The organism is Janthinobacterium sp. UMAB-60 (genome assembly GCF_900095235.1).
Taxonomy (GTDB): Bacteria; Pseudomonadota; Gammaproteobacteria; order Burkholderiales; family Burkholderiaceae_D; genus Janthinobacterium.
Genome location: NZ_LT607484.1, coordinates 1 through 53785, shown reverse-complemented (window position 1 = coordinate 53785; position 53785 = coordinate 1). Strand labels below are relative to the sequence as shown.

The window sequence follows — 53785 nt, the reverse complement described above, 5'->3', positions numbered from 1 at the left end:
GCGCGCAGGGTCTCACGCGCATCTTCACCGTCGACCCGGACAGCCCCGCCTATGTGTGGAAGCACATTCTCGCCGGCATGTTCATCACGATCGCCATGACGGGCATGGACCAGGAAATGATGCAAAAGAACATTTCCGTGCGCACCTTGCGCGACTCGCAAAAGAACATGCTCAGCCTGACCGTGGTACTGACGGGCGTGCTGCTGCTGTTCCTGTTTTTGGGCGGACTGCTGCACCTGTACGCGCCGCTGGCCGGCGTGACGGCGACGGGAGATAAACTGTTCCCCGCCGTCGTGCTCGGCCACTTCCCCGCCGTGGTGCAACTGATTTTCTTCATCGCCCTCATCTCCGCCCTGTTTCCCAGCGTGGATGGGGCGCTCACGGCCCTCACGTCCACCTTCTGCATCGACATTTTGGGCGTGCAGCGCAGGCCGGAGTTGAGCGCGGCGGCGCAGATGCGCTGGCGCCGCCGTGTGCACCTGGGTTTTGCCGCCCTGTTTTTGATCCTGATCATGGCCTTCAAGTGGCTGGACGACCCCAGCATGATCGGCGTGATCCTGAAGCTGGCCAGCTATACCTATGGTCCGCTGCTGGGCCTGTTCGCCTTCGGCCTGCTGAGCCGGCGCGGCGTACGCGACCGCTGGGTACCGCTGGTGGCTGTGGCGGGGCCGCTGCTGTGCGCGCTGATCGAAGGGGAGCAGGCGCGGCTGTTCGAACATTACCGCATCGGCCTGGAACTGCTGATCATCAATGGCGCCCTGGTGCTGGCGGGCCTGTTCCTCATTTCCACGCCTGTGCCAGTGCATGCCAAAGACGAGGTACAGTTGTCAAAATAAGACGATTCAAGCCGTTTTCAGTTATATTGGTTTCCTTTAGGTACATAACCCACGGAGCATCAATGTCACTCAACCCCTTCCCGCCGCTGCGTCGCGGCTTTGGCGCATTCTGGCGCGCGCTGGACGCCACCCGCCGCGCGGTCATCAACCTGATTTTCCTGCTGATCGTCATCGCCATCCTGATCGCCATCTTTGGCGGCGGCGCCAAGCCCCTGGCGGACAAGACCACCCTGGTGCTGGACTTGCAAGGCCCGCTGGTCGAGGAAGCCCCGGGCGGCGTGCGCGAGGCGGTGCTGGCCAATGTCAGCGGCGAAGCCAAGAAAAACGTGCAGCTGCGCGACGTGCTGGCGGTGCTCGACACGGCGGCCAAGGACAAGAACATCGGCTCCATGGTGATCCTGCTCGACGAGCTGCAGGGCGGCGGCCTCGCTTCGCTGCGCGAAGTGGCGGCCGGCGTGGAGCGTTTCCGCGCCACCGGCAAGAAAGTCACGGCCTGGGGTTCCAGCTACAACCAGCGCCAGTACCTGGTGGCGGCCAAGGCCGACGAGGTATTCCTGCACCCGATGGGTGGCGTCATGCTGGAAGGCTTTGGCCGCTACCGCAATTACTACCGCGACGCGCTCGACAAGGTGGGCGTGACGGTCAACCTGCTGAAAGTGGGCACGTATAAAAGCGCGGCCGAGCCTTTCATCGCCAACGGCCCGTCCGAAGCGGCGGCCGAAGCGGACCGCTACCTGAACAACGGCCTGTGGACCACCTACACGACGGACGTGGAAAAGGCGCGCAAGCTGCCGGCCGGCGCCATCATGCAAACGATCGACAACCTGCCCGCGCTGATGACGGCCGCTGGCGGCGACCTGGGCAAGCTGTCGCTCAATGGCAAGTTGGTCGACGGCCTGAAAACGCGCGATGAACTGCGCCAGTTCATGATGGCGCGCGGCGCCAAAAATACGGAAGGGACGAACTTCCGCCAGATCAATTACACGGACTACCTGGCGCGCCTGCGCCCCGTGCATATCGGCGACGCCGTCGGCGTGGTCATCGCCTCCGGTGAAATCGGCGACGGCATCGCGCCACCGGGTGCCATCGGCGGCCTGTCCACCTCGCGTCTGATCCGCCAGGCACGCGAAGACAAATCGATCAAGGCCATCGTGCTGCGCGTCGATTCGCCGGGCGGCAGCGCCTTCGGCTCGGAATTGATCCGCCGCGAACTGGAACTGACGCGCGCCGCCGGCAAACCGGTGGTCGTCTCGATGGGCAACGTGGCCGCTTCGGGCGGTTACTGGATCAGCACCTCGTCCGATGAAGTGATCGCCGACGCGGCCACCATCACCGGTTCCATCGGCGTGTTCGCGATTCTGCCGACGGCCGACAAGGTGGTGGAAAAGCTCGGCATCCACACGGCCGGTTCGCCGACCACCTGGCTGGCCGACGCGGGCAACCCCTTGCGTCCGCTCGATCCCCGCTTCGCGCAAGTGATCCAGGGTTCGATCAACCACGTGTATGGCGACTTCCTGAACCTCGCCGCCAGGGCGCGCAAGACGACGCCGGAAAAGATCAATGAAGTGGCGCAGGGCCGCGTCTGGACGGGCTTGCAGGCGAAAGAGCGCAACCTGGTCGACCGCATCGGCAGCTATGGCGATGCGCTGGCCTCGGCTGCCAAGCGCGCCAAGTTGGGCAGCGACTACCGCGTGACCTACCTGGAGCAGGAAACGTCGAACGTCGACCGTTTGATCGGCATGTTCGGTTCCAAGGCCATGGCCTCGCTGGGCCTGGGCGAGCACGTGAAACTGGGCCTGGCCACGACGGGCTTGCCGGCCGACGCGGCGCTGGGCATGGCGCAGGACCTCTCCTGGCTGTCGGGCATCACGCGCGAGCACAAGCCGTTCATGGCCCTCACGCACTGCCTGTGCGAGGTGCCTTTGGGCGGCAAGTAAGGTAAAAGGCCGGGGTCGGACCCGCCGGGTCCGACCCCATACAAAGGGGATAACGCATGGCAAGCGACATGAGCGGACCAACGGCGATCACCATCCGCCCCTGCGCCAGGGGCGATGAACAGGCGCTGGCGCTGGTGGGGCAATCGACTTTTCTTGAAGCGTTCGCCGGCATCCTCGATGGCGCCGACGTCATCGCCCATTGCCAGCGCCAGCACGACGTGCCGCTGTATCGCGACTGGCTGGCGCTGCCGGCCATGCGGCTGTGGCTGGCCGAAGCCACGCCCGGCGGCGCGCCCGTCGGCTACCTGGTGCTCAGTCCCGCCAGCCTGCCGGTGGCGGACCCGCATCCGCAAGACATGGAAATCAAGCGCATCTACCTGCTGCACCGCTTCCAGGGCCAGCGCGTGGGTCAGCGCCTGATGCAGGCGGCGCTGAGCCAGGCGCGCGCCAGCGGGGCGGGAAGGGTGCTGCTGGGCGTGTACGCGGAAAACCACGACGCGCTGGCGTTCTATGCGCGCTGCGGCTTTGCGCAGGTGGGACGGCGCACCTTCCGCGTGGGCCGCACCGACTATCAGGATGTCATCCTCGGCATGACCTTGTAGACCCAGATAAAGCATCGCCGCCTGAGCACCCGCGTGGCGCCAGGTCAAGGCCGATGGCGGGAGATTTGTAGCGAGTTTGTATCTGCTTGTGAGTCTCCCGCGTACCGCTGGCGCCAGGGCGCCAGGCCCCGCAAGCCTGATTTTTCCACCGTTCCCTCACAGCGCAGGCACGCCAGCCGCTCTTCCTGATCCTCCGATGCCAGTCTGGCTGTGTGTAATTGTTTCAAGTAGAAATGAAACAGATACATGACTATGCTAGAGTCGTTTCATGCTAGGGAGCGATGTTTTTTCAGCTGATTTTCAGCTCTTGTCTCCCCCGGCTGTGTACCGAAACAACCCCGAAAAACGGTCGTCCGGTCTGAGTGTGTTCCACCTCGGCCGGCGCCACAGACTCGCCGTGCCAGCGGCATATACAAGGATAAGCGATGGATTCGCAGACAACACCCAACACCCCGCGGCGCAGCCGCCGTTCGAAAATCGTCGGTACGGTCATCGCGCTGGCCGTGATGGCGGCGCTGGGGGGCGGTGCCTGGTACCTGACCCATTCCGGCGCCAGCGCCCCGGGCGGCCCCGGCATGGGCGCTCCTGGCGGTCCCGGTGGCCCCGGCGGACGGCGCGGCGGTCCTTCGACCACCGTGGGCGTGGCCACGGCCGTCAAATCCGACCTGCCCGTGGTGCTCGATGCGCTGGGCACGGTGACGGCCGCGTCCACCGTGACGGTGCGCCCGCAAGTGTCGGGTATTTTGAAGGAGCTGAAATTCAAGGAAGGCGGCATGGTCAAGGCGGGCCAGGTGGTGGCGCAGATCGACCCGGCGCAGTTCGAGATGGCGCTGATGCAGGCCACGGGTCAGCGCCAGCGCGATGAAGCGCAGCTGGAAAACGCGCGCCTGACGCTGAAGCGCTATCAAACCCTGCTGGGCCAGGATTCCATCGCGCGCCAGGACGTCGATACGCAGGCCGCCCTGGTGAAACAGCTGGAAGGCACCGTCATGACGGACCGCGCCGCCGAAGGCACGGCCAGGCTGAACCTGGGCTACACCAAGGTGGTGTCGCCGATCAGCGGCCGCGCAGGCTTGAAGGTGGTCGATATCGGCAACCTGGTCAGCACCAGCGACGCGGGCGGCGTGGTGGTGGTGACGCAGCTGTCGCCCATCGACGTGCAGTTTTCCGTGCCACAGGATAAAGTGCAGACCATCCAGGAGCGCCTGAATGCCGGCTCGGCCCTGCCGGCGCTGGCGCTGGACCGCACGCGCACGCACACGCTGGACAAGGGCGGCTTGAGCGCGCTGGACAACCAGGTCGACGTGCAGACGGGTACCGTGCGGGCCAAGGCCCGCTACGCCAACGACAAGATGGCCCTGTTTCCCAGCCAGTTCGTCAACGTACGGCTGGAACTGGGCAATATCACGGGCGCCGTGCTGGTACCCGTGACGGCCCTGCGCCACAGCAATAATGGCGACTTCGTGTATGTGCTGAAAGCGGATAAAACCGTCACCGTGCGCATGGTCACGCGCGGCCAGGCCACTACCGACATGGTGGAAATCCGCGCCGGCCTGGAAGCGGGAGAGCAAGTCATCACGGAAGGCGCCGACCGCCTGAAGGAAGGCGCGAAAGTCACGCTGGCGGGCGACAAGCCTGCAGGCGCGGGCGGCGCAACGGGCGCGAACGGCGAACGCCGCCACCGTCGCCAGCAGGCTGACGGCGCGGCCAGCGCATCGGCATCCGCATCCGCTTCCGCCTCCGCGCCGGCCACGGCGCCAGCGAAGGGCGCTGCGCAATGAGTCCATCGACGCCGTTCATCAAGCGCCCCGTCGCCACGGCGCTGCTGATGCTGGCCATTGTGCTGGCAGGGCTGGTCGGCTTCAAGTTCCTGCCGCTGGCCGCCTTGCCGCAGGTGGACTTCCCCACCATCCAGGTGCAGACCCTGTATCCGGGCGCCAGTCCCGAAGTCATGGGGCAGACCGTCACGGCGCCGCTGGAGCGCCAGTTCGGGCAGATGTCGGGCTTGCAGCGCATGAGTTCCACCAGCGCGGCCGGCGTCTCCCTCATCACCCTGCAATTCACCCTGGGCCAGACCCTGGACGTGGCCGAGCAGGAAGTGCAGGCCGCCATCAACGCGGGCGGTTCGCTGCTGCCGACCGACTTGCCGGCGCCGCCCGTGTACGCGAAGATCAACCCGGCCGACGCGCCCGTGCTGACCCTGGCCATCACGTCGGACACGATGCCGCTGACGCAGGTGCAAAACATCGTCAATACGCGTCTGGCGCTGAAGATCAGCCAGGTCAACGGCGTGGGCCTGGTCTCGCTGTCGGGCGGCCAGCGGCCCGCCGTGCGCATCCAGGGCGACACCAAATTGCTGGCCTCGTACGGCCTGGGCCTCGACAGCCTGCGCACCGCCATCGCGGCGGCCAACGTCAACAGCGCGAAGGGCAGTTTCGACGGTCCCACGCGCTCGTTTACCATCAACGCCAACGACCAACTGGTGACGGCGGACGACTACAAGCGCCTGATCATCACCTATAAAAACGGCGCGCCCGTGCGCCTGTCCGATGTAGCCAATGTCGTCGACAGCGCGGAAAACACGCGCCTGGGCGCGTGGTCGGGCAAGCGGCCGGCCATCATTTTGAACGTGCAGCGCCAGCCCGGCGCCAACGTCATCAAGACGGTCGACGCCATCAAGGCCCTGCTGCCGGACTTGCAGGCCAGTCTGCCGGCGGCCATGAAGCTCGATGTGCTGAGCGACCGCACCACGGGCATCCGCGCCTCCGTCGAACACGTGGAAATGGAACTGCTGTTGTCCGTGCTGCTGGTGGTGCTGGTGATCTTCGCCTTCCTGCACAGCATGCGCGCCACCGTGATCGCCAGCCTGTCCGTGCCGATTTCGCTGATCGGCGCCTGCGGCGTCATGTATTTGCTCGGCTACAGCCTGAACAACCTCTCCTTGATGGCCTTGACCATCGCCACTGGTTTTGTCGTCGATGACGCCATCGTCATGATCGAAAACATCGCCCGCTACATCGAAGAGGGCGAGACGCCGATGGCCGCGGCCCTGAAAGGCGCGTCGCAGATCGGCTTTACCATCATCTCGCTGACGGTCTCGCTGATCGCCGTGCTGATTCCCTTGCTGTTCATGGGCGACGTGGTGGGCCGCTTGTTCCGCGAATTTGCCATGACCCTGGCCATCACGATCCTGATTTCCGCCGTGGTCTCGCTGACCCTGGTGCCGATGATGTCGGCGCGCTGGCTGAAAAGCCGTGCCGATGAAAAAGTCAGCGCCACGGGCCAGCGCATCCAGGCTTTCCTCGACAAGGTCATCCATCAGTACGACCATGCGCTGGTGTGGGTGCTGAAACGCCAGGGACTGACCTTGCTGGTGGCCTTGGCCACCTTGCTGCTGACGGTGATTTTGTACATCACCATTCCGAAGGGCCTGTTCCCCACGCAGGACACGGGCCAGCTGCAGGCGCGCATCGAAACCTCGCAAGCCGTCTCGTACGAGCGCATGGCCACCTTGCAGCAGGCGGCCGCCAGCGCGTTGCTGGAAGATCCCGCTGTCGATACCTTGAGTTCCCTGGTGGGCGTCGATGCGGCCAACAATACCATGCTGCACACGGGCAGCATGCTGATCAACCTGAAACGCCCGCGCAGCGGCAATCAGGACGAGATCATGGAGCGCCTGCGCAACCGCGTGGCCAAGGTGGCCGGCGTGACCCTGTATCTGCAGCCGACGCAGGATCTGACCATCGATGCGGAATCGGGCCCGACGCAGTACCGCGTCTCGCTGGAAGGGGCCGACACGGCCACCGTCACCGAGTGGGCCGGCAAGCTGGCGGCGCGCATGCGCGAGCAATCGCAGTTGCGCAATGTCGTCACGGACGCGGGCGCCACGGGCGCCGCTGTCACCGTGGCGATTGACCGCGACAGCGCCGCGCGCATGTCGGTGACCACGGCCACCGTCGACGACGCGCTGTACAACGCCTTCGGCCAGCGCATTATCTCGACCATTTTCACGGAAACCAACCAGTACCGCGTGATTCTCGAAGCGCAGCCCGGCATCGTCACCACGCCGGCCGACCTGTCGGAACTGCAGGTGCGCACGGGTTCCGGCAAGTCGACGCCGTTGTCCGCGTTTGCCAGCGTCAGCGAAAAACAGGCGCCGCTGCAGATCACGCACGTGGCGCAGTACCCGGCCACGACGCTTGGCTTCGACACGACGCAAGGCGTGGCGCTGGGCAGCGCCGTCGACGCCATCCGCCAGGCGGCGAAGGACATCGCCTTGCCGCCATCGGTGACACTGACCTTCCTCGGCGCGGCCGGCGCGTATGAAAATTCGCTGTCGAACCAGCTGTGGCTCATTTTGGCCGCCGTCGTTTGCGTCTACATCGTGCTGGGCGTGCTGTATGAAAGCTACATCCACCCGCTGACGATTTTGTCGACCCTGCCGTCGGCCGGCGTGGGCGCCTTGCTGGCGCTGATGATTTCCGGGCAGGACCTGGGCGTGATCGGCATCATCGGCATCATCCTCTTGATCGGCATCGTCAAGAAGAACGCCATCATGATGATCGACTTCGCCATCGAGGCCGAACGCGACGAAGGGAAAAGCCCGCAGGAAGCCATCCACCAGGCCGCGCTGCTGCGTTTCCGCCCGATCCTGATGACGACCCTGGCGGCCCTGTTCGCGGCCGTGCCGCTGATGCTGGGCTGGGGCGAGGGCGCCGAGTTGCGCCGTCCGCTGGGCCTGGCCATCTTCGGCGGCCTGATCGTCAGCCAGGTGCTGACGCTGTTTACCACGCCCGTCATCTACCTGGGCTTCGACCGCCTGGGCCGCCGTTTCGGCAGCAAGACGGGCGGCGCGGTGAACCTGGATAAACCCGGGGACCATCCTCAGCCGGGGAGCGCCGCGTGAACCTGTCCGAACCGTTCGTCAAGCGCCCCATCGCCACCGTGCTGCTGACCATCGGCATCGCGCTGGCGGGCATCGGCGCCTTCTTCGTGCTGCCCGTCTCGCCGCTGCCGCAGGTCGACTATCCGACCATTTCCGTCAGCGCCAGCCTGCCCGGCGCCAGTCCTGAGACCATGGCCACCTCGGTGGCCACGCCGCTGGAGCGGCGCCTGGGCGTGATCTCGGGCGTCAACGAGATGACGTCGTCGTCGGGCACGGGTTCGGCGCGCATCAACCTGCAGTTTGACCTGAACCGCAAGATCGATTCGGCCGCGCGCGAAGTGCAGGCGGCCATTGCCGCCGCGCGCGTGGACTTGCCTGCCACCCTGCGCAGCAATCCGACGTATCGCAAGGCCAATCCATCCGACGCGCCCGTGATCATCCTGGCGCTGACGTCAAAGACGCGCACGCCGGGCCAGATCTACGACGCCGTGTCGAACCTGGTGCAGCAGAAAGTGGCGCAAGTCAAAGGCGTGGGCGACGTGGAACTGGGCGGCGGCTCGCTGCCTGCCGTGCGCGTGGAACTGCTGCCGTACCAGCTCAATCACTATGCCGTGTCGATGGAAGACGTGCGCGCGGCCATCCAGGCCACCAACGCCAACCGGCCCAAGGGGGCGATTTCCGGCGACGCGCGCAGCCTGCAGATCTATTCGGGCGCCAGCACGGCCTCGGGCGGGCGCAGCGCGGCCGACTACCGCAGCCTGGTGGTGGCCTGGCGCGACGGCGCCGCCATCCGTCTCGACGACGTGGCCGAGGTGGTCGACGGCGTGGAAAATACGAATACCCTGGGCCTGTTCAACGGCGACCCGGCCGTCATCGTGCTGATCACGCGCCAGCCTGGCGCCAACGTCATCGCCACGGTCGACGGCGTGCGCGCGCTGCTGCCGCAACTGCAGGCGCAGCTGCCCGGCGACATCAAGCTGCAGGTGGCATCCGACAGCACCAATTCCATCCGCTCGTCCCTGCACGAGATCGAGTTCACCTTGATTCTGTCCATCGTGCTCGTCGTGCTGGTGGTCAGCGCCTTTTTGCGCAGTGTGCGCGCCACCATCATCCCCGCCGTGGCCACCATCGTTTCTTTGCTGGGCACTTTCGGCGTGATGTACATGCTGGGTTTCAGCCTGAACAACCTGTCGCTGATGGCGCTGACGGTGGCCACCGGCTTTGTCGTCGACGACGCCATCGTGGTGCTGGAAAACACGCAGCGCCACATCGAGGCCGGCATGGACCGTTTCAAGGCGGCCCTGCTGGGCGCGCGCGAAGTGGGTTTTACGGTGCTGTCGATCAGCCTGTCGCTGGTGGCCGTCTTCATCCCGCTGCTGTTCATGGGCGGGCAGGTGGGGCGCTTGTTCCGCGAATTTGCCGTCACCCTGTCGGCCGCCGTGATGATTTCGCTGGTCATTTCATTGACCACCACGCCGATGATGTGCGCCTGGCTGCTGAAGAGCGGCCAGCAGCACAAGCCGCCCGGCCTGGTCGCGCGCTGGTTCGAACGCGGTTTCGAGCGCATGCTGAAAGTGTATGAACACTGCCTGGACTGGGCGCTGTCCAGCGCCGCGCTGGTGATGACCATCCTGGTGTTCGTCGTCGGCCTGAACGTGTATCTGTTCGCGGCCGCGCCCAAGGGCTTTTTCCCGCAGCAGGATACGGGCCAGATCAATGGCGGCATGCGCGCCGACCAGAGCATCTCGTTCCAGGCCATGCAGAGTAAATTGCGCCAGCTGGTCGACATCATCAAGGACGATCCGGCCGTCGCCACCGTCGTGGGCTTCACGGGCGGCGGACGGGCAGGGGGCGGCTTCATGTTCATCGACCTGAAACCCGCGTCGCAGCGCACCGACAAGGGCCAGGCCGTGATTGCCCGTCTGCGTCCGCAGCTGGCCAAGGTGACGGGCATCTCGCTGTTCCTCAACCCCGTGCAGGATTTGCGCATGGGCGGGCGCTCCAGCAACTCGACCTACCAGTACACCCTGATCAGCGACAACCAGGCCGACCTGAAGAAATGGGCGGCGAAGCTGGCCGACCAGATGAAGCTGCAGCCGGCCCTGATCGACGTCGATACGGACCAGGCGGAAAACGGCGTGGAAACCTTTGTCTCCATCGACAAGGACCGCGCCACGCAGCTGGGCGTGCAGGTGCGCGACATCGACAACGCGCTGTACAACAGCTTCGGCCAGCGCCAGGTGGCGACCATCTACGATGAGCTGAACCAGTACCACGTGATCATGGAAGTGGCGCCGCGCTATGCGCAAAGCCCGGAAGCGCTGCGCTCCGTGTACGTGCCGGCGTCGATTGCCGCCAGCACTGCCACGACCACCAGCGCAGCCGTGGCCACCAGCGCATCGGCGGTCACCGCGACGACGTCGAACACGACGGCCGCGCGCGATCCGTCCAGCGGCTCGGCCCTGTCCACCACCCTGGCGCACATGGTGCCGCTGTCCTCGTTCAGCAGCTTTGCCGAAAGCTCGACGGCGACCTCCATCAACCACCAGGGCGGCGAACTGGCGACCACCGTGTCGTTCAACCTGGCCGACGGTTATCCGCTCAGCGACGGGCAGGCGGCCGTGGCCCAGGCGGAGTCGGAAATCGGCATGCCGGTGAATGTGCGCGGCAGCTTCCAGGGTTCGGCGAAGAGCGCGCAGGACAGCAACAAGGAGCAGCCGCTGTTGATCCTGGCGGCCATCGTGGTGATCTACATCGTGCTGGGCATCCTGTACGAAAGCCTGATCCACCCGATCACCGTGCTGTCGACCCTGCCCTCGGCGGGGGTGGGCGCCGTGCTGGCGCTGCTGCTGTTCCGCATGGAGTTTTCCATCATCGCCCTGATCGGCGTGTTCCTGTTGATCGGCATCGTCAAGAAAAATGCTATATTGATCATCGACTTCGCGCTGGAGGCCGAGCGTTCGCGCGGCTTGACAGCGGTGGAAGCGGTGCGCGAGGCATGTTTGCTGCGTTTCCGCCCCATTCTGATGACCACCCTGGCGGCGGCGCTTGGCGCCTTGCCGCTGGCGATCGGTTTCGGCGAGGGGTCCGAGCTACGCCAGCCCTTGGGGGTCGCCATCATCGGCGGCCTGATTGCCAGCCAGTTACTCACATTGCTGACCACCCCGGTGGTCTACATCCTGCTCGACAAGCTGCGCACGCGCAGCGCCGACGAGCAGCAATTGAGCCGCATTCCTGGGCCAGATAACCCGAGCACACAATCATGAAGCAAGTAAAACCTATCGTATCGACCGTCCCCGCACGCCACCTGCTGGCACTGGCGGCGGCCGCAGTTCTCCTGGCCGGCTGCGCCGTCAGTCCCGCGTATGAAACGCCGACGGCCGCCGCGCCGCAAACGTTCAAGGAGGCGGCCGGCTGGCAGCCAGCCGTGCCGGCCGACACGCTGGAGCGGGGCCCGTGGTGGACCCTGTTCGGCGACGCGCAGCTGAACCAGCTGGCCGAAGGCATCGACATCTCGAACCAGAACGTGGCGGCCGCCATCGCCGCGTACGAGCAGGCGCGCGCGCTGGTGCGCGAACAGCGCGCCTCGCTGTTCCCGACGGTGAACCTGACGGGCAGCGGCGCGCGCTCCGGTGGTGGCGGCGAGCAGCAGACGAACAACAACTTCAAGGCCGCCATCGGCGCCTCGTGGGAGCCGGACATCTGGGGCCGCTTGCGCGCCGGCGTGACGGGCGCCGATGCCAGCGCCAGCGCCAGCGCGGCGGACCTGGCAGCGGCGCGCCTGTCGGCACAGGGCGAGCTGGCCACCAATTACTTTTCGCTGCGCCAGAGCGATGCGCAGATCGCGCTGCTCAATTCAACGATAACCGGCTACAAGCGGGTGCTCGACATCACCGGCAACCGTTTCAACTCGGGCATCGCCGCCAGGTCCGACCTGCTGCAGGCGCAGACGCAGCTGGCCAATGCGCAGATCGACCTGTCGAGCCAGACGCGCGCGCGGGCGCAGCTGGAACACGCGATCGCGATTTTGCTGGGCAAAGCACCGTCCGACTTCAGCCTGGCCGTGGCGCCGTGGACCCTGACCGTGCCCGAGGTGCCGCTGGGCGTGCCCTCGACCCTGCTGCAGCGCCGGCCCGACATCGCGGCCGCCGAGCGCAGGGTGGCCGTGGCCAACGAGCAGATCGGCATCGCCCGCTCCGCCTACTATCCGAGCCTGAATTTGACGGGATCGTATGGTTCCGGTGCCAGCCGTGTGGGCGACTTGTTCAATGCATCGTCGAGCCTGTGGTCGCTGGGCGTGTCGGCCGCGCAAACGCTGTTCAACGCGGGCGCCACCACGGCCAGCGTGGACGCGGCCAAGGCGGGCCATGAGGCGGCCGTGGCGCGCTACCGCCAGACGGTATTGAGTGCCTTTGGCGCCGTGGAAGACCAGTTGTCGGCCACGCGCGCGCTGGCCGAGCAGCTGGCCTTGCGCCAGCAGGCGTCGTCCGCCGCCGACCAGGTGGAGCAGCAGATGCTGAACCGCTACAACGCGGGCCAGGTCGGCTACACGGATGTGGTGACGGCGCAAGTGACGGCCCTGTCGGCGCGCCGTTCGCTGGTGCAGGCGCAGGCGGACCGCCAGACGACGGCCGTGGCCCTGATCCAGTCGCTGGGCGGCGGCTGGCATGTGCCGCAGGCGCAATAGGCGGCAGGCTGGCGCAGGCTGAAAAACCTGCGCCAAATTCGTGTTTTGCCGTGCGTCTTGGGTGCTAAAATGCAAGATTATCCATCCGCCAGCCTGGCGCACGTGCCGTGGCTGCATTCTTGCCGACGATGACACGCAGCAAACACAGCAAAGCTCCAGCGCATGAGGTGGCCACCATCGATTTTCCCGTGGTGGCCATCGGCGCTTCCGCCGGCGGTCTCGACCCGATTGTCGCTTTCCTGACCCATGTGCCGCCGGATAGCGGCATTGCCTATGTGGTGATCCAGCACCTGGATCCCACACAAAAAGCCATGTTGCCGGAACTGCTGCAGCGCGCCACCAGCATTCCCGTCACGGAAATCACGCAGCGCGCCGCACTGCAGCCGAACCATATCTATGTGATCCCGTCCAATGCGGACCTGGGCCTGTCCAAGGGACACTTTGTGCTCAGCGAGCCGCTGCAGCTGCGCGGACACCGCCTGCCCATCAATGCCTTTTTCGAAAGCCTGGCGGCCGAGCTGGGCGAACTGGCCGTGGGCGTGATTCTGTCCGGCATGGGCAGCGACGGCACGCGCGGCTTGCAGGCCATCAAGCAGGCCGGTGGCCTGACCCTGGCCCAGCATCCCGATACGGCCAAGTTCGACATGATGCCGCAAAGCGCGATTTCCGCCGACGCGGTGGACCTCGTCGATTTTCCCGACAAGATGCCGGAAAAGATCGTCAGTTACCTGTTTCGCAGCAGCTTCCTGGCGGTGCCGGGCAAGGAGCCGAGCGGACGCAATGCATTGCAGGAAATTATCGCCTTGCTGTCCGAACATACGGGCAACAGTTTTTCAGACTACAAGATCAATACGGTGCTGCGCCGCATCGAGCGCCGCATGAGCTTGTACCAGATGACGTCGATGGAAGAGTACATTCCCTATCTGCGTAACAATCCCGTCGAAATCGATTTATTGTTCAAGGAATTGCTGATCGGCGTGACGAATTTTTTCCGCGACCCGAAAGTGTGGGAGTACCTGAAGATGGTGGTGGTGCCGCAAATGCTGGCGGCCCACCCGGACGGGCGCGCCTTCAAGGCCTGGATACCGGCCTGTTCCACGGGCGAGGAAGCGTATTCGCTCGCCATGGTGTTCCATGAAGTGGTGGCCAGCAGCAACCCGCCGTCGAAATACAGCCTGCAGATCTTTGCCACCGACCTGTCGGCCGACGCCATCGACCGCGCGCGCCAGGGTCGTTTTCCGCCAACGATCAGCAGCGAAGTGTCGACCGAGCGCCTGGAACGGTTTTTCTTGCAGGACAAGAACGACTACCTGGTCAGGAAAGAGATCCGCAACATGATCATCTTTGCCCAGCAAAACATCATTTCGGACCCGCCTTTCACCAAGCTCGATATCCTGTGCTGCCGCAACCTGTTGATTTACCTCAATGCCAAGCTGCAACAGCGTTTGATTCCCCTGTTTCATTACGCCTTGAACCGCGATGGCGTTTTGCTGTTGGGCAGCGCCGACACGCCCGGACATTTTTCCGAGCTGTTTTCACCGCTGACCACATCGACCCGGCTGTACCGTCGCCTCGACAACCTGGCGCGCCAGCGTTTGCTGACATACTTTCCCACGAAGGTATCGTCGGCCACTCCTCCTCCCCCCAGCGACACGAGAGACGTCAGCATGCCCGGAAAAATCCAATCCCATGTCGAGCAATTATTGCTCCAGAAATATTCGCCTGCGGCCGTGCTGCTGAACCAGGATGGGGATATCCTGTACATCAACGGCCGCACGGGCGCCTTCCTGGAACCGGCGGCTGGCAAGGCCAACTGGAATATCCACGCGATGGCGCGCGAGGGCTTGCGCTACGAGCTGGCGGGCCTGATCACGCAGGCGCTGCAGAGCGACAGCCTGGTACGCCTGACGGGCCTGGTGTTCAAGGATTACGCAGGACTGGCGCAGGGCGTGGACTTGACGGCGGAAGCCTTGCGCCAGCCCGAAGCGCTCTGCGGCATGGTCTTCGTCACGTTTGCCAGCGTGCCGCTGGCAGCGACGCCGCGCCGGGGCCGCTCGTCGAGCCCCAAGATGCTGGAGCTGGAGCAGCAGCTGATCCAGGCGCGCAATGAAATCCAGGCCGTGCGCGACGAAATGCAGACCTCGCGCGAAGAGCTCAAATCGGCCAACGAGGAATTGCAGTCGACCAATGAAGAACTGCAATCGGCGAACGAAGAGCTGACGACGTCGAAGGAAGAGATGCAGTCGCTCAATGAGGAGTTGTACACCGTCAATGCCGAGCTGCAATCGAAGGTCGATGATTTGTCGCTCGTCAACAGCGACATGAAAAACCTGCTCAATAGTACCGATATCGCCACCATTTTCCTCGACAGCGAGCTGCGCATCCGCCGTTTCACTGCGCCGGCCACGCAAATCTACAAGCTGATCCAGACGGACTTGCGCCGCCCGCTCAGCGACATCGTCAACGACCTGGCCTACCCGAACCTGGAAGCGGACGCACTGGAAGTGATCCGCAGCCTCGTGTTTTGCGAACGGCAAGTGGAAACCAAGACGGGACGCTGGTACAACGTGCGCATCATGCCGTACCGCACGATCGAGAATGTGATCGATGGCGTGGTGGTGACCTTCATCAACATTACTGAATCGAAACTGCTGGAAGCCCAGTTGCGCCAGATCCAGTCCGGCGCCGCGGCAGACGGGAAAGCGGGAGAGAGCGCGTCATGAGCGAACCATTCGACGACGGGGGCGGGCCGGCCAGGTTGCGAGAGCAAGCCGAGCAATTGGCGGCGCAGCAGCGCCAGTCCGTAGCGCCGCCGCAGTCGAATGAAGAGGTGATGCGCCAGCTGCATGAATTGCAGGTCAGCCAGATCGAGCTGGAAATGCAGAGTGCGGCCCTGGCCGAGCTGGAACAGCTGAAGAATGAGTTTGAAAGCAGCCGCGACCGTTATGCGCAGCTGTATGAACAGGCGCCCGTCAGCTATTTTTCGCTGGCGCGCGAGGGCGTCATCACGCGTGTCAACGTGGCGGCCTGCGGCTTGTTGCAGCGGGACAAGAACCAGCTGCTGGGACGGCACTTCGAGCAATTCGTCGCGCCGCAGGCGCAAGGTAGCTTCCGCCGCTTCCTCGATGCCGTCTTTACCAGCGGCGCGCGCCAGGTGCTCGAGGCGCAATTGTTCCAAGGCGAAGCGGACGGCATGGGTGGCATGGTGCGCATCGAAGCCAACGTCGACGCGGCCAGCGCCACGGCGCGCATGCTGGTGACGGACCTGGGCGACGAGCATGCGCGCGAATCGGCCTTGCGGCGCGCCTTCGTCATCCTCGACAGCATACGCGAAGGCGTGCTGGTGACGGACAGCGCCAACCGCATCATTTCCGTCAACCCCGCCTTCACCACCATCACCGGTTACCAGGCGGAGGAAGCCATCGGGCGCGATCCGTCCTTCCTCGGCGGTGGCACGCATTTGCCGCATTTTTATGAAGCCATGTGGCGCAGCCTGCACCAGGATGGCAGCTGGTATGGCGAACTGGTGAACCGGCGCAAGAATGGTGAGCGCTTCGTCGAATCGCTGTCGATCACGCCCATGCGCAGCCCGGACGGCAGCATCAGCCACTTTGTCGGCGTGTTTTCCGATATCACGGAACGCAAGCTGGCCGAAGCGGACTTGCGCGAACTGCACCGCGAACTGGACCAGCGCGTCATCGACCGCACGGCCGAATTGCTGCGCGCCAATCAGCATCTGCAGCTGGAAGTGCAGCAGCGCGAGCGGGCACAGGAAGCCTTGCGCGATGCCGAGCGCTTCTTTCACGCCACCATCGATTCGCTGACGGACCGGGTGCTGGTGCTGGACCAGGCGGGCAGCCTCGTGCATGCCAACCAGGCGTGCCTGGCCTTCGTCGGGCACACGCCACGGCCGCTGCAGTACCTGGAATTCTGCGAGACGGACCCGCGCTGGCAGCGCAGCGCCGGACGCGAGCTGTCCGCCGGCATCCGCGCCGTCATTGCCGGCACGGCCGACACGTTTGCGCTCGAGTATGAATTTACCACGCGCACAGGCCCCCGCTGGTCGCAGGCCAGGATCAGCCGTTTCCTCGGTGAAGGGCCGCTGCGCGTGGTGGTGGCGCACACGGACATTACCGAGCGCAAGCTGATGGATGGCGCGTTGCGCCAGTCGCATGCGCAGCTGCGCCAGCTGGCGCTGCACCTGGAAACGGCCAAGGAAGACGAGCGCAAGCGCATTTCGCGCGATATCCACGATGAACTGGGGCAAAACCTGCTGGCGCTGCGCATCGATATTTCCATGCTCAGCGCGCGCACGGAAGGTTCCCATCCGCGCCTGCACCGGCGCGTTGGCGCCGTGCTCAGCAATGTCGACACCACCATCAAGAGCGTGCGCGGCATCATGAACGAGCTGCGCCCGATGGCGCTGGACCTGGGCTTGCAGGCCGCCATCGAATGGCAGGTGGGTGACTTCCGCAAGCGCAGCGGCGTCGTTTGTCGCCTGCTGATACGCGACGAGGCCCTGTTTGCCGCCATCGGCAGCCAGGTCGAGATCGTGCTGTTCCGCATCGTGCAGGAAGCGCTCAGCAACGTCATGCGCCATGCGCAGGCCAGCCAGGTCGAGATCGAACTCAGTTCGGATGCCTGCGCCGTGTATGTGGTCATCAGCGACAACGGCATCGGCATCACGCCGCAGCAGCAGCGCAAGAAGCAGTGCTTTGGCCTGATCGGCATTGCCGAACGCGTGACGGCGCTGGGCGGCCACTTCGAGGTGGGCATGCCGGCCTCGGGCGCCGGTTGCCGTTTGTCCCTGCAGATTCCCTTGCCGGGAGCGGGGCGGCCGGCCGCCTGATACGGAAATTGCAATGGGTTAATTTTTTGCCGACCCGGCCCCCTTGGACAGGCTATACTTTCGCCTGCTTTTTATGGAGGAGCATATCTTGTTCAAGACAATCGTTTTACCAGTCGCCTTGTTGGGCGCGTTCGCCGGCGCACACGCCGACGAAGGGCAGTGGCAACCACACCAGCTGCCACAGCTGAAAGCCGAACTGAAACGGGTCGGCATCGAAATTCCTGCGGAAAAACTGGCCGACCTGAGCAAGCACCCGATGAGCGCCATCGTCTCGCTGGGCGGTTGCTCGGCCGCTTTCGTCTCCGACGCGGGCCTGGTGGTGACGAACCACCATTGCGCGTATGGCGCCGTGCAGCGCAATTCCACGCCGGAACACAATTACATCACCAACGGCTTTCTGGCCAAGACGCGCGCCGCAGAGCTTCCGGGCGGTCCGAACAGCCTCGTGTATGTGACCGACAAGGTGGAGAACGTCAGCGAGCGCGTACTGAAAGGCTTGACGGCCGACATGAGCGGCCGCGCGCGCCACGAAGCGGTGGAAAAGCGCGTCAAGGACTTGATCGCCGAATGCGAAACGGACAAGATGTACCGCTGCTCCGTGCCCGCCTTCCACCGCGGCCTCGAGTACTACCGCATCCGCCAGATGATGATACGCGACGTGCGCCTGGTGTACGCGCCATCGGACAAGATCGGCAACTTCGGCGGCGACATCGACAACTACGAATGGCCGCGCCACACGGGCGATTATTCGTTCCTGCGCGCCTACGTGGGCAAGGACGGCCGTCCGGCCGACCCGTCGCCCGACAACGTGCCGTATAAATCGAAGGACTTCCTGGTGGTCTCGGCCGAAGGCTTGAAGGCCGGCGACGGCATCTTGCTGGCGGGCTACCCCGGCCGCACCAGCCGCTACAAGCTGCCGGCGGAAATCCGCTTCGCGCGCGATACGGCCTTCCCCCTGAAAGTGTCCGAACTGCAAGCCGATCTGGCCGTGATGGCCGATGCGACGCAGGGCGACGCCGCCTCCGCGGTGCGCTATGCGAGCGTGGTGAAAAGCATCAACAACGTGCTGAAGAAAACCCAGGGCTTGCTCGACGGTTTCGCGCGCAAGGACATTGCCGCCATCAAGGACGTGCAGGATGCCGAATTCCGCGCCTGGTACGCCAAGCAGCCGAACGTGTCGGCTACCCTGCTGGCCGAACTGGACGCGGCGATCGCCAGCGACATGGCCCTCAGCGAAGAAGAGTTCGCCTGGTCCGTGGCCACCAACAGCGATCTGCTGAAAAGCGCGCGCACCGTCTACCGTTTGTCGCTGGAGCGCCAGAAAGCGGACGCCGAGCGCGAATCGGGCTTCCAGCAGCGCGACCTGGCCTTCATCAAGGCCCGTCTGGCCCGCCTGGAACAGTCGTATGTCAACAAGGTCGACCAGGCGCGGTTTGAGGCGGGTCTGAAGCGTTACGCGCAACTGGCGGCGAAGAGCCATCCGCAAGGCCTGGACGCGCTGCTGCCGGCGCCAGCGGCCGTGGCGGCCCTGTACCAGCAGACGCAACTGGCTGACACGGCCAAGCGCCTGGCCTGGCTGGAAAAGGACCAGGCTGCCGTGGACCGGTCCGACGACGCCTTCATGCAGCTGGCCGTCAAGTTGCAGCCGGTGGAAGCGGCGCTGGAAGAGCGCCGCAAGGAAATCGACGGCAACCTGGAACGCGTGATTCCGCAATACATGCAGGCTGTGATTGCGTGGAAAAAGTCGCAAGGCAAGCCGGTGTATCCTGACGCCAACTCGACCCTGCGCGTCACCTACGGCACGGTCTCGCCATACTCGCCGCGCGATGGCATCACCAAGGGACCGTTCACGACCGTGGAAGGGATCGTCGAGAAAGTTACGGGCAAGGCCCCGTTCGAAGCGCCGCAAGCGCTGCTCGACGCCGTCAAGGAAAAACGCTACGGCCAGTTCCGCGATCCGGTGCTGGGCACGGTACCCGTCAACTTTTTGACCAGCGCGGACACCACGGGCGGCAATTCCGGCTCGGCCGTGATGAACAAGCGCGGCGAGCTGATCGGCCTGAACTTCGATTCCACGTATGAATCGATCACCAAGGACTGGTACTTCGACACGGCCATCACGCGCGCCATCCACCTCGACATCCGCTACATGCTGTGGGTGATGCAGGAAGTGGACCATGCGGATAACTTGCTCAAGGAAATGACGATCAAGTATCCGAAAGCTGCCAAGAAGTAAGCTTCAACTTCAGCTTGCCCCAGCGCAAAGCCGCATCCGCCCCAGGGCCGATGCGGCTTTTTACGTATGGGCAACTGGTTTGCGTTCCATCAATATGCCAGCGTCCGCCATGGTTAGCATGGACCAGGGAAACTATCCGAAGGAGGCAATATGGATGATGGCGAGCTGGCAGCTGATCTGGCGCGTCTTTTCGGAGCGGGCTGGCGAACCCAGGACAGCCGTTTGCTGCGCATGGATTTTCCGCGCGAGGACGGTCCGCCCGATACCGTGCTGCTGGTCAACAGCTTGCGGGCACACGAGGAAATGTCACGCGACTTCCGCTTCGACGTCGAACTGCTGTCCGACAATCTCCACGTTCCCCTGACAGCGATGATGGGACGCATGGTCACGATTTCGATGGTGCGCGATGACGGCGGCTTGCGCCATTTTAATGGTTATGTCGGCGAATTTCGCCTGTTGCGCAGCGATGGCGGTTTCGCGTTCTACCAGATGGTGCTGCAACCCTGGCTGGCGTTTTCCAGGCTGCGCATGGACAACGTCTCGTTCCACGAACGCACGGTCATCGACATCAGCGAAACGACCTTCGATCATTATTTGCAGCGCGACTGGCAAAACCGGCTGCATGAGGAAAAAGCGATATTAAGCTGCGCCAACCAGCATAATGAAACTGATTACAACCATCTGCACCGGCGCTGGGAAGACCAGGGTATCCATTACTGGTATGAACATCGCGCCGATGGCCATACGCTCTGTTTGGGCGACAATACCTGGCTGAGCGAAAGCATCGATCCAGGCGACGGCGATGCCAGCGAAGCCGACGAGATGGTGTTTCGCAGCGACGCGGGCTCGCTGGAGCACGACGGCATACGCGATTGGCAGCCAATACGGAAGATCGCGTCAGGCTCGCTCACGCTGGCCAGCTTCAACTACAAGCATCCGTATGCCAGCCGCGCCAGCGGCTATGCGCTGCACCAGCAGGGCGACGTGTTTGCCCATGAACTGTATCAAAACACCGGCTATGGCTATGCCGACATGGGCGACGGCGAAGCGCTGGCGCAACGCCGCCTGGAGGCGCAGAACTGCCAGGCGCAATACTTCGAAGCTGGCGGCAATCACCGCTGCGCTCAGGCCGGGCGCAGTTTCACGCTGGGCGGACACTTCAGCGGCAAGCAAGCCATGCCGGCCAGAGGTGAAGCGGCGCGCCCGGACATCGGCTCGCGCGAATACCTGATCCTGTCGGTCGATCATATCGCCAGCAATAATTACCAGGCAGGCACGGGCGCGAAGTCGCAGTATGAAAACCGTTTTAGCTGCATCCGCAAGAGCATCCGCTGGTATCCGGGGCGGCAGTTCAACAGCATGCCTTGTACCTTGCCCGGCGTGCAGACGGCGATCGTCACCGGGCCGGCAGGCGAAACCATCCATACCGACGCACTGGGCCGGGTGAAGGTGCAATTCCACTGGGACCGGCTGGGCAAGTTCGACGCGGGCAGTTCGCCATGGATCCGGGTCATGACGCCATGGGCGGGCCAGGCCTTCGGCCAGATCGCGTTGCCGCGCATCGGCCAGGAAGTGCTGATCCAGTTTCTCGACGGCAATATCGACCGTCCCGTCATCGTCGGCGCGGTGTACAACGGCAACCATGCGCCGCCGTGGAATTTGCCGGGGCAACGCGTACTGGGCGGCTGGCGCAGCGCCGAGCTGATGCCTGGCGGCGGCTACGGCGTGCGCGGCAACCAGTTGGTGCTCGACGATACGCACCAGCGCATCCAGGCGCAACTGAAAAGCGATCATCAGCACAGCCAATTGTCGCTCGGCTGCATCAGCCGCATCGAAGACGCCAGCGGGCGCAAGGATGCGCGTGGCGAGGGCTGGGAACTGGCGTCAGACGCCTGGGGCGTGGCGCGCGCCGGCCGTGGCATGTTGCTGACCACCGAGGCGCGCCCTGGCGCCGCCTCGCATATCAAGAGCATGGATGAAACCTTGCGCCGGTTGGCCGAGGCTGCTGAGCGGCACAAGGCGCTTGCCGCCCTGGCGCAGCATTATGGCGCGCAAGAAAGCACCGACCAGCAGGGTGCCGCCGCCGATGTGCTCAATGCCCAGCATGCCGCGATCAAGGGCGGTGCCGGCAGTGGCGAAAACGCATTTTCCGAATTGTCGAAGCCGCATCTGGTGCTGGCCAGTCCGGCCGGTATCGAAACAACGACCGCGCAATCGACGCACATCGCCAGCGCCGAGCACACGGCGCTGACGACCGGGCGCGACCTGTCGCTGGCGGCCGGCGGTGGCCTGTTCGCCAGCATCGGCGCGGCGCTGCGCCTGTTCGTCCACAAGGCCGGCATGAAACTGATCGCCGCAGCTGGCCCGGTGCAGATCGCGGCGCAAACCGATGCGGTCGATATCGTCGCCAACAAGGTTCTGGAATTGATCAGCCAGGCCGACTGGGTGAATATTCGCGGCCGCAAAGGCGTGCGCCTGCATGGCGCCAATTGCATGCTTGAAATTAGCGACAAGGTCCAGTTTTTTACCGCGTCGCCGACGCTGTTCCATGGAAACCTGGAAACGCTGGCGCCCAAGAACCGGCCGCAACCGGAGCTGGAGCCGCCCATCGCGCCGGTAGCGGGGCAATTGCAGCATACGATACAGGCCCATGCGGATGGCGGCCAGTACGCCAATGTGCCGTACACGCTGTACAACGGGGAAGCCGAAGTCGAGCAAGGCCTGACCGACGAATTCGGCCGCATCCTGATCGCGCATCAGGACGGCACGCCGCGCTACCGTGTCGTCCTTGGCAATGGCGAAGAGTTTTCATTGCAGGCGAGCGCACGCTTCGACCCGAACGCGGCGCCGGACGGCGAACACAAGCTGTCGAACCGCGGTTTGCGCGCATTCGACGATACCGCCGATGGCCGCGGGGTTCAATGATTCACCACACTGACAGGAGAGCGCCATGCCTGAATCGAGCGGCCGCATCGAAACCACCCACATCGACGAAGTCGGACGGACTGCGACCAGTTCGCTCCAGTGGCTGCTGGAAAACCGCAATCTGAAGGGCAAGGCCAGCCACCCGATCACGCACAACAACAAGCTGACACTGTTCATTTGCGGACAGGAAGGGTTCGCCGACATCGCCGGCGAGATCGCCAAGGCTAAACATTCGATCGACCTGTGCTGCTGGGGTTTCGACCCGGGCATGGAACTGGTGCGCGGCAACAGCGCCACCTGGCCGCGTGGCGACACGTTTGGCGACTTGCTGATCGCCGCCGCACGGCGTCACGTCAGGGTGCGCCTGCTGATCTGGTATGACCGGCTCGGTTCGCCGATAGCGCGCACTATGCCGGGGTATTCGCATGACGCCTCATCATGGAAAGCCGATGGACAGCGCTTTGATGACATCAGCGCAAAAGCCAGCCTGGCGATGTTGCACGATGCGGTCCAAAACAAGAAACATGTTTTAGGCAACGGTTATTGGGGCGAGTACGTCCGGCCCGAGTATATTCCGATGATGGCGCGTCAAGAATATTGTTACAGCTGGTATGCTGCCGCTTTCAAGGGCCTGTTCGGGGGGCTGGAAATTCGTTTGCGGCACGGCGACAGCGCCGCGATCAGCAAGAGTATCGCGACCGAAATAAACCAGCCGCACGGCTTGACGATGGGGGAAATTGAAAAGCCCGGCATGCAATACCTGGGCACGCATCATCAGAAGCCGGTCCTGATCGATTTCGCCCACGAAGAGGGAGCCAAGGCCGTCGGTTACGTGATGGGACTGAACTCGGTGACCGATTATTGGGATACGACGGCCCATCTGCTCGACGATACGCGCCGCGAACAGGGCGGTGTCAACGAGCGGCGCGAGTGTTTGCAGGGAATGGCCGCGGACGGCGGCTTCGCCACCTTGAAGCCCTATCAGGATTACGCCTGCCGCATCGACGGCGGCCGTGCGCTCATCGCGCTCTACAACAATTTTGTGAAGGCATGGGACCGCGCTATCGACGACCGCACGCGTTCGGCTTCCACCGACTGTGTTAGCCGGGAGTTGCCATGTGGCAGCCCACCGGCGCGGTTGTTGCGCAATGCCGGGCCGGACGACTCCACCGTGCAGATCGTCCTGACGCAGCCCGAGGAGCAAGACAAGACGATCAAGGAAACCTACTTTCGCGCCGTGAGCCAGGCCAGCCTGGCGGCCGGCTACCTGTATGTGGAAAACCAGTATTTCCAGTATGAAGATTGGGCGCGGCATTTGCTGGCCGAGCGCAAGAAGGTGGTCGCCGCCTGGAAGGCCGGCAGTGTCAAGGCGGGCAAGAGTCTTGAAGATATGCCGGTCATGCACGTGTTCATCGTCATCCCGGTACCCGAACGGGCGCAGATGGTGCCGCGCACCCACGACACGCTGGCGGCGCTGGGGCAGCACGCTGGCATGACGGGGCAAAACACCATGATCGACGACTATAACAAGCAGCCGAAAACCCGGCGTGTCAGGGCAGGATTCGGCATTTCCACCGAGGCGGAAGTCCAGTTGCCCGACGTGGTGCAGCATTCCAACGGCATCAAAAAACCCGGCGCGATGACGCTCGAAAGCGAATTCGGGCTGAAGGTATCGGTGGCCATGCTCAATGTCAGCGCGTTTGACAAGGACCGCTGGCGTTACCGTGAAATCTACATCCATTCCAAATTGATGCTGGTCGACGACGTGTTCATGACCTTGGGCAGCGCCAACCTGAACCAGCGCAGCATGGCCGTCGACAGCGAAATCAATATCGCCACCATCGACCACCGCGTGGCCCGCGATTTGCGCAAGCGGGTGTGGCGCATGCATAGCGGCGGATTGGTCGATGGCGGGGGAGGGACGAAGGCGGAGATTGTGGATGCTTTTGAAAATTGGGTGGAGCTGATGGGAGAAAACCGCGGCAGGAAAAAATCTGATTCTGCAAGTGCGGACGACAAGAAAATGACCGGTTTTTTGCTTCCCTTGGAAGATAGACGCAGTTCCACGATACGTTTGGGGTGAGCATGAAAAAGTATAAAAATTTACCCCTTCCCCTGCCTTTTTTTATCTTGGCAGTTTTCCTGATTTTCACTTTAGGCGCCTGCAAAATGTCAAACGACACGAAAGAAGTCCTGCCGCGCAACCAAAGCCTGCCACTTTTCAATCCGCATGTCGCGGATTTTATCTGTGAAACCGAGGCGAGCAAGGTGCCGCCCATCGATGCGCAAGCTGAGGACTGGTTTCTCGAAGCGCGCGCCATGGAAGACCCTGAAATTTTCGTGGAAGACCGCGATTACAAAAAAATTGTCGATCTGACGCGTCAAGCGGCAGAGCGATTGCACTGGAAGGCGATGCTCAATCTGGCCAGCCTGTATGTGGAAGGGCGCGATCCCTTGCATGGAGAGGAAGAAGCGGTGCAACTGGTTGAAAAGGCGATGCGGCTCGGGATATCGGCGGCATATGACCGGATGGGGACGTATTACGCGAATGGCACGGGTGTCAACGGCGACATCACGCGTGCCTATGCCTTCTGGCAAAAGGCAGCACAGATGGGTAATCCTCAAGCGATGGATTTTTTGTCAGATAAACTAAATGTGGGTCCTGCAAATGAGGGCGCAGGGTATTGGGCTAATATTCCTGTTGCAATAAAAATGATGGAATGTGCATTTTCCCAAGGGTACGGACCAGTTGCATATAATTTGTCTTACATGTATGCCTCCCCGAGAATGGCCTCAGGGAGAGTTAGCGGGCCGCGTACGCCAGAAACTAAAGCACTTGCTCTTAAAGTTCTACATGAGGGAGTAGCATTCGGCTGCGAAAAGTGCGCAAACAAACTCAAGATTGAATTCGGAGATCCGTTTGATCTTGCAAATATGCTGGTTCCGTATATTGATAAGGCGCGAGCGGAACGTTACGGCGTACTTAGTCGTGCCCTCGGCTTCAACCCCAATCGCCGCTTCCCCAACCTCGATAAAATCTTGCCATTGCCACCGGCTGATCTGCCGCCTTGGGATGGTCAACGAAAAAGCCTGCTTGACGCGGCAATGGGCGTCCGTCCGCCGCCAGCCATCCCGCAGGCTAGCGCCGCCTCGCTGTTACAAAAACCGTATTTCCTGGCCGCCGACTATGCGCTGCACCCTGCCGGCTTGCACAGCGATGCGCCGACTGCGCCATTTTCCGCATACTGGCAACCGGCCGCTGGGCAGGGTTTGACGGAGCCGGCCCGGCTGTTCCGTAAAGACGAAGAGTTCCGCCATTTCAGCGTGCTTGATGCCGCTGGCAAGATCCGTTATGGCCCCGTGACATGGGAGCAGTGCCTGACGATACGGCACAACCATGGGGCAGTGGAACCGCGCGCGGCGCGCGGCTTGCTGCGCGAGGTGGCGCGGCCCGAGCCTTTGTTGAGCTGTGCTTGCGGGCAAGCCTGTCCCGTCAGCGGCGTCTGGCAACCCTGGGTAGCGGTCGACCATCCGCTGCAGGCCATCGTCAACCAGTACTGGCGCCAGGCGTGGCTGACCCAGGGCGCGTCGTTCCCGCGACCGCGCCGCGACTGGCTGCTGGACTTGCCAGACGACGACGTGACGTGGCATTTGATGGATGTGTCCATTGCAGGCCCCGGCTAACGCTTAACGCTCACGATATCTCGCATAACGAATATGTACAGGACGGCGACAAATCATCGCCGCCGTCCGCCATGGCCGGGCGGCCACTGATCAGCAGCATCACGTAAGAAATAGTTTCTATCTGCATATCCGACCTGGCCTCGGCTCCCTAGGCAGGTGCGGTTTTTTTCGCGGCGTTCGCGACGAAGGGTTGTATTGACTCGCCGGTTTGTGGTCTCCGCATCACCCGCACCGTACACGGGGCCGCCGCCTGCTGTTTCAGAAGCGCCACGTATAATTCCTCGCACTATCCACCGCTATTTTTTCGACAGGCCCCCCATGCCCCAGACTCCCGATTTGCCGCCGGATTGGCACGCGTTTGAAACGGCCTACGACGTCGAGGCAACCTGGTTCAGGCTGGCCAACGCCTCGCTGGCGCTGCTGGGCGCGTCCGCTTTCAAGGATCAGGCATTTTCAGCCTTTGCCTTCAATGCCGTATCGTTTCCATCCATTTCGCTGAGCTTTGACACCGATCCCGATAACCGGCAGCGCGATGACTATCCTTCGGACTGGTCGAACGAGTGCATGGAAGCCGATGTGCCGGAAATCGGGCAATTATGGGAGGAAGGCCACGCAAGGATCGAAGGCGCGCTGAGCGAGCTGATCGACGCGGCCGATGACGAGTTGCTCTGCGCCATCGAGGAAGGCTATCTGCACAGTCTGAGGAAAACCATGGTGCGGCTGGAAACGCGCCATGCTTTCGAGCAGATCAAGACATGCGCGCCGTTCTGGACCGTGGTCACGCAAGTCGATGCCGATACGGATGAAGAGGAGCGCCTGCTCGAGCAGGTGCGCCAAGGCTTTCTGGCGTGAGCGCCATATCAGGGCTTGCCAGGCCCTGACTTCTGCCTGCCCATAACTGAGTCAATTCGACTGTATTGCGGTTGTCCCGCCTGGCAAGGCCGCCTGCCGCAGCGCCTCCACCGGCAACTGAAAAAAGCGCGGCACCATGGCCGGCGACAGCGCGTCGCCGCCGTCCGCCATGGCCAGGCGACCGCTCAGCAGCAGCATCACGTAGCCGTGGCCCAGCGACCAGCCGGCGCTGGCGGCGGCCTTGTCCCAGCGCGCATCGAGACCCGCTTCGCGCACGGCCGCGCCGGCCGTCTGCAATACGTACTGAAAGCACGCTTGCGCCGCTTCCTGCAGGGCGGGGAACTGGCGCACGTCCTGGTGCTCGAACATCAGCCGGTAGTGGGCGGGCGCGGCCAGGGCGAATTCGATGTATTGCTGGCCCAGCAGCTGAAAACGCTGCTCGGCGGGCAGGCTGCCCGGCGGCGGCAGTTCTGCCTCCCATTTGGCGATCAGGCTGGCGAAGCCGGCCGCCGCCACGTCGGCCAGCAAGGCTTCCTTGCTGGGGAAGTGGCGGTACACGGCGGCGATCGATACGCCCACCGTGCGCGCCAGTTCGCGCAGCGACAGGGCGGCGTCGTGCTGCTGCGCCAGTTGCGCGATGGCGGTGGCGACCAGGGTGTCGCGCAAGTTGCCGTGATGATAGGTGCTCGTTGTTGTCATTCTATGTTATCGCTGTTCACATTGTCGTGTATGATGGCCATGTTATCACTGAATACATGGAGAGCACATGCAAGAGATGAACATCGCCGTCCGCGCCGTGGCCTTGCCGCCCGGCGCCAGCATCGCCCCGTTGTACCCGGGCAGCAACCTGGCCGATGCGTATGCCGTCGACCTGCCGACTGCGCGCGCCCGCGAGCTGGACATGGAAAGCCTGGCGCGCCAGCTGCTGGGCAGCCAGCCGGGCTGGGCGCGCAAGCTGATGGTGCTGCGCGACGCCATCGTGGCGCGCTTCGGCATCAAGACGGCCAGGCAGATGGAAGCGCGGCCCGGCAAGCGCATCGGCATCTTTCGCATCTTTGCCGTCAGTGACGACGAAATCATCGTGGGCGAGGATGACAGCCACCTTGATTTCCGCATCTCGGTGCTGCGCAACCGGGGCACGGGGCGGCATGGCAGCGTCACCGTGGCCAGTGTCGTGCATTGCCACAACTGGGTGGGGCGCGCCTACATCCTGCTGATCCGGCCTTTCCACAAGCTGATCGTGCGGCGTTCGCTGGCGCGCGCCGTCAAGGGGGGCTTTGCCTGAGGGGAAAGGGGCGTGACGGCGCGGGCAATCTTGCTTATTCATGGCCGGTATTGCATACTGCGCCACCAGCCTCATCACGATTCCCATGAACGATACGCTTCTCCTGCTGGGTTTTGCCACCACGCCGCTTGAACTGATTTCCTTTGTCCTGGCACTGACAACCGTTGCGCTGAATATCCGCCAGAACCACTGGGCGTGGCTGTTCGCCATCATTTCCTCGGCCGCCTACGGTTTCGTCTTTTTCGAGTCGCGCCTGTATGGCGACATGGCCTTGCAACTGCTGTTCATCAGCGTCTCGTTCTGGGGCTGGTACCAGTGGCTGCATCCGGCCAGCGGCGGCAAGACGCTGCCCGTCACGCGTCTGAATGGACGCGGCTGGCTGGCCTGCGCCGCGGGCTGGCTGATCGGCTTCCTGCTGATTGCCTGGCTGCTGACGACGACGGATACGGACGTGCCGCATGCGGATGGTTTCCTCACGGCAGGCAGTCTGGTCGGGCAATTCCTGTTGTCGCGCAAGAAACTGGAAAACTGGATCGCCTGGATCGTCGTCGATGTGCTGTATGTCTGGCTGTACCTGCACAAGGGCCTGACCCTGACGGCCGTGCTGTATGGCTTCTTCGTCGTGATGGCCATCATCGGCTTGCTGGCGTGGAAAAAGTCGGCGCCGGCCGCGCCCGACGCGATGGTCCTCAAGTGATGGCGCCTTGCGTGCGCGTGGCGATCCTGGGCGCGGAATCGTCGGGCAAGTCGACCCTGGCGGCCGCCCTGGCCGAGTGCTACGGCACCGTCTGGGTGCCTGAGTATTTACGTGAATTCGTAGCAACGCAGGGCAGGGTGCCTGTGGCGGAAGACCAGTATGGGATTGCGCGTACGCAAGTCGAACGCGAAGCGGCAGCCGCCGCGCAAGCCCGGAACTATCTGTTTTGCGATACGACACCGTTGATGACGGTGGTCTACAGCCGCCATTATTTTGATGGCGCCGACGCGCAGCTGGCGGCGCTGGCCGATGCCACGCAGTACGACGTGACGTTGGTGACGGCGCCCGACAGCCCGTGGGTGGCCGACGGCTTGCAGCGCGAGTCGGAAGCCGTGCGCCAGTTGATCTACCGCTACCTGCTCGACGAGCTGGACGCGCGCGGCATCGCCTACCACGTGCTGCGCGACAGCCTGGAGGCGCGCCTGGAACAGGCGGCGCCTTTGCTGCGGCAGGCGCTTGCCGCGGCGCCTGCCATTTCCCTCAATTAAAAGTCGAACTGCGCCGATACCTTGAACGTGCGGCTGGCGCCCGGGAACAGGTAGCCGCCCGCTTCCGGCGTCACGTCGCGCCAGTAGAACTTGTCTGCCACGTTGTTGACGGTGGCGCGCAGCACGGCTGTCTTGCCGGCAATGCGCGTGGCGTAGGCGGCACCCAGGTTGAACACGTTGTACGACGGCACGAAAGTCGTGTTGTTGTACTCAAACGCTTTCTTGCCCGCATATTCCCAGCTGCCATTCACGCTCAAGCCCGCCACCTGTTGCACGGCGTAGTCCGCATGCACGGCCGCCTTGAACGCGGGCACGTTCGGTACGCGCTTGCCATCGTAATTCGCATCGCCCGTGCCCGACTGCTGGCTGTTCAGGGCCGTCACGGATGCGCCCAGGCTCAGGTTGGTTGTTGCCTTGCCCTGGGCCGACAATTCCAGGCCACGGTGCTGGGCCTGGCCATTGCGGACGAAATAATTCTCGGCATTGACATATTCGAGACCTTTGCGTATCTGGAACAGGCTGGCCGCCAGCATGAAGTCCGGCGTCACATCCATTTTCACGCCCAGTTCGATCTGCTTCGAGCGGCTCGGCGTCAGCTCCACGTTGGCGTTTTCCTCATAGATGCTGGCCGTGCCGCCATGTTCCATACCTTGCGAGTAGGCCGCATACACGGACACATTGTCGAGCGGGGTGTAGACGAGCGACACGTTGGGCAGCAGGAAGTCGTGCTTGGCGCGGATTTCCGTGTCGGCCTTGAGCACATACTGGTAGCCGTCGACATTGATATGGCGCAAGCCGCCATGCAGCTTCCAGTTCGGCGCCAGGCTGACGATGTCCTGCACGAACACGGATTTTTCCTTGTCGTCGCGCACCAGACGCACGGGGCCAGTCGAAGCCGGCGATGGTGCAACGATGACAGGGCGGTAGATATTGCTGATGCCCACTTCCTTATACACGTACTTGCCGGCGCGGTCCTTGCGGTTGAAATACGACACGCCCACCGTGACTTCATGGCGCAGGCTGCCCGTGGCGAACTTGCCCTGGATCATGGCTTGCGCGCTCAGCGGTTTTTTCGTCTCGCCCAGGCTGCGGAAGTCCCACACGGAGAAATCGCCATTGCTGCAGAACACCGGGGACTCGCCTTCCGGGCTGCAACCATACGGGTAGGCCGTGTAGTCGTCGCGCTTGAACGAGTGCTGGTTGGCGGACAGGGTGGCGTGCCAGTCCTCATTGAAGGCGTACTGGAAGCGCAGGCCCAGGTTGCTGGTGACCGTTTCCACCGGGTGCGTCCACGGTTGCTTGTTGAGCATGGCGTCGGCGCTGACGTTGGCCGGCAGGTTGCCGTTGCTCAGCAGCTGGAAGCCGGGCGCCGTCACTTGCGCCTTGTCCTGGTAGTCGGCATCGAGCTGCAGCAGCGCCTGCGGCGAAATCTGCCAGTCGAAGGCGCCGGAAATGAACTTGCGGTTGCCATCGGCGCCCTGGATGTAGGAGCGCAGGCGTTCGGCCGCCACGTTGACGCGGTAGCCGAATCGCGTGTCTTCCAGGCGGCCGCCCAGGTCGACGGCGCCGTACAGGGTGCCCCGTTCGCGCGCTTCCACGGTGACGGTGCGCAATGGCGTGTTCGTCGGGCGCTTGACGATGAAGTCGATCACGCCACCGGGCGCGGCCACGCCCGCCTGCAAGCCGGCCAGACCCTTCAGCACTTCGATGCGTTCCTTGTTTTCCAGCGGAATTTGTGTGTCGCCAGGAATGGCCACGCCATCCTTGCGGTAGCTGGAGTTCGTATCGAGCTTGAAGCCGCGGATGGTGAACTGTTCTGCATAGCCGACGGCGTTGTAGGAATCGTTGATGCTGGCGTCGAGCTTGACGGCGTCGCTGAGATTGCGGATCTGCAAGTCCTGCATGTCTTTCTGCGAAATGACGGTGACGGACGCGGGTGTTTGCAGCAGCGGCGCGTCGCTAAAGCCGCCCACGGAGGCGCGCTTGGCGGCCGGCGCCTTGCTGGCCGTGACGACGACTTCGGCCATGCTTGGCGTGTCGGCCTGCGCTTCGGCGCCGTCATGCGCGGCCAGGGCGGGCGCGGCAAACGCGTGCAGGATGGCCAGGGTCAAAACGGAAACAGATAAATTCGGTGTGGACATAGAATGCTCGTGGTTCAAGCCGCCTCTTGGGAAAGAGCACGGCAGGCTGCTTGTTCGGCTGGCGCCAACGCAGGAGCTATCAAAGGAGGGAGGTACTTTGCGCTTTCCTTCGCTGGCATTATCCAGATCAGGTACGAAGGGTATCTCTCACCCGGATGACTGCTCCAGGACCCCTAGCGAAATGACAGCTTAGCATGAAGCACGGCCAGCTGTCCCGCTGGCCGACCGTTTTACAACAGTGTGGTGCGAATCTACAAACTGAGTTCCAGCACCTTGCGGCTGACGGCGGGCGTCACCTCGCGCTGTTCGCCCAGCGCCGTCATGCCGTGCGCTTCCAGGGCGGCGACGACGGCGTCCACGCTGGCATGGTTCAGGCCGTAGTCGGCCAGGCGCGTCTTGACGCCCATGTGGCGGAAGAAAAATTCCGTGCGCGCGATGGCCGCCTCGATGCGGCCATCCTCGTCGCCGCCATCGAGGCCCCAGACGCGGGCCGCGTATTGCAGCAGCTTGGCGCGCTTGGCCTGCTTGCGCACGCGCAACATGCTGGGCAGGATAATGGCCAGGGTTTGCGCATGGTCTAGCTCGTACAGGGCCGTCAATTCGTGGCCGATGGCGTGCGTGGACCAGTCTTGCGGCACGCCCACGCCAATCAGGCCGTTCAAGGCCAGGGTGGCGCTCCACATCACGTTGGCGCGCACGTCGTAGTCGTCCGGGTGCGACAGGGCTTTCGGGCCTTCCTCGATCAGGGTCAATAAAATGCCTTCGGCGAAGCGGTCCTGCACGGACGCGTTCACAGGGTAGGTCAGGTACTGTTCCATCACATGCGCGAACGCATCGACGACGCCATTGCCCACCTGGCGCAGCGGCAAGGTGAACGTTTTCGACGGATCCAGCACGGAAAATTTCGGGTATACCTTGCGGCTCATGAACGAGCGCTTTTCCTGCGTGGCCTTGCGTGTGATCACGGCCGAGCCATTCATTTCGGAACCCGTGGCCGGCAAAGTGAGCACCGTGCCGAAGGGCAGGGCGGCCTCGACGATCTTGCCGCCTTTCGCCAGGATGTCCCACGCCTCGCCCTCATGCAGGGCGGCGGCGGCGATGAACTTGGTGCCATCGACCACGGAACCGCCGCCGACGGCCAGCAGGAAATCGATGCGCTCGCTTTTCACGAGGGCCACGGCCTGCATCAGGGTTTCATAGCTGGGATTGGGTTCGATGCCGGCAAATTCGAGCACCGTGTGGCCGGCCAGCGCCGCCCTGACTTCATCGTAGACGCCGTTGCGCTTGATGCTGCCGCCGCCGTAGGTCATCAGGACCCGCGCCTGCGGCGGGATCAGGCCGGCGATGGCGGCGATCTGGCCCTGGCCGAAGAGGATTTGCGTCGGATTGTAAAAGTCGAAATTGAACATGGGGCTCCCGCTGCCGAGGTTTAGGCTGTTGCTGAGCCATGATTATGGCCGAACGGGTGAAATCGTGTCGTGGACGCTTGAGCTTTTCGCCCGCGCGGTGGAGAATGCAGCCGATGTCACCACCACGCGAAAAGGAATGCGCATGACCACCGTCCCACTGGAAGAATCGGGCTTGCCGGCCACGGCACTCGACATGCACCGCGCCATCGGCGCCACCATCGCCGCGCTGCACGCGCTGGACTTGAACAGCCAGCGTTTCGAGGCGTGCACGGACCCGGAACTGCGCCGCGTGCTCGCGCATGCGGGCGACACCAGCCGCAAGGAAGCGGCCATGCTGCTCGAATGGATGCGCCGCCGCGACGCGCGCCTGGACACGGCCATGAAGGAAGCGTTGTTCAAGGCGGGGCCGATTGTTGCCCAGTATCACTATGACGAGAAAATAGTGTAACTATTGGTTTGTTGCTGTGGCGTACCATGCGCCACATTCGTATCGTTTCGCGTAGACTGTGCCCCGAACACGATTTTGGGGGAGTTTGCAACGATGAGATCATTACCATACCGAGAAGGCAGCTGGTTTGCCGTGCCCCTGCCGGGCGGCGGCTATGCCGTCGGCGTGGTGGCGCGCCGGGCCCCTGCCGGGCGCATCATGCTGGCGTATATGTTCGGGCCGAAGCGCGACAGCCTGCCTGCGCTGGAAGACCTGGAAGGCTTGCGGCCGGAACAGGCCGTGCGCCGCCTGCGCACGGGCGACATGGCCCTGCTCAACGAGCGCTGGCCCCTGCTGGGCGACAGCCCCCACTGGGAGCGCGATGCCTGGCCCATGCCGGCCTTTATCCGCCGCAATGAATCCTTGCAACGCGCCTGGCGCGCCAGCTATGCGGATGCCGATCCTGCCAAGCTGAACCGTGAGGAATCGATCCCCTTCGATACGCCGGGCATGGAAAGCGATTCCCTGTATGGCTACGGGGCGACGGAATTGTTGATGAATAAATTGCTGGCGCAGGAAGCGGCGTCGGTTTGACGTCATTGAACGGCACGCCTGTGCCGTTCGTTTACGCCGCTGGCAAGCTGATCTGAAACGCCAGGCCGCCGCCTTCGCGGTTGCGCACCTGCAATTCGGCGCCGTGGCGCAGCAGCACGCGGTCGACGATGGCCAGGCCCAGACCGGCACCGTTGGCTTGCCCGCGCGCCGTGTCGAGGCGGGTGAACGGTTTCATCAGTTGCTCGATCTTTTCCGTCGGCACGCCTGTGCCGTGGTCTTGCACCTCGATAATCACCTTTTTCGCGCCGTGACTGGTGCGCAGATGGCAGGCGATATCGATTTCCGTCACGTCGCTGCCCGGCGTCTTGCCATAGCGGCGCGCATTCTCGATCAGGTTGTTCAGCACGCGGCGCAAGTCGGTGGGGTTGCCCATCGCATGCGCGCCTTCGGCGATGCTGGCGTTGATCTTCACGTCCGGCAAGCGCATCGCTTCGCGCGTCATGTCGAGCAGCAAACCGCTCAAGTCCACGTCCGTAAAGCTCGACGTTTCCGTCGGCTTGGCGTAGTCGAGGAACTGGCCGATGATGGCGTCCATCTGCCCGATATCGGACTGGATGCCTTCGCGTGCCTCGTCCGACAGGTTGGCCATTTCCACTTCCAACTGCATGCGCGCCAGCGGCGTGCGCAAGTCGTGCGAAATGCCGGCCAAAATCACGGCGCGGTCCGATTCCACCTGTTTCAAATCGTCGACCATCTGGTTGAAGCTGCGGTTCGCCTCGATGATTTCGATCGGACCTTTTTCCGGCAGCGGCGCCGGCTGCTTGCCCTTGGCGATGTCGCGCGCGGCCGCCGTCAAACGCGACAGCGGTAAATTGATCAGGCTGGAAATGATGGCCGCGCCCAGCAGCGACAGCAGAGACACCAGGCTGGCCCAGCCCAGCCACTGGAAGCCCGTCAGGCCGCGCAGGCGCTCGCGGTCCAGCATCAGCCAGTACTCGTCGTCATCGATCTTGAAGCTGACCCAGAAACCGGCCACGCCGTTGACGCGCGCGGAAAAGCGCGTGTCCTTGCCCAGCTTGGCTTTCACCTGCGCCTCGATCTCGGGCATCAGGTAATTGTCGGGCGGCGGCTCGATGCGGTCGTCCTCTTCCAGCGAGAAGATGCGGATGCCTTCATTGCTGACGAGGTCGAACAGCAACTCGCGCCGCAGCTCGGGCGCCGAGTGCGTGAGGGCCGCATGCGTGATGGTAACGACGGAAATGATCTGGGCGGAAATCTGCTGCGCCTGCGGCTCGCGCTGGATGACGGAAATCATCCCGATCCAGGTGATCATGCTGACCGTGGTCAAGGTGCCGAGCAGCAAAAAGGTGCGCCAGAACAGGCCGCTTTTCAGCCGCGCCAGGCTGATATCGGGAACAAGCTTCATCATGCCTCGCCTGCGATCAGCGCGGCTGTCCGTCCGGGATGAAGACGTAACCGAGGCCCCACACGGTCTGGATGAACAGCGGGCTCGACGGGTCTGGTTCGATCAGTTTGCGCAGGCGCGAGATTTGCACGTCCAGGCTGCGGTCGAACACTTCGTATTCGCGGCCGCGCGCCAGTTCCATCAGTTTTTCGCGCGACAGCGGCTGGCGCGCATGGCGGGCAAACACTTTGAGTACGGAAAACTCGCCCGTGGTCAGCGGCACCGTTTCGCCATTCTTTTTCAAGGTGCGCGTGCCCAGGTCCAGCACGAAGTCGCCGAATTCGAAGGTTTGCGGTGTTTCCGACGGTGCGCCCGGGATTTCATCGGGACCCTTGCGGCGCAGCACGGCGCCGATGCGGGCCACCAGTTCGCGCGGGTTGAACGGTTTTGGCAGGTAGTCGTCGGCACCCATTTCCAGGCCCACGATGCGGTCCACGTCCTCGCCCTTGGCCGTCAGCATGATGATCGGCGTCTGGTCGCCCGCGCCGCGCAGGCGGCGGCAGATCGACAGGCCGTCTTCGCCGGGCAGCATCAAATCGAGCACCAGCAAGTCGTAGCGTTCGCGCAGCCACAGCTTGTTCATGGCCGTCGCGCTCTCTGCCGTGAAGACATTGAAACCCTGTTCGGTCAGGTAGCGGCGCAGCAGGTCCCGCAGGCGCACATCGTCATCAACCACCATGATTTTTGCCTGGTGGCCGTGGATCGATTGCGTAGTCGTGTTGCTGCCGGAAGTGGAGGTTGTGGTCATTTAAGGTGTCGTGTTATCTTATATTAGTTGCTATAGTAACGCCTCGCGCGGCGTCGGCAAGGGGGTATGGCGACCCATTACAAAGTGTTACAAACTTTACCCAATTACTCTTACTGCACCGTGTAAAGCATCATACACTGGGGCCACAGTGGAAATCAGCTTTAAGTTTATACGGCATCGCGGAAGAGGAACTCAATGAATATCTTTACTAAAAAAATTCACACCGCTCCCAGCGCAGCTATTGCCGCACGTACGACTGTGCTGTCCGCATTCGCCGTTTGCTCCGTGTTTGCCGCCAGCCTGGCGCTGGCACAAAACCAGCCGCCGCCACGCCGTGACGACCAGCCGCAAGTGCAGGCCCAGCGTTATGAGCAGGTACAGCGCAGCAATAGCAATAGCAATAGCAATGATACGCGACTGCGCGAACAGCGTGACGCACGCAGCTTCGACACGCGTGCCGAAGAGCAGCGTCGCGCCAGCGAAGGCGCCGACGCCTCGCGCCGCACGGGCCGCATGACGCCCGACGAGCGGCGCGACCTGCGCCGCCAGATCAATGAAGTGGGGCAGGATATTTACTCGAATCCGCCGCGCCGCTAGTTACTTGGGCATCGCGCACCCCATCCGACAGGGCCATCTCGCAAGACATGGCCCTGTTGGCATCTGGCAAGCACATTTTTGCCGAGTCGGGCACATCGCCACGCCCCGTGATATTGTTCTAGTGCACTGAAACAATTCTCTGAATGTGTTGCCGGGGGAGGCAAGGCGTGAGCGACGACGACACACCCGTTCCTGAGGCGGCCCCCGCAGGCTGCCTGCCGCACGGCATCGTCCAGCGCGACGAGGGCGTGTTTTTGGACCTGTCGCTGGCGCCCACGCAGTTGCGCGCCGCCGTCGACCAGTTGTTCCAGTCGGGGCAGCTGCTGGCCGGTCTCGACTACGCTTTGTTCCTGCTGACCCTGTTCCATGCTCCCGCGCCCCGCGCCGCGCCCAAGAGCGACGCCTTGCTGCGCATTGCCGCCCGTGTGGCGCCATTCCCGCCCCAGCGCCGCGCGCTGTATAAACAGGTCAAGATCCGCGACGACAGCGCCGAATTTTACTTTGAAGCGCTCTCTGCCGACTCGGATGGCCAGGTGCCGGCACGCCGCGAGTTTGACGAGCTGGTAGCCGACCTGTGGTGCAAGGGCGTGCGCTATGGCATCGATGGCGCGGCCGTGCGCGCCATTCTCGGCAGCGGCAAGGCCGAGCGCATCACGGTGGCGCGGGCGCTGCCGCCGCAGCCGGGGCGCGACGCCCGGCTGATGGAAGTGTCGCAAGGCATCCACCGCGACGATGCGCCGCGCGAACGCTCCGATGGCCGCCTGGATTTGCTCAGTTTCAAGAACCGTTTTCCGCAAGTGAAAAAACACGCGCGCCTGTTGCGGCTGCTGCCCGGTGCACCCGGCTTGCCCGGCTACGACCTGGACGGCACGCTGCTGCCGCCGCCCGCGCCGCTGGAGCTGGACCCGGCGGCGGTGGCAGGGGTGGGCATGGCCGTCGAACGCTTCAGCGATGGCGATTACGTGGTCGCCACCCAGAATGGCTATGTGAATGTCGATGCGCACGGCAAGCTCTCCATCGAAAACAAGATCGTCAGCCGCGAAGGCGTCAGCAGCCGTACCACGGGCAATTTGAAGTTGCGCGCCGCGTACGAGGAATATGGCGATGTGCAGGAGCAGCGTCAGCTCGACGGCAGCGACATCACCATCCATGGCGACGTGTACGGCCATCTGCACTCGCATGGCGGGCTGATATGGCTGCAGCGCAATCTGGTGGGCGGCACGGCCTTCAACGAGCACGGCGACGTGCGCGTCGAGGGCGTCGCTTCCGGTTCCGTGTTGCAGGCGCTGAGCGGCGAAGTCCGCGTGAAGCGCGCGGAAAGCTGCGTCATCGCCGGCACGCGCGTGGTGATCGACAGCGCCAGCAATTGCGAGATCATCGCCGACGAGGTCGTCATCGAGCTGGCCGAAGGCTGCGCCGTGGCGGCACGCACCATCCGCGTCGGCAGCGCCGGTCCCCGCAAGCAGGTGGAGATGCTGCTGTTCCCGCTGGTGCCCGATTTGAGCGCGCTGGAGCAACAGATCGCGGAAAGCCTGGCGAAGGCCGCGCACTACCAGCAGCTGCAGCACAAGCGCCAGCAGGAAATCGATGCCATCGCGCAATTGCCGGAAGTGCGCAACTACCTGGCCCTGGCGGGCCAGCTGCGGCGCGGCGAGCTGCAGCTGCAGCCGGCGCAGCAGCTGCAGTACGACAAGCTGGCGGCGCGCATCGCCCCCGTATTGAAGGAAGTGGCGCGCCTGCGCGTGGAAGTGAAACAGTCGGAAATCCTGCACGCGCAGATGCTGGCCCTGGTGGCGCAAGTGCGCCAGCAGCGGCAAGCGACGGCCGGCCAGTCGCGCTGCAGCCTGGGGCTGGTCGACGGTGAAACGGCCGTGCGCGCCATGGTCGTGCCGCCCGGCCCGGCCAAGGTCTACGACCGGCCGCCGAAGGAGATCAAGGCGCTGTTGCGCAGCGCCACGCCGGCCACGCAGAGCGTGTTTGCGGACAGCACAGGCAGCCTGGAGTGGACCTACCAGCCGCCACCCTGATCAGTCGATCACCTTGCCACGTGATTGCTTGAGCACGCTGTGCGTGCTCTTGCTGTCGAGGCGGCGCCGCTGCGAGCTGCGCGTGGGTTTGGTGGCGCGGCGCACGGCGGGCAAAAAGGTGACGCTGTCGATGATTTCCTGCAAGCGCCGCAAGGCTTCTTCCTTGTTCTGCTCCTGGCTGCGCGACTGCTGCGCCTTGAGCACCAGCACGCCATCCTTGCTGATGCGGCTGTCGCGCAGGGCCAGCAGGCGCTCCTTGTACGCTTCCGGCAGCGACGAGGCGGCGATGGGGAAGCGCAAATGGATGGCGCTGGACACCTTGTTGACATTCTGCCCGCCCGGCCCTTGGGCGCGGATGGCGGAAAATTCAACTTCAGCGGGATTGACGAGGTGTTGCATGGCCTGCCTGTGGGGAAACGATGTGGGTATTGTAAGGGAAGTTGGCTGCGCCGGCGCAAGCCTGGGCAGTGCGGGTACGCATGCCTTCCGGGAAAGTTGATGTTTCTCAACGCCGCCTGCGGTGATGCTGGTTAGCATGGGGCCAACGTTGCGCCACTGCGCATCCTGGCAGCGCTTACCGGATGAAAGGAACACCATGCAGCCCACGACGACGCCTGATGCCGCAACCGCGCAATACCTGACGCAGTACTTGAGCTTCCGGTTGGGCGGCCTGGAATACGGCCTCGATTACCGCTGCGTGCGGGAATTGCGCCCGCTGAAGGAACTCGACCGCTTTTCCTCGGAAGGGGAGGTGCTGCGCAGCGTGGCCGTCTCGCGCGGCGTGATCATCCCCATCGTCGACATGCGCGCCGCGTTCGGTAGCGCCCAGGGTACGCCCGACCCGTCCACCGACGTGATCATCTTGCAGCTGAGCAATGGCGTGATGGGCATGGTGGTCGATGGCGTCACCGATATCGTCAGCCTGGCCGCCAGCGACATCGCGGCCGTGCCCGGCCTGGGCGCGGCGGAAGCCGATTATCTGCTGGGCCTGGGCACGGTGGCGGGACGTAGATTGATCCTCGTCGACATCGACCGCCTGATGGCGATCCGCAGCCCCGGCCCCATGCAGGCAGCCTGAAAAAAAAAGACGACCCGGAGGTCGTCTTTTGTTGCAGCTTGATTAACCGAGCTTTTCCAGCTGGTCCTGCAAGTCCAGCCATTCCGCTTCCAGCTGCGCCAGGTCCTTGGTGAAGAAGGTCTGGTCGGCCAGCAACTGCTTCAGCTTGGCCTTGTTGGCGGCGTCGTAGATGGTTGGCTCGCCCAGCTTGGCTTCCGTTTCCGCCTTTTGCGCGTTGCGCTTGGCGATCTGCTCTTCCTGGCGCTTGATCTTGTTTTCGATCGGCTTGCGCAGGGCGGCGGCCTTCTGGCGGTCTTCCGCTTCCTGGCGCTTGTCGCGCACGGGCGCGGCAGGAGCGGCGGCCGCTACCGCTACCGGTGAGACGACAGGGAAGTCCGTCTTGTTGGCCTTGCCGGCGGCCGGCAGCACATCGGTACCTTTACCCAGCTTGGTCTTGAACAGCCAATCCTTGTAGTCGTCCAGGTCGCCGTCGAACGGTTGCAGCTTGCCGTCGGCCACGATGATGAATTCGTCGGTGGTGGCGCGCAGCAAATGGCGATCATGGGAAACGACGACCAGGGTGCCTTCGAACTGCGCCAGCGCTTCCGTCAGTGCTTCGCGCGTTTCCAGATCCAAGTGGTTGGTCGGTTCATCGAGCAGCAGCAGGTTCGGACGCTGCCAGACGATCAGGGCCAGCGCCAAACGGGCTTTTTCGCCGCCCGAGAACGGGGCGATCGAGGCGGTGACCATGTTGCCGGGGAAGTTGAAGCCGCCCAGGAAGTTACGCAGTTCCTGCTCGCGCACGGTGGGGGCGATCTTCGACAGATGCCACAGCGGCGATTCGTCGTGGCGCAGCATTTCCACCTGGTGCTGGGCGAAGTAGCCGATGTTGAGGCCCTTGCCCATGGTGGCGTCGCCCGTCAGCGGCATCAGTTCGCCGGCGATGGTCTTGATCAGGGTCGACTTGCCGGCGCCGTTCTGGCCCAGCAAGCCGATACGCTGGCCGATCTGCAGCGAAAACTTGATGCCGTTGACGATGGTTTTATGCGTGATTTCGCCCGTCGCTTCGTTTTCGATCTTGTAGCCCGCATCGACGTCTTCCATCACCATCAGCGGATTCGGCGCGGAAAGTGGCTCGCGGAATTCGAACGAGAATTCGGCGGCGGCGCGCAATGGCGCCAGCTCTTCCATCTTCGCCAGCGCCTTCATGCGGCTTTGCGCCTGGCGCGCCTTCGAGGCTTGCGCCTTGAAGCGGTTCACGAACGATTCCAGATGGGCACGCTTGCGCTGCTGCTTTTCCAGCGCGCCGGCGGCCAGGATCATCTGCGCCGCGCGCTGGCGCTCGAAGCTCGAATAGTTGCCCGAATAGCGTTTCAGTTTGCGTTCGTCGATATGCACGACCACGTTGACCACTTCATCGAGGAAGTCGCGATCATGGGAAATGATTAATAAGGTGCCGGCATAGCGCTTGAGCCAGTCTTCCAGCCAGATGATGGCGTCCAGATCCAGGTGGTTGGTCGGTTCATCGAGCAGCAGCAGGTCGGACGGGCACATCAGCGCTTGCGCCAGGTTCAAGCGCATGCGCCAGCCGCCGGAGAAGCTGGCGACCGGTTGCTGCATCTGGTCCAGCGTGAAGCCCAGGCCCAGCAGCAACTGTTCGCCGCGCGACTGCACGGTATAGGCGTCGGCATCGGCCAGCGCGCTGTACATGTTGCCGATGGCGATGCCGTTTTCCGTGCTTTCCGGTTGCGACTCGAGATGCGCCAGCTCCGCTTCCAGTTTGCGCAGGGTGATGTCGCCATCGATCGCGTAGTCGAGCGCGGCACGGTCCAGCGGCGGGGTTTCCTGCGCCACGTAAGCCACGCGCCATTTGGCGGGGAAATCGATCTCGCCCTGGTCAGGGTGCAATTCGCCACGCATCATGGCGAACAGGCTCGATTTGCCCGCGCCATTGGCGCCGATCAGGCCGATCTTGTCGCCCGGATTGAGGGTGACATCGACTTGTTCGAGCAACGGTTTGATGCCGCGCATCAGGCTTACTTGTAGGAAACGTATCATTTTTTTCTTTGTAGAGGCTGGGGTTTAACCCTCGCCGTAAAAACATCGTGTAGGTCGGATTAGCCCGAAGGGCGTAATCCGACGGGTGCCGCACAGGCATGTCGGATTACGCTACGCTAATCCGACCTACCAAGTCGATTAAACCAATTTGAGCTGCTCGGCCGTCAGCAGGAACACCATGTCGTCGCCGGCGCTGGTCGTCAGCCAGGTCAGGCCCAGCTCGCCGAAGGCCGCTTCCGCGTATTCGCGTTCGTTGCCGATTTCAATCATCAGGATGCCGTCGTCCGTCAGGCGTTCGGCCGCGCCGGCGATGATCTTGCGCACCAGGTCCATGCCGTCGCTGCCGCCGTCGAGGGCGATTTGCGGTTCGGCCAGGTATTCCTGGGGCAGCGTGCCCATCGACGCGGAATTCACGTACGGCGGGTTGCTGATGATCAAATCATATTTCTTGGCCGGCACGTTGGTGTACAGGTCCGATTCGATCAGGGTGACGCGGTCCTGCAATTTGTACGTGTCGACGTTGCGCTTGGCCACGGCCAGCGCGTCGGCGGAAATGTCCACCGCATCCACTGCGGCGTTGGGGAAGGCGTCGGCCATCATGATGGACAGGCAGCCCGAACCGGTGCACAGTTCCAGGATGTTTTCCACGGCTTCCGGTTCCGCCACCCATGGCGAAAAGTATTCAGGGATCAGCTCGGCGATGAAGGAGCGGGGCACGATCACGCGCTCGTCGACATAAAAGTTGTACGTACCCAGCCAGCCTTCCTTGGTGATGTAGGCGGCCGGCACGCGGTCGATGCTGCGGCGGTCGATGACCGTCATGACGCTGGCGATTTCCGACGGCAGCAGCTTGGCGTCGAGAAACGGTTCGAGCTTGTCGAGCGGCAACTTCAAGGTGTGCAGGATCAGATAGGCCGCTTCGTCGAACGCTTCGGCGCTGCCGTGGCCGAAAAACAGCTTGGCGGTATTAAAACGGGTAACGGCGTAGCGCAGCAGGTCGCGTGGCGTGGAAAACGGGTTCGGGGTCATGGCATTCTCGAAAAGACGGTGTTCTGGCCCGCCGTGACGGGCCTCGGTATTCTGGTTCAGACGGGCAGCAAATGCTCCAGCGTGCGCCGGTAAATATTCTTCAGGGGATCGATGTGGCGCAGTTCGATGTGCTCGTCGATCTTGTGAATACTGGCATTGGGCGGCCCGAATTCTATCACTTGGGGGCAGATTTGCGCGATAAACCGGCCATCCGAGGTGCCGCCCGTGGTCGACAACTGCGTCGCAAGGCCCGTTTCTTCCAGGATAGCGGACGACAGCGCATCGGAGAGGGTGCCGCGCGGCGTGAGGAAGGGCAGGCCACTCAGGGTCCACTGCATATCGTATTGCAAGTCATGCCTGTCGAGGATGGCGTGGACTCGTTCCTGCAGGCTTTCCGCCGTGCTGGCCGTGGAAAAGCGGAAGTTAAAGTCGATCACCATGTCGCCCGGAATCACGTTGTTGGCGCCCGTGCCCGCGTTGATGTTGGACATTTGCCACGATGTGGGCAGGTAATACTCGTTGCCCGCATCCCATTTCTCTTCGACCAGGTCGGCCAGCGCCTGCGCCGCTTCGTGGATCGGGTTTTTCGCCAGGTGCGGGTAGGCGATATGGCCTTGCACGCCCTTGATCGTCAGCCGGCCCGACAGGGAACCGCGGCGCCCGTTCTTGATCATGTCGCCCAGCTGCGCGCTCGACGTCGGTTCGCCCACCAGGCAATAGTCGATCTGCTCGCCCCGTGCCTTCAGTTGCTCGCAGACGATGACGGTGCCGTCCGTGGCCGGGCCTTCCTCGTCGCTGGTGATCAGAAAGGCGATCGAACCCGTGTGGTCGGGCGTGGCGGCGATGAATTCCTCGCAAGCGACCACCATGGCGGCGATCGAGGTCTTCATGTCGGCCGCGCCACGGCCGTACAGCTTGCCGTCGCGCTGCGTGGGGATGAAGGGCAGCGAGCGCCATTGCTCGATGGGGCCGGTCGGCACCACGTCCGTATGGCCGGCAAAGACGAACACGGGGGAACTCAATCCACGGCGTGCCCACAGATTGGTGACGTCGTTCGACTGGATCGTCTCGCAGACGAAGCCCAGCGGCGTGAGGATGTCGATCAGGTGCTGCTGGCAGCCCTTGTCATCGGGCGTGACCGAGGACAGGGCGATCAGTTTTTCGGTCAGGGCGAGGGTTTTGGAGGTGGTCATGGTGTAGAGCGGGGTGTTTCTGTCTAAGTAAAAATTACAGCCCGAAAATGGCTGCGTACTGTACATCTGAAAACGCCACGCTGAACTTTCCATCCTTGTCCAGCACAGGACGCTTGATGATGGACGGGTTTTCCAGCATCAGGTCCAGGGCGCTGGCCGCGTCGGTGATCGATGCCTTGCGCTCATCGGACAGGGCGCGCCAGGTCGTGCCTTTCCTGTTGACCAGCACATCCCACGGCAATTGCCGCAGCCATGCCTCGACGGTGGCGCGTTCCAGGCCCTGCTTTTTGAAGTCGTGGAAGGTGAAATCGAGTTGCTGCGCAGCCAGCCAGGTGCGGGCCTTTTTGACGGTATCGCAATTGGGGATACCGTAGAGTGTAATGGTCGTCATGGGTAGGGCCAAGGGGGAATGAATGCGGTTCGCTTGATCGCGGCGCTTGCGCCAGGGAAAAATGCGATAGTAGCCGCCATTATACAGTCGATGCGCAGTCGATGCGGCGCTGCAACACGGCCCCGTGATTCCCCTACACGGGCCGTGGCGCCGCCTTGCCCATCTCCGGCGGACCAAAATGCAGGCCCAGTCGCAAGGCCAGGGCGCGCAGGGCGCCGCTTTCCTGCAGGTGCAGGGCCAGCGCGATGTGGCCGTCGGGGCGCACCAGGTAGGCCGCGTCGCGGCCCAGGCCGGCCAGCTTGGCGGCCACGTTGTAGGTATAGCAATGCACGGGCAGTTTCAGCACGCGCGCCTCGTCCAGCAGTTCGGGCGCCGGCTCGCCATAGATGTGCAATTGCCAATCCATGCTGCGCAGGGCCGTGAAATTGTCTTGTGTGCCGTCGGAGAACCACGGCAGGCGGTCGCCGCCGCGCAAATATTCCGCGTGGCCGGCGGACAGGGCGCTGTCTTCATAGCTGATCTCGATTTGCGACACCGTCTTGAAGAGCAAACGGCGCGCCCGTTCGAAGCCGGACAGGAAGGGCAGCGCGTGCGGCACCAGCCAGCGCCGCAGGAATTGCCCGGCCATGCCTTGCGCGACGATGGCCTGAAAGGCGCGGTCAGTGGTGGCGACGAGCTTGCGGGCAAACACGATGCGCTCGCTTTCATAGGTGTCGAGCAGGGCGTCGTTGCTCTGGCCATGCAGCTTTTGCGCCAGTTTCCAGGCCAGGTTGACGGCGTCGCCCAGGCCCGTGTTCATGCCCTGGCCGCCCACGGGGCTGTGCAAATGGGCCGCGTCGCCGAGGATGAAGCCGCGGCGCGCGCGAAACTGCGCCGCCACCCGGTGGTGTACTTTATAGGTGGAAAACCAGTTCACGTGCTCGACCTGGATGCCGAGCAGGGTTTCCACGTCGCTGCGCACGTCGTCGAAGACGGGTGCCGGCGCGCCATCGGGGCGGTCGGGCAGGATGCCGATCAGGCGCTGCATGCCGCTGGTGCGCACGGGCAACATCAGCGCAAATGCGTTCGCGCCCAGGTGGGCGTGCAGATCCGTATTGCTGCCAACCACTTGCGCATCGGCCACGTAGTACAGGTGGTCGTAGGTGCCGCCGGAAAACTCAAAGCCGGCGATCTCGCGCACCTTGCTGCGGGCGCCGTCGCAGCCGCAGATGTAGTCAAACGTGCAATATTGGCGTTCGCCTTTGTTGAGCAGGATGGCTTGCACTTCGCTATCGTCCTGCGTCCACAGGTCCAGCGCGACATTCCATTCCACGTGCACGCCGGCCGCCGCCAGCTTGCTGATCAGAAAGCGTTCATGCTCGTCCTGTGGCAGGCTCAGCACGAAAGGGTAGGGGCTCAGGCCTTCGCCGATCTCGCCCAGCGCCAGTTTTACCAGCTCCTCGCCGCCCTCGTGGATGTGCATGGCATTGATCTTGATGCCCAGGTGCACCAGTTCGTCGGCAAAGCCCAGTTGCTGATAAAACTCCAGGGTGCGCGCATGCACGGCCATGGCCCGCGACGCCTGCCCGGGGCCGCTGTTCCTGTCGATGATGCGGCAATCGACGCCATGGCGCGCCAGGCGCAAGGCAAGCATGAGGCCGGTAGGACCGGCGCCGACGATCAATACGGGAGGAGTATTCATGCCATCCAGTATAGGACAGGATGAGAAGCGGGGGCGGGACGTTTGAAGTTGCTAGTTGGAAATAAAAATGTCCCGCCGGGGCGGGACATTCAGGTCTTACTGATACTTCACAGCGCAATAATCAAATGCCGCGCAGGAGTTCGTTGATACCTGTTTTCGCGCGGGTTTTTGCATCCACGCGCTTGACGATCACGGCGCAGTACAGCGAGTACTTGCCGTCTTCCGATGGCAGGTTGCCCGAGACCACGACGGAGCCGGCCGGCACGCGGCCGTAGGTCACTTCGCCCGTGGCGCGGTCGTAGATCTTGGTCGACTGGCCGATGTAGACGCCCATCGAGATGACCGAGTTTTCTTCGACGATCACGCCTTCGACGATTTCCGAGCGGGCGCCGATGAAGCAGTTGTCTTCGATGATGGTCGGGTTCGCCTGCATTGGCTCCAGCACGCCGCCGATGCCGACGCCGCCGGACAGGTGGACGTTCTTGCCGATCTGCGCGCAGGAGCCGACGGTGGCCCAGGTGTCGACCATGGCGCCTTCATCGACGTAGGCGCCGATGTTGACGTAGGACGGCATCAGTACGACGTTCTTGGCGATGAAGCTGCCGCGGCGGGCGACGGCTGGCGGCACCACGCGGAAACCGCCCTTGGCGAAGTCTTCGGCCGTGTAGTTGGCGAACTTGGTCGGCACCTTGTCGTAGAACTGCATCGTGCCATCCGATGGCAGGACGACGTTGTCTTCCAGGCGGAACGACAGCAGCACGGCTTTCTTGACCCACTGGTTGACGACCCAGTCACCCGAGGTTTTTTCCGCCACGCGGATGCTGCCGTTGTCCAGGCCATTGATGACGTGGGAGACGGCGTCGCGCAGTTCGGCCGTGCCGTTGCGCGGATTGATCTCGGCGCGGTTTTCCCAGGCCTGGTCGATGATGGTTTGCAGTTGTTGGCTCATGATGATGTCTTGTTCATTTAGTTGGTTGATGCGGATGCGGAAAGCTGCTGGCAGAATTTTACTATGCGCAATGCGGCTTCCAGCCCTTCGGCCGTTTCGGCCACCAGGGCCATGCGGATGCGGTTGCGGCCCGGATTGATGCCGTGCGCGTCGCGCGCCAGGTAGCTGCCAGGCAGTACCGTGACATTATATTCGGCGTACAGGCGTTGCGCGAATTGCGTGTCGGACAGTCCCGTGCGGCTGACGTCGGCCCACAGGTAGAAGCCGGCGTCCGGCAATTGCACGTCCATCACCGTTTGCAGCAGCGGCGTGATGGCGTCGAACTTGGCGCGATACTTGGCGCGATTTTCCTCGACATGGGTTTCGTCGTTCCAGGCCGCGACGGAGGCCGCCTGCACGGCGGGGCTCATGGCGCCGCCGTGGTAGGTTCGGTAGAGCAGGAATTTTTTCAGTACTTCCGCGTCGCCGGCGACGAAGCCCGAGCGCATGCCGGGCACGTTCGAGCGCTTCGACAGGCTGGAAAACACCACCAGGCGCGCATACGGACGCTCGATCGTGGACAGGCCCAGCATGTGCGCCGCCTGCAGCGCGCCCAGCGGGGGCGTGTCGCCGTGGTAAATCTCGGAATAGCACTCGTCGGCGGCGATGACGAAGTCGTAGCGTTCGGACAGGGCGAACAGGTGTTCCCAGTCCGTCAGGGTCAGCACGGCGCCCGTCGGGTTGCCGGGTGAACACAGGAACAGCAGCCTGACTTTTTCCCAAATATGGTCGGGCACGCTGTCATAGTCGCAGCCGAAATTGCGCGCGGGGTCGGAATTGACGAAATACGGTTCGGCGCCGGCCAGGTAGGCCGCGCCTTCATAGATCTGGTAAAACGGATTCGGGCTGATCACGAGCGAACCGGCCGACGGATCGATCACCGTTTGCGCCAGCGCAAACAGCGCTTCGCGCGAACCGTTCACGGGCAGGATTTGCGTGGCAGGATTGAGCTTGGGGATGCCGTAGCGGCGCTCCAGCCAGCTGGCAATCGCGCTGCGCAAGGCTTCCGAACCGATGGTGGTCGGATAGCTGGCCAGGCCGTGGATATTGTCGACCAGCGCCTGCTCGATGAAGGCTGGTGTCGGATGCTTGGGTTCGCCCATGCCCAGGCTGATGGGCGCGTACTCGGGATTGACCGTCACGCCGGCAAACAGCTGGCGCAGCTTTTCGAAGGGATATGGTTGCAGTTTAGCAAGAAGTGGATTCACGGAACGGACCAGGGCAAGAGTGGAAAGACGATGTTGCTGAGCGATGTAGCTTGGTAGTGTTGCTTAGTCATGGCTGAACGATTGCTTGGCGCGGCAGACTTGATGCCGGTCAAATAATAGGCTGCGTCTTTCATTATAGCCGTCCTCGCGGGGCCGCTGTGCAAGCCGTCTCAAGCCGCACCGGCCTGATCGCTGTCTGGCTTGCCACGCCATGCCGCAGCGGGGAGTGCCGCGCCATGGCGCGGCAAGGTAAAATACGTCATGCCTATCTTACTTCCCACCCTGCTTGCTATTGAAACGTCGTCCGAACTCGCCTCCTGCGCCTTGTTGCGCGGCGATGTCGTCCTGTCCCGCGCCTCGTCGGGCGTGCGCACCCATTCCCAGTCGATCTTGCCGATGGTGCAGGAATTGCTGGCCGAAGCGGGCGTGACCCTGGCCGACGTCGACGCCATCGCCTACGGCTCCGGCCCCGGCTCGTTTACGGGCGTGCGCACGGCCTGCGGCATCGCGCAAGGCCTGGCCTATGGCGCCAATCTGCCCGTCGTGCCCGTCGTCACGCTCGACGCCATGGCGCTCGCGTGCCACCAGCAGCATGGCGCGCAACACATCGTGACCGTGCTCGACGCCCGCATGGGCGAAGTGTACTGGGCGCAATATGACTATCAAAACGGCTTGCAGGCTGTCCTGCCGCCGGCCCTGAGCGCGCCGGCCGGCGTGGCGCCGCAAGGCGATGTGGCCGGCTGCGGCAACGGTTTTAGTGCGTACGCCGAAGCGCTGGCCGCGTTGCCGTGCGCCGCCACGGCCGATGCGGCCATCATGCCACACGCCGTGCAAGTGGCGCAGTTGGCGCGCATCGCCTTTGCCGCCGGTCAGTTCGTGACGGCGGCCGAGGCGCAGCCTTTGTATTTGCGCAACAAGATCGCCTACACGAGCGCGGAACGGCACGACATGCAACTGGCCAAGGCTGCTGCGGAGTCCGCGCAATGAGTGTGGCGGGCCAGGACAATGCTGCCGGTTGGGACTTGCTGCGCCTCGACTATCAGCCGATGCGTGAGGCGGACCTGATGGAGGTGCTGGCGCTGGAACAGCGCGTGTATCCGCATCCCTGGACGCACGGCAACTTCGTCGATTCGCTCAAGAGCGGCTACCCGGCCTGGGTGCTGCGCGACGTGGACGGCACCCTGCTCGGCTACTTTTTATTGATGCTGGTGGTCGACGAGGCGCACTTGCTGAATGTGGCCGTCGAGGGCGCCATTCAGGGCCAGGGACTGGGCCGCTTCCTGCTGCAGCAGTCCTGCGCCTGCGCGCGCCAGCTGGGCATGGAATCGATGCTGCTGGAAGTGCGCCCGTCGAACGTGCGCGCGCTCGATATTTACCAGCGCTATGGATTTGAACAGATCGGCCGGCGCAAGGGATACTATCCGGCCAGTAACTCGCAACGTGAGGACGCCATCGTGATGCGTTATACCTTATGAGCCGCAGCGCCGTTTTCCTCGATGAAATGGGCGTCGGCCCCCTGTGGCGTTTGCGCCAGGGCGCCGCGCCCGAGGTCGTTGATATTGTCGTCGAGGCTGCCGTGGAGGTGGACGTCGCCGTGGCGGCGCCCGTGGTCGAGATGGCTGCACCTGTGGTCGAAGTGCTGGCCGAGGTGCAAGTCGTGGAAGCCGTGGAAGCTGCCGTGCCCGCCGCCGCCCCCGACGACACGGCCTGGTTCGACGATGCGCCCGCGCCCGCGCCAGTGAAGCAGCTCAGCGACGCCGATATCGCCGCCCTCGACTGGGATGGCTTGACGGCCGCCGTGGCGAAATGCGCGCGCTGCGACTTGTGCAAGACGCGCAAGGGCGTCGTCATGGGTCGTGGCGACCGCCAGGGCGATTGGCTGATGCTGGCCAGCAGCCCGTCGCGCCTGGAAGAACGGGAAGGGCGCGCCTTGCCGGGCGAGCAGGGCAAATTGCTCGACAATATGTTGAAAGCCATCGCCGTCGATGCGGGCCGCGATGTCTATATTGCCCACTTGCTGAAATGCCGTCCGCTCGACGAGACGGGCCAGGAGCGCCTGCCCACCGAGGCCGAGTCCGCCGCCTGCCGCCCGTATTTCGAGCGCGAACTTGCGCTGCTGCAGCCGCGCACCATCGTCACCCTCGGTTCGATGGCCGCCGCCGGCATCAATCCCGGTGAAAAACCCGTACGGGGCACGGTGCGCCAGCTGGGCAATGCCTGCGTCGTCGCCACCTTCCATCCAGAGCAACTGCTGCAGGACGGGACGGGCAAGGCCAAGGCGCGCGCCTGGGTCGATTTGTGCCTGGCGAAAAGCACGCACGGTGGTTGATACGGCCGTCGCTACCTTCCAGGTCCGCTTCGAGCAGCGCTGGGGCCATCTGACGCACCCCCGCGTGCGGGCGCTGGCCTGGCTGCTCGACTCGCCCGACTTGCTGGACCCCGCCAGCGCCCACTGGGGCGGGCGCATCGCCAGCCTGCCTGCCGTCACGCCTGCCTTGGCGGCCTGGCTGGGGGCGCTGCAGGATGATCCGTCGCCGCTCGATGCGGCGCTGGGGCCGAAATTCTATTCCCGCCTGGGCCTGTACGCTGAAAAGCTGCTGGCCTTTTATTTTGAGCAGCATGGGGTATTGCAAGCGCATGGCTTGCAAGTGCAGGTGAACCGCAACGACACGGTGGGCGAGTTCGATTATTTGCTGCGTGACGGTAACGACTTGCTGCACTGGGAGTTCGCCACCAAGTTCTACCTGCTCGAAGGCGCGCCCGATCCCGGTGTCTTCAACCACTTGATCGGCCCGAACCTGGCCGACACCTTGGGGTTGAAGATGCGCAAGATTCTCGACAAGCAACTGGCCTTGTCCCGCCACCCGGCCGCGCAAAGCTTGCTGGCGCATCCCGTGCGGGCGGCGCAGGCGCTGGTCAAGGGTTGGCTGTTCTATGCGGCAGGCGCCACGCCCGCCCTGGACGGTATTTCCCAGGAGCATGGACACGGCTTCTGGTGCACGCTGGGTCAACTACCCGAGCAACGCTATGTCGTGCTGCCGCGTTTGCAATGGCTGGCGCCGTTCAAGGGCCGCGACGCGGCAGTGCTGGACGTCGATGCCTTGCGCGCGCAGTTGTCTGATCTGGCGCAACCGGTGATGGTGGCCACGGTGGATACTGTCGAAGGCTGGGAAGTGGAGCGCACGCGCGGGTTTGTCGTGCCCCATGACTGGACGGAGCAGGCTGCCGCGCGGCGGCTGGCTGGCACGCTACCTGCGTAGGTCGGGTAGGTCGGATTAGCGCGTAGCGCGTAATCCGACACCACCGTTAATGCTTATGCTCACCGATCAAGGAAAGATTGTCATGCTCAGCCTGGTTCAGCTTGTGCCGGCGCATGATCATGTACATGGTGCCGGCGACGAACAGGCCGAACAGCGTGATGATGATATTGAGCGGCAGGTGCAGGCGGATCATGATCGAATATACGGCCAGCATGGTGAGAATCGACAGGTTCTCATTGAAGTTCTGCACGGCGATGGAATGGCCGGCGCTCATCAGGACGTGGCCGCGGTGTTGCAACAGGGCATTCATTGGCACTACGAAGAAGCCGGACAGGGCGCCGATCAGTATCAGCAGCGGGTAGGCGATCCACACGGAGTGCACTTGCGTCATCATCATGACGATCACGCCCATGGCGATGCCCAGCGGAATGACGGTCAGCGACTTGCGTAGCGGAATGAAGCGTGCCGACAGCACGGCGCCGGCGGCCACGCCGATGGCGACCACGCCCACCAGGCTGGTCGCCTTGTCGAACGGCATGTTCAGCGACTGCTTGGCCCATTCCAGCACGATCAGTTGCAAGGTGGCGCCAGCGCCCCAGAACAGGGTCGTCACGGCCAGGGTGATCTGACCCAGTTTGTCTTTCCACAGGATGGAATAGCAATTGGCAAAATCGGTGATCAGTTTGATAGGATTGCGTTCCTGGTGCGCATACACGCAGCCCGTGTCGGGAATCTTCAGGTTGGCCAGGGTCGCCATCACGTAGATGCCGACTACCACGCACAAGGCCGCTTCCGTCTTGCTGGTGATGCCCGTATCGATCATGGGGATGTCGATCGACAGCAGCATGTCGGACACGTGGCCGCTGACGAGCGCGCCGCCCATGACGGTACCGAGGATGATGGAGGTGACGGTCAAGCCTTCGATCCAGCCATTCGCCGCCACGAGCTTTTCCGGTGGCAGCAGTTCCGTCAGGATGCCGTACTTGGCGGGCGAATACACGGCCGCGCCAAAGCCGACGACGGCATAGGCAAGCAAGGGGTGCACCTGGAAGAAGACGAGGGCGCAGCCGAAGATCTTGACCAGGTTGGCGATGAACATGACCTTGCCTTTCGGCAATGCATCCGCGAAAGCGCCAACAAAAGCGGCCAACAGTACGTAAAACAGCACGAACGACAATTTGAGCAGCGGCGTGATCCACGCCGGGGATTTCATGGACACCAATAAATCGACGGCGACAAAAAAGAGGGCGTTATCTGCCAGCGAAGAAAAGAACTGCGCCGCCATGATGGTATAAAAACCACGATTCATTCTGGATTGCCTGAAATCATATCTGGCTTGCTTTATACCACGAAAAAACGGCAAACCCCAAGTTTGGCAGGGGCTGCCTTGCATAGTCTTGCCTAAGTGAAGCTTAATTTTTCTGCCGTAGAAAAATACATCACATGTGAGCATTTTGTAAATGATGTCCTCTGCACACGATCGTGGGCATCTGCAGTGTCCGCTTACTGTGCATCCGGTAAAATACGG

General features: G+C 63.2%; 39 protein-coding genes, 1 pseudogene and 1 riboswitch. Of the genes and pseudogenes, 26 read left to right on the top strand and 14 right to left on the bottom strand.

What is annotated here, in order from left to right:
- The 14 genes and pseudogenes from K0F86_RS27380 to K0F86_RS05990 all read left to right on the top strand — a co-directional run.
- Positions 1–836, top strand: a pseudogene (locus tag K0F86_RS27380) (sodium:solute symporter); the annotation flags it as partial.
- A 62-nt stretch (positions 837–898) separates the two neighbouring features.
- Positions 899–2773, top strand: coding sequence for a signal peptide peptidase SppA (sppA, locus tag K0F86_RS06050; RefSeq protein WP_219133558.1), 1875 nt, complete (start codon positions 899–901; stop codon positions 2771–2773).
- Between the two features lie 68 nt (positions 2774–2841).
- Complete coding sequence (locus K0F86_RS06045) at positions 2842–3375, top strand: GNAT family N-acetyltransferase (RefSeq protein ID WP_219133556.1); 534 nt, start codon at positions 2842–2844, stop codon at positions 3373–3375.
- A gap of 425 nt (positions 3376–3800) precedes the next feature.
- Entirely contained in the window at positions 3801–5156 is a 1356-nt protein-coding gene (locus tag K0F86_RS06040; protein WP_219133554.1) for an efflux RND transporter periplasmic adaptor subunit, read from the top strand.
- Positions 5153–8281 (top strand): efflux RND transporter permease subunit, encoded by a 3129-nt coding sequence (locus K0F86_RS06035; protein WP_219133552.1) that lies wholly within the window; start codon positions 5153–5155, stop codon positions 8279–8281. Before K0F86_RS06040 ends, K0F86_RS06035 begins: the two co-directional genes overlap by 4 nt.
- Positions 8278–11526 carry an efflux RND transporter permease subunit gene (locus K0F86_RS06030; protein ID WP_219133550.1) on the top strand — a complete coding sequence of 1083 codons (3249 nt, stop codon included), beginning with the start codon at positions 8278–8280 and terminating at the stop codon, positions 11524–11526. The genes K0F86_RS06035 and K0F86_RS06030 overlap by 4 nt, the downstream gene beginning before the upstream one ends.
- Positions 11523–12947, top strand: a complete 1425-nt coding sequence (locus K0F86_RS06025) for an efflux transporter outer membrane subunit (RefSeq protein WP_219133548.1) — start codon at positions 11523–11525, stop codon at positions 12945–12947. The genes K0F86_RS06030 and K0F86_RS06025 overlap by 4 nt, the downstream gene beginning before the upstream one ends.
- A 128-nt stretch (positions 12948–13075) precedes the next feature.
- Entirely contained in the window at positions 13076–15670 is a 2595-nt protein-coding gene (locus tag K0F86_RS06020) for a chemotaxis protein CheB (RefSeq protein WP_219133546.1), read from the top strand.
- The gene (locus K0F86_RS06015) at positions 15667–17796 is read left to right on the top strand and encodes a PAS domain S-box protein (protein ID WP_257572007.1); all 2130 of its coding nucleotides are present in this window, start codon (positions 15667–15669) and stop codon (positions 17794–17796) included. The genes K0F86_RS06020 and K0F86_RS06015 overlap by 4 nt, the downstream gene beginning before the upstream one ends.
- Positions 17797–17884: 88 nt before the next feature.
- Positions 17885–20032, top strand: a complete 2148-nt coding sequence (locus tag K0F86_RS06010; RefSeq protein ID WP_374197266.1) for a S46 family peptidase — start codon at positions 17885–17887, stop codon at positions 20030–20032.
- Positions 20033–20182: 150 nt separating this feature from the next.
- On the top strand, positions 20183–22957 hold the full coding sequence (locus tag K0F86_RS06005; RefSeq protein ID WP_219133542.1) for a type VI secretion system Vgr family protein: 2775 nt from the start codon (positions 20183–20185) through the stop codon (positions 22955–22957).
- 25 nt (positions 22958–22982) lie between these two features.
- Positions 22983–25040, top strand: a complete 2058-nt coding sequence (locus K0F86_RS06000) for a phosphatidylserine/phosphatidylglycerophosphate/cardiolipin synthase family protein (RefSeq protein ID WP_219133540.1) — start codon at positions 22983–22985, stop codon at positions 25038–25040.
- 2 nt (positions 25041–25042) lie between these two features.
- On the top strand, positions 25043–26641 hold the full coding sequence (locus K0F86_RS05995) for a tetratricopeptide repeat protein (RefSeq protein WP_219133538.1): 1599 nt from the start codon (positions 25043–25045) through the stop codon (positions 26639–26641).
- 318 nt (positions 26642–26959) lie between these two features.
- Positions 26960–27493: a hypothetical protein gene (locus K0F86_RS05990; RefSeq protein WP_219133536.1), complete on the top strand. Its 534-nt coding sequence runs from the start codon at positions 26960–26962 to the stop codon at positions 27491–27493.
- Positions 27494–27544: 51 nt separating this feature from the next.
- Here the strand turns inward: K0F86_RS05990 and K0F86_RS05985 are convergent, their stop codons facing one another.
- Positions 27545–28192, bottom strand: coding sequence for a TetR/AcrR family transcriptional regulator (locus K0F86_RS05985; RefSeq protein WP_219133534.1), 648 nt, complete (start codon positions 28190–28192; stop codon positions 27545–27547).
- A gap of 67 nt (positions 28193–28259) precedes the next feature.
- On the opposite strand from K0F86_RS05985, the gene K0F86_RS05980 reads away from it, so the two are divergent.
- The 3 genes from K0F86_RS05980 to K0F86_RS05970 all read left to right on the top strand — a co-directional run bounded on the left by K0F86_RS05980 (position 28260) and on the right by K0F86_RS05970 (position 30023).
- Positions 28260–28778, top strand: a complete 519-nt coding sequence (locus tag K0F86_RS05980) for a DUF2867 domain-containing protein (RefSeq protein WP_219133532.1) — start codon at positions 28260–28262, stop codon at positions 28776–28778.
- Between the two features lie 85 nt (positions 28779–28863).
- Positions 28864–29475: a nicotinamide riboside transporter PnuC gene (pnuC, locus tag K0F86_RS05975; protein WP_219133530.1), complete on the top strand. Its 612-nt coding sequence runs from the start codon at positions 28864–28866 to the stop codon at positions 29473–29475.
- Entirely contained in the window at positions 29475–30023 is a 549-nt protein-coding gene (locus K0F86_RS05970; protein WP_219133892.1) for an AAA family ATPase, read from the top strand. The genes pnuC and K0F86_RS05970 overlap by 1 nt, the downstream gene beginning before the upstream one ends.
- Here K0F86_RS05970 and K0F86_RS05965 read toward each other — a convergent pair.
- Both K0F86_RS05965 and K0F86_RS05960 read right to left on the bottom strand, forming a co-directional pair.
- Positions 30020–32164 (bottom strand): TonB-dependent siderophore receptor, encoded by a 2145-nt coding sequence (locus K0F86_RS05965; protein WP_219133528.1) that lies wholly within the window; start codon positions 32162–32164, stop codon positions 30020–30022. The genes K0F86_RS05970 and K0F86_RS05965 overlap by 4 nt on opposite strands.
- 87 nt (positions 32165–32251) lie before the next feature.
- Positions 32252–32349: riboswitch (TPP riboswitch) on the bottom strand.
- 66 nt (positions 32350–32415) lie between these two features.
- Positions 32416–33573 (bottom strand): iron-containing alcohol dehydrogenase, encoded by a 1158-nt coding sequence (locus K0F86_RS05960; protein WP_116745052.1) that lies wholly within the window; start codon positions 33571–33573, stop codon positions 32416–32418.
- A gap of 142 nt (positions 33574–33715) precedes the next feature.
- Here K0F86_RS05960 and K0F86_RS05955 point away from each other — a divergent pair, with 142 nt between their 5' ends.
- A complete protein-coding gene (locus tag K0F86_RS05955) occupies positions 33716–34021 on the top strand; it encodes a hypothetical protein (protein ID WP_243136503.1) in 306 nt (101 codons plus the stop codon).
- Positions 34022–34114: 93 nt separating this feature from the next.
- Complete coding sequence (locus K0F86_RS05950; protein ID WP_219133526.1) at positions 34115–34594, top strand: Imm26 family immunity protein; 480 nt, start codon at positions 34115–34117, stop codon at positions 34592–34594.
- A gap of 31 nt (positions 34595–34625) precedes the next feature.
- Here K0F86_RS05950 and K0F86_RS05945 read toward each other — a convergent pair whose 3' ends face one another.
- Together K0F86_RS05945 and ompR are read right to left on the bottom strand one after the other, a co-directional pair.
- Positions 34626–35984 carry a sensor histidine kinase gene (locus tag K0F86_RS05945; protein ID WP_219133525.1) on the bottom strand — a complete coding sequence of 453 codons (1359 nt, stop codon included), beginning with the start codon at positions 35982–35984 and terminating at the stop codon, positions 34626–34628.
- Positions 35985–35997: 13 nt separating this feature from the next.
- Positions 35998–36699: a two-component system response regulator OmpR gene (gene ompR / locus K0F86_RS05940; protein ID WP_223278807.1), complete on the bottom strand. Its 702-nt coding sequence runs from the start codon at positions 36697–36699 to the stop codon at positions 35998–36000.
- A 264-nt stretch (positions 36700–36963) separates the two neighbouring features.
- Here ompR and K0F86_RS05935 point away from each other — a divergent pair, with 264 nt between their 5' ends.
- Both K0F86_RS05935 and K0F86_RS05930 read left to right on the top strand, forming a co-directional pair.
- Positions 36964–37365, top strand: a complete 402-nt coding sequence (locus K0F86_RS05935) for a hypothetical protein (protein ID WP_219133524.1) — start codon at positions 36964–36966, stop codon at positions 37363–37365.
- Between the two features lie 167 nt (positions 37366–37532).
- Complete coding sequence (locus tag K0F86_RS05930; protein ID WP_257572006.1) at positions 37533–39392, top strand: FapA family protein; 1860 nt, start codon at positions 37533–37535, stop codon at positions 39390–39392.
- Here K0F86_RS05930 and arfB read toward each other — a convergent pair whose 3' ends face one another.
- Entirely contained in the window at positions 39393–39791 is a 399-nt protein-coding gene (arfB, locus tag K0F86_RS05925; RefSeq protein WP_034779396.1) for an alternative ribosome rescue aminoacyl-tRNA hydrolase ArfB, read from the bottom strand.
- Between the two features lie 196 nt (positions 39792–39987).
- Here arfB and K0F86_RS05920 point away from each other — a divergent pair, with 196 nt between their 5' ends.
- A complete protein-coding gene (locus K0F86_RS05920) occupies positions 39988–40470 on the top strand; it encodes a chemotaxis protein CheW (protein ID WP_219133522.1) in 483 nt (160 codons plus the stop codon).
- Between the two features lie 42 nt (positions 40471–40512).
- On the opposite strand, the gene K0F86_RS05915 is transcribed toward K0F86_RS05920, so the two are convergent.
- The 7 genes from K0F86_RS05915 to dapC all read right to left on the bottom strand — a co-directional run bounded on the left by K0F86_RS05915 (position 40513) and on the right by dapC (position 48997).
- The gene (locus K0F86_RS05915; protein WP_099763078.1) at positions 40513–42507 is read right to left on the bottom strand and encodes an ATP-binding cassette domain-containing protein; all 1995 of its coding nucleotides are present in this window, start codon (positions 42505–42507) and stop codon (positions 40513–40515) included.
- A 138-nt stretch (positions 42508–42645) separates the two neighbouring features.
- Complete coding sequence (gene prmB / locus K0F86_RS05910; RefSeq protein ID WP_219133521.1) at positions 42646–43536, bottom strand: 50S ribosomal protein L3 N(5)-glutamine methyltransferase; 891 nt, start codon at positions 43534–43536, stop codon at positions 42646–42648.
- A gap of 56 nt (positions 43537–43592) precedes the next feature.
- Entirely contained in the window at positions 43593–44729 is a 1137-nt protein-coding gene (gene dapE, locus K0F86_RS05905; RefSeq protein ID WP_219133520.1) for a succinyl-diaminopimelate desuccinylase, read from the bottom strand.
- A gap of 34 nt (positions 44730–44763) precedes the next feature.
- Positions 44764–45120, bottom strand: coding sequence for an ArsC family reductase (locus K0F86_RS05900; RefSeq protein ID WP_219133519.1), 357 nt, complete (start codon positions 45118–45120; stop codon positions 44764–44766).
- A 133-nt stretch (positions 45121–45253) separates the two neighbouring features.
- The gene (locus K0F86_RS05895; protein WP_219133517.1) at positions 45254–46801 is read right to left on the bottom strand and encodes an FAD-dependent oxidoreductase; all 1548 of its coding nucleotides are present in this window, start codon (positions 46799–46801) and stop codon (positions 45254–45256) included.
- A 121-nt stretch (positions 46802–46922) separates the two neighbouring features.
- Positions 46923–47750: a 2,3,4,5-tetrahydropyridine-2,6-dicarboxylate N-succinyltransferase gene (gene dapD / locus K0F86_RS05890; RefSeq protein ID WP_070223998.1), complete on the bottom strand. Its 828-nt coding sequence runs from the start codon at positions 47748–47750 to the stop codon at positions 46923–46925.
- A gap of 17 nt (positions 47751–47767) precedes the next feature.
- The gene (dapC, locus tag K0F86_RS05885; RefSeq protein ID WP_219133515.1) at positions 47768–48997 is read right to left on the bottom strand and encodes a succinyldiaminopimelate transaminase; all 1230 of its coding nucleotides are present in this window, start codon (positions 48995–48997) and stop codon (positions 47768–47770) included.
- Positions 48998–49258: 261 nt separating this feature from the next.
- On the opposite strand from dapC, the gene tsaB reads away from it, so the two are divergent.
- The 4 genes from tsaB to K0F86_RS05865 are packed head-to-tail and all read left to right on the top strand — an operon-like array spanning position 49259 to position 52257.
- Positions 49259–49984: a tRNA (adenosine(37)-N6)-threonylcarbamoyltransferase complex dimerization subunit type 1 TsaB gene (gene tsaB / locus K0F86_RS05880; protein ID WP_219133513.1), complete on the top strand. Its 726-nt coding sequence runs from the start codon at positions 49259–49261 to the stop codon at positions 49982–49984.
- Positions 49981–50472 carry a ribosomal protein S18-alanine N-acetyltransferase gene (gene rimI, locus K0F86_RS05875; protein ID WP_219133511.1) on the top strand — a complete coding sequence of 164 codons (492 nt, stop codon included), beginning with the start codon at positions 49981–49983 and terminating at the stop codon, positions 50470–50472. Before tsaB ends, rimI begins: the two co-directional genes overlap by 4 nt.
- The gene (locus K0F86_RS05870) at positions 50469–51326 is read left to right on the top strand and encodes a uracil-DNA glycosylase family protein (protein WP_219133509.1); all 858 of its coding nucleotides are present in this window, start codon (positions 50469–50471) and stop codon (positions 51324–51326) included. The genes rimI and K0F86_RS05870 overlap by 4 nt, the downstream gene beginning before the upstream one ends.
- On the top strand, positions 51319–52257 hold the full coding sequence (locus K0F86_RS05865) for a DUF1853 family protein (RefSeq protein ID WP_257572005.1): 939 nt from the start codon (positions 51319–51321) through the stop codon (positions 52255–52257). The genes K0F86_RS05870 and K0F86_RS05865 overlap by 8 nt, the downstream gene beginning before the upstream one ends.
- 46 nt (positions 52258–52303) lie before the next feature.
- On the opposite strand, the gene lplT is transcribed toward K0F86_RS05865, so the two are convergent.
- Entirely contained in the window at positions 52304–53566 is a 1263-nt protein-coding gene (lplT, locus tag K0F86_RS05860) for a lysophospholipid transporter LplT (protein ID WP_219133506.1), read from the bottom strand.
- Positions 53567–53785 lie beyond the last annotated feature (219 nt).

Excerpts from the sequence above, each read along its gene's own strand:
- pnuC (WP_219133530.1), top strand. The coding sequence starts at position 28,864 with ATGAACGATACGCTTCTCCTGCTGGGTTTTGCCACCACGCCGCTTGAA.
- K0F86_RS05970 (WP_219133892.1), top strand. The coding sequence starts at position 29,475 with ATGGCGCCTTGCGTGCGCGTGGCGATCCTGGGCGCGGAATCGTCGGGC.
- K0F86_RS05985 (WP_219133534.1), bottom strand. The coding sequence starts at position 28,192 with ATGACAACAACGAGCACCTATCATCACGGCAACTTGCGCGACACCCTG.
- K0F86_RS05955 (WP_243136503.1), top strand. The coding sequence starts at position 33,716 with ATGACCACCGTCCCACTGGAAGAATCGGGCTTGCCGGCCACGGCACTC.
- arfB (WP_034779396.1), bottom strand. The coding sequence starts at position 39,791 with ATGCAACACCTCGTCAATCCCGCTGAAGTTGAATTTTCCGCCATCCGC.
- K0F86_RS05870 (WP_219133509.1), top strand. The coding sequence starts at position 50,469 with ATGAGCCGCAGCGCCGTTTTCCTCGATGAAATGGGCGTCGGCCCCCTG.
- K0F86_RS06045 (WP_219133556.1), top strand. The coding sequence starts at position 2,842 with ATGAGCGGACCAACGGCGATCACCATCCGCCCCTGCGCCAGGGGCGAT.
- K0F86_RS05960 (WP_116745052.1), bottom strand. The coding sequence starts at position 33,573 with ATGTTCAATTTCGACTTTTACAATCCGACGCAAATCCTCTTCGGCCAG.
- prmB (WP_219133521.1), bottom strand. The coding sequence starts at position 43,536 with ATGACCCCGAACCCGTTTTCCACGCCACGCGACCTGCTGCGCTACGCC.
- lplT (WP_219133506.1), bottom strand. The coding sequence starts at position 53,566 with ATGAATCGTGGTTTTTATACCATCATGGCGGCGCAGTTCTTTTCTTCG.
- K0F86_RS05950 (WP_219133526.1), top strand. The coding sequence starts at position 34,115 with ATGAGATCATTACCATACCGAGAAGGCAGCTGGTTTGCCGTGCCCCTG.
- dapD (WP_070223998.1), bottom strand. The coding sequence starts at position 47,750 with ATGAGCCAACAACTGCAAACCATCATCGACCAGGCCTGGGAAAACCGC.
- K0F86_RS05980 (WP_219133532.1), top strand. The coding sequence starts at position 28,260 with ATGCAAGAGATGAACATCGCCGTCCGCGCCGTGGCCTTGCCGCCCGGC.
- sppA (WP_219133558.1), top strand. The coding sequence starts at position 899 with ATGTCACTCAACCCCTTCCCGCCGCTGCGTCGCGGCTTTGGCGCATTC.
- K0F86_RS05945 (WP_219133525.1), bottom strand. The coding sequence starts at position 35,984 with ATGATGAAGCTTGTTCCCGATATCAGCCTGGCGCGGCTGAAAAGCGGC.
- K0F86_RS06005 (WP_219133542.1), top strand. The coding sequence starts at position 20,183 with ATGGATGATGGCGAGCTGGCAGCTGATCTGGCGCGTCTTTTCGGAGCG.
- ompR (WP_223278807.1), bottom strand. The coding sequence starts at position 36,699 with ATGGTGGTTGATGACGATGTGCGCCTGCGGGACCTGCTGCGCCGCTAC.
- dapE (WP_219133520.1), bottom strand. The coding sequence starts at position 44,729 with ATGACCACCTCCAAAACCCTCGCCCTGACCGAAAAACTGATCGCCCTG.
- tsaB (WP_219133513.1), top strand. The coding sequence starts at position 49,259 with ATGCCTATCTTACTTCCCACCCTGCTTGCTATTGAAACGTCGTCCGAA.
- K0F86_RS06040 (WP_219133554.1), top strand. The coding sequence starts at position 3,801 with ATGGATTCGCAGACAACACCCAACACCCCGCGGCGCAGCCGCCGTTCG.
- K0F86_RS05900 (WP_219133519.1), bottom strand. The coding sequence starts at position 45,120 with ATGACGACCATTACACTCTACGGTATCCCCAATTGCGATACCGTCAAA.
- K0F86_RS06025 (WP_219133548.1), top strand. The coding sequence starts at position 11,523 with ATGAAGCAAGTAAAACCTATCGTATCGACCGTCCCCGCACGCCACCTG.
- K0F86_RS05920 (WP_219133522.1), top strand. The coding sequence starts at position 39,988 with ATGCAGCCCACGACGACGCCTGATGCCGCAACCGCGCAATACCTGACG.
- K0F86_RS06020 (WP_219133546.1), top strand. The coding sequence starts at position 13,076 with ATGACACGCAGCAAACACAGCAAAGCTCCAGCGCATGAGGTGGCCACC.
- rimI (WP_219133511.1), top strand. The coding sequence starts at position 49,981 with ATGAGTGTGGCGGGCCAGGACAATGCTGCCGGTTGGGACTTGCTGCGC.
- K0F86_RS05995 (WP_219133538.1), top strand. The coding sequence starts at position 25,043 with ATGAAAAAGTATAAAAATTTACCCCTTCCCCTGCCTTTTTTTATCTTG.
- K0F86_RS06000 (WP_219133540.1), top strand. The coding sequence starts at position 22,983 with ATGCCTGAATCGAGCGGCCGCATCGAAACCACCCACATCGACGAAGTC.
- K0F86_RS05915 (WP_099763078.1), bottom strand. The coding sequence starts at position 42,507 with ATGATACGTTTCCTACAAGTAAGCCTGATGCGCGGCATCAAACCGTTG.
- K0F86_RS05990 (WP_219133536.1), top strand. The coding sequence starts at position 26,960 with ATGCCCCAGACTCCCGATTTGCCGCCGGATTGGCACGCGTTTGAAACG.
- K0F86_RS06035 (WP_219133552.1), top strand. The coding sequence starts at position 5,153 with ATGAGTCCATCGACGCCGTTCATCAAGCGCCCCGTCGCCACGGCGCTG.
- K0F86_RS05935 (WP_219133524.1), top strand. The coding sequence starts at position 36,964 with ATGAATATCTTTACTAAAAAAATTCACACCGCTCCCAGCGCAGCTATT.
- K0F86_RS06015 (WP_257572007.1), top strand. The coding sequence starts at position 15,667 with ATGAGCGAACCATTCGACGACGGGGGCGGGCCGGCCAGGTTGCGAGAG.
- K0F86_RS05965 (WP_219133528.1), bottom strand. The coding sequence starts at position 32,164 with ATGTCCACACCGAATTTATCTGTTTCCGTTTTGACCCTGGCCATCCTG.
- K0F86_RS05895 (WP_219133517.1), bottom strand. The coding sequence starts at position 46,801 with ATGAATACTCCTCCCGTATTGATCGTCGGCGCCGGTCCTACCGGCCTC.